61 protein-coding genes, 3 tRNA genes, 2 rRNA genes, 1 other RNA gene, 2 pseudogenes and 1 other annotated feature (1 of these 70 cut by a window edge) are annotated in these 57,324 nt (G+C 39.6%); of the genes and pseudogenes, 48 read left to right on the forward strand and 21 right to left on the reverse strand.

Annotation, left to right across the window (positions count from 1 at the left end; all coding sequences use genetic code 11):
* From BW721_RS09130 to BW721_RS09160, 7 genes are all read left to right on the forward strand, one after another.
* Nucleotides 1–1,573 (forward strand): 23S ribosomal RNA (locus BW721_RS09130) (it extends 1,343 nt beyond the left edge of the window).
* Between the two features lie 98 nt (nt 1,574–1,671).
* Nucleotides 1,672–1,787, forward strand: a 5S ribosomal RNA gene (gene rrf, locus BW721_RS09135).
* 25 nt (nt 1,788–1,812) lie between these two features.
* Nucleotides 1,813–1,885 (forward strand) — tRNA-Lys (locus BW721_RS09140).
* A 6-nt stretch (nt 1,886–1,891) separates the two neighbouring features.
* Nucleotides 1,892–1,964: transfer RNA gene (locus BW721_RS09145), tRNA-Thr, on the forward strand.
* A gap of 51 nt (nt 1,965–2,015) precedes the next feature.
* Nucleotides 2,016–2,089, forward strand: a tRNA-Arg gene (locus BW721_RS09150).
* Nucleotides 2,090–2,513: 424 nt separating this feature from the next.
* Entirely contained in the window at nt 2,514–2,978 is a 465-nt protein-coding gene (locus BW721_RS09155; RefSeq protein WP_076768054.1) for a CtsR family transcriptional regulator, read from the forward strand.
* A 38-nt stretch (nt 2,979–3,016) separates the two neighbouring features.
* Nucleotides 3,017–5,515 (forward strand): ATP-dependent Clp protease ATP-binding subunit, encoded by a 2,499-nt coding sequence (locus tag BW721_RS09160; RefSeq protein WP_076768055.1) that lies wholly within the window; start codon nt 3,017–3,019, stop codon nt 5,513–5,515.
* A gap of 46 nt (nt 5,516–5,561) precedes the next feature.
* Here BW721_RS09160 and BW721_RS09165 read toward each other — a convergent pair whose 3' ends face one another.
* Nucleotides 5,562–6,737: a cation diffusion facilitator family transporter gene (locus BW721_RS09165; protein WP_076768057.1), complete on the reverse strand. Its 1,176-nt coding sequence runs from the start codon at nt 6,735–6,737 to the stop codon at nt 5,562–5,564.
* Between the two features lie 135 nt (nt 6,738–6,872).
* Here BW721_RS09165 and BW721_RS09170 point away from each other — a divergent pair, with 135 nt between their 5' ends.
* The 3 genes and pseudogenes from BW721_RS09170 to BW721_RS09180 all read left to right on the forward strand — a co-directional run bounded on the left by BW721_RS09170 (nt 6,873) and on the right by BW721_RS09180 (nt 8,618).
* Nucleotides 6,873–7,226, forward strand: coding sequence for a hypothetical protein (locus tag BW721_RS09170; RefSeq protein WP_076768059.1), 354 nt, complete (start codon nt 6,873–6,875; stop codon nt 7,224–7,226).
* A gap of 272 nt (nt 7,227–7,498) precedes the next feature.
* A pseudogene (locus tag BW721_RS09175) lies at nt 7,499–7,825 on the forward strand (family 1 glycosylhydrolase); the annotation flags it as partial.
* 79 nt (nt 7,826–7,904) lie between these two features.
* Nucleotides 7,905–8,618: a GntR family transcriptional regulator gene (locus tag BW721_RS09180; RefSeq protein WP_076768061.1), complete on the forward strand. Its 714-nt coding sequence runs from the start codon at nt 7,905–7,907 to the stop codon at nt 8,616–8,618.
* 118 nt (nt 8,619–8,736) lie between these two features.
* Here BW721_RS09180 and BW721_RS09185 read toward each other — a convergent pair whose 3' ends face one another.
* Both BW721_RS09185 and BW721_RS09190 read right to left on the reverse strand, forming a co-directional pair.
* Nucleotides 8,737–9,708 (reverse strand): L-threonylcarbamoyladenylate synthase, encoded by a 972-nt coding sequence (locus BW721_RS09185; RefSeq protein WP_076768063.1) that lies wholly within the window; start codon nt 9,706–9,708, stop codon nt 8,737–8,739.
* 102 nt (nt 9,709–9,810) lie between these two features.
* Nucleotides 9,811–10,692, reverse strand: coding sequence for a helix-turn-helix domain-containing protein (locus BW721_RS09190; RefSeq protein ID WP_076768065.1), 882 nt, complete (start codon nt 10,690–10,692; stop codon nt 9,811–9,813).
* A gap of 114 nt (nt 10,693–10,806) precedes the next feature.
* On the opposite strand from BW721_RS09190, the gene tadA reads away from it, so the two are divergent.
* Together tadA and ffs are read left to right on the forward strand one after the other, a co-directional pair.
* Complete coding sequence (tadA, locus tag BW721_RS09195) at nt 10,807–11,331, forward strand: tRNA adenosine(34) deaminase TadA (RefSeq protein ID WP_076768067.1); 525 nt, start codon at nt 10,807–10,809, stop codon at nt 11,329–11,331.
* A 42-nt stretch (nt 11,332–11,373) separates the two neighbouring features.
* Nucleotides 11,374–11,472: signal recognition particle sRNA small type (gene ffs / locus BW721_RS09200), an RNA gene on the forward strand.
* Nucleotides 11,473–11,574: 102 nt separating this feature from the next.
* On the opposite strand, the gene BW721_RS09205 is transcribed toward ffs, so the two are convergent.
* Nucleotides 11,575–12,138, reverse strand: a complete 564-nt coding sequence (locus BW721_RS09205; RefSeq protein ID WP_076768069.1) for a general stress protein — start codon at nt 12,136–12,138, stop codon at nt 11,575–11,577.
* Between the two features lie 89 nt (nt 12,139–12,227).
* Nucleotides 12,228–12,569: a general stress protein gene (locus tag BW721_RS09210; protein WP_076768071.1), complete on the reverse strand. Its 342-nt coding sequence runs from the start codon at nt 12,567–12,569 to the stop codon at nt 12,228–12,230.
* A 221-nt stretch (nt 12,570–12,790) separates the two neighbouring features.
* Here BW721_RS09210 and dnaX point away from each other — a divergent pair, with 221 nt between their 5' ends.
* The 14 genes from dnaX (at nt 12,791) to BW721_RS11845 (ending at nt 22,450) form a co-directional block, all read left to right on the forward strand.
* Entirely contained in the window at nt 12,791–14,617 is a 1,827-nt protein-coding gene (gene dnaX / locus BW721_RS09215; protein ID WP_076768074.1) for a DNA polymerase III subunit gamma/tau, read from the forward strand.
* Between the two features lie 13 nt (nt 14,618–14,630).
* Complete coding sequence (locus BW721_RS09220; protein ID WP_076768076.1) at nt 14,631–14,945, forward strand: YbaB/EbfC family nucleoid-associated protein; 315 nt, start codon at nt 14,631–14,633, stop codon at nt 14,943–14,945.
* Between the two features lie 32 nt (nt 14,946–14,977).
* Nucleotides 14,978–15,574, forward strand: a complete 597-nt coding sequence (gene recR, locus BW721_RS09225; protein ID WP_076768078.1) for a recombination mediator RecR — start codon at nt 14,978–14,980, stop codon at nt 15,572–15,574.
* Between the two features lie 22 nt (nt 15,575–15,596).
* Nucleotides 15,597–15,905 (forward strand): DUF2508 family protein, encoded by a 309-nt coding sequence (locus tag BW721_RS09230; RefSeq protein ID WP_076768080.1) that lies wholly within the window; start codon nt 15,597–15,599, stop codon nt 15,903–15,905.
* 66 nt (nt 15,906–15,971) lie between these two features.
* Complete coding sequence (gene tmk, locus BW721_RS09235; protein ID WP_076768083.1) at nt 15,972–16,616, forward strand: dTMP kinase; 645 nt, start codon at nt 15,972–15,974, stop codon at nt 16,614–16,616.
* A 22-nt stretch (nt 16,617–16,638) separates the two neighbouring features.
* Nucleotides 16,639–16,968 (forward strand): cyclic-di-AMP receptor, encoded by a 330-nt coding sequence (locus BW721_RS09240; RefSeq protein ID WP_076768085.1) that lies wholly within the window; start codon nt 16,639–16,641, stop codon nt 16,966–16,968.
* The gene (gene holB, locus BW721_RS09245; RefSeq protein ID WP_076768087.1) at nt 16,968–17,957 is read left to right on the forward strand and encodes a DNA polymerase III subunit delta'; all 990 of its coding nucleotides are present in this window, start codon (nt 16,968–16,970) and stop codon (nt 17,955–17,957) included. The genes BW721_RS09240 and holB overlap by 1 nt, the downstream gene beginning before the upstream one ends.
* 15 nt (nt 17,958–17,972) lie before the next feature.
* On the forward strand, nt 17,973–18,779 hold the full coding sequence (locus BW721_RS09250) for a PSP1 domain-containing protein (protein WP_076768089.1): 807 nt from the start codon (nt 17,973–17,975) through the stop codon (nt 18,777–18,779).
* Nucleotides 18,780–18,821: 42 nt separating this feature from the next.
* Entirely contained in the window at nt 18,822–19,175 is a 354-nt protein-coding gene (locus tag BW721_RS09255) for a DNA replication initiation control protein YabA (protein WP_076768091.1), read from the forward strand.
* Nucleotides 19,172–19,942: a tRNA1(Val) (adenine(37)-N6)-methyltransferase gene (locus BW721_RS09260; RefSeq protein ID WP_076768093.1), complete on the forward strand. Its 771-nt coding sequence runs from the start codon at nt 19,172–19,174 to the stop codon at nt 19,940–19,942. The genes BW721_RS09255 and BW721_RS09260 overlap by 4 nt, the downstream gene beginning before the upstream one ends.
* On the forward strand, nt 19,932–20,213 hold the full coding sequence (locus BW721_RS09265; RefSeq protein ID WP_076768095.1) for a GIY-YIG nuclease family protein: 282 nt from the start codon (nt 19,932–19,934) through the stop codon (nt 20,211–20,213). Before BW721_RS09260 ends, BW721_RS09265 begins: the two co-directional genes overlap by 11 nt.
* Nucleotides 20,191–21,063: a 16S rRNA (cytidine(1402)-2'-O)-methyltransferase gene (rsmI, locus tag BW721_RS09270; protein ID WP_076768097.1), complete on the forward strand. Its 873-nt coding sequence runs from the start codon at nt 20,191–20,193 to the stop codon at nt 21,061–21,063. The genes BW721_RS09265 and rsmI overlap by 23 nt, the downstream gene beginning before the upstream one ends.
* 14 nt (nt 21,064–21,077) lie before the next feature.
* Nucleotides 21,078–21,914 (forward strand): YdcF family protein, encoded by an 837-nt coding sequence (locus BW721_RS09275; protein WP_076768099.1) that lies wholly within the window; start codon nt 21,078–21,080, stop codon nt 21,912–21,914.
* 371 nt (nt 21,915–22,285) lie between these two features.
* On the forward strand, nt 22,286–22,450 hold the full coding sequence (locus tag BW721_RS11845) for a hypothetical protein (RefSeq protein ID WP_198031340.1): 165 nt from the start codon (nt 22,286–22,288) through the stop codon (nt 22,448–22,450).
* A gap of 36 nt (nt 22,451–22,486) precedes the next feature.
* On the opposite strand, the gene mscL is transcribed toward BW721_RS11845, so the two are convergent.
* From mscL to proB, 4 genes are all read right to left on the reverse strand, one after another.
* Nucleotides 22,487–22,903: a large conductance mechanosensitive channel protein MscL gene (gene mscL / locus BW721_RS09280; protein WP_076768101.1), complete on the reverse strand. Its 417-nt coding sequence runs from the start codon at nt 22,901–22,903 to the stop codon at nt 22,487–22,489.
* A gap of 77 nt (nt 22,904–22,980) precedes the next feature.
* Nucleotides 22,981–24,093: an NAD(P)/FAD-dependent oxidoreductase gene (locus tag BW721_RS09285; protein WP_076768103.1), complete on the reverse strand. Its 1,113-nt coding sequence runs from the start codon at nt 24,091–24,093 to the stop codon at nt 22,981–22,983.
* A 909-nt stretch (nt 24,094–25,002) separates the two neighbouring features.
* Nucleotides 25,003–26,271 (reverse strand): glutamate-5-semialdehyde dehydrogenase, encoded by a 1,269-nt coding sequence (locus tag BW721_RS09290; RefSeq protein WP_076768696.1) that lies wholly within the window; start codon nt 26,269–26,271, stop codon nt 25,003–25,005.
* A 15-nt stretch (nt 26,272–26,286) separates the two neighbouring features.
* Nucleotides 26,287–27,102, reverse strand: a complete 816-nt coding sequence (gene proB / locus BW721_RS09295; RefSeq protein WP_076768105.1) for a glutamate 5-kinase — start codon at nt 27,100–27,102, stop codon at nt 26,287–26,289.
* Nucleotides 27,103–27,338: 236 nt separating this feature from the next.
* Here proB and BW721_RS09300 point away from each other — a divergent pair, with 236 nt between their 5' ends.
* Nucleotides 27,339–28,754 carry a glycoside hydrolase family 1 protein gene (locus BW721_RS09300; protein ID WP_076768107.1) on the forward strand — a complete coding sequence of 472 codons (1,416 nt, stop codon included), beginning with the start codon at nt 27,339–27,341 and terminating at the stop codon, nt 28,752–28,754.
* A gap of 124 nt (nt 28,755–28,878) precedes the next feature.
* Nucleotides 28,879–29,454 (forward strand): GNAT family N-acetyltransferase, encoded by a 576-nt coding sequence (locus BW721_RS09305; protein WP_076768109.1) that lies wholly within the window; start codon nt 28,879–28,881, stop codon nt 29,452–29,454.
* Nucleotides 29,455–29,519: 65 nt separating this feature from the next.
* On the opposite strand, the gene BW721_RS09310 is transcribed toward BW721_RS09305, so the two are convergent.
* The 3 genes from BW721_RS09310 to BW721_RS09320 all read right to left on the reverse strand — a co-directional run bounded on the left by BW721_RS09310 (nt 29,520) and on the right by BW721_RS09320 (nt 31,103).
* Entirely contained in the window at nt 29,520–29,927 is a 408-nt protein-coding gene (locus BW721_RS09310; protein WP_076768111.1) for a hypothetical protein, read from the reverse strand.
* Nucleotides 29,928–29,943: 16 nt separating this feature from the next.
* Nucleotides 29,944–30,381, reverse strand: coding sequence for a LytTR family DNA-binding domain-containing protein (locus BW721_RS09315; protein ID WP_076768113.1), 438 nt, complete (start codon nt 30,379–30,381; stop codon nt 29,944–29,946).
* A gap of 287 nt (nt 30,382–30,668) precedes the next feature.
* Nucleotides 30,669–31,103, reverse strand: coding sequence for a hypothetical protein (locus tag BW721_RS09320; RefSeq protein ID WP_076768115.1), 435 nt, complete (start codon nt 31,101–31,103; stop codon nt 30,669–30,671).
* 150 nt (nt 31,104–31,253) lie between these two features.
* Between BW721_RS09320 and BW721_RS09325 the strand changes: the two genes are divergently transcribed.
* The 16 genes and pseudogenes from BW721_RS09325 to nrdF all read left to right on the forward strand — a co-directional run bounded on the left by BW721_RS09325 (nt 31,254) and on the right by nrdF (nt 46,283).
* Nucleotides 31,254–31,676 (forward strand): MerR family transcriptional regulator, encoded by a 423-nt coding sequence (locus BW721_RS09325; RefSeq protein WP_076768117.1) that lies wholly within the window; start codon nt 31,254–31,256, stop codon nt 31,674–31,676.
* An 84-nt stretch (nt 31,677–31,760) separates the two neighbouring features.
* On the forward strand, nt 31,761–32,609 hold the full coding sequence (locus BW721_RS09330; protein WP_076768119.1) for an aldo/keto reductase: 849 nt from the start codon (nt 31,761–31,763) through the stop codon (nt 32,607–32,609).
* Nucleotides 32,610–32,746: 137 nt separating this feature from the next.
* Nucleotides 32,747–33,199 (forward strand): annotated as a pseudogene (locus BW721_RS12255) (aldo/keto reductase).
* 65 nt (nt 33,200–33,264) lie between these two features.
* Complete coding sequence (locus BW721_RS12260) at nt 33,265–33,465, forward strand: aldo/keto reductase (protein WP_335617478.1); 201 nt, start codon at nt 33,265–33,267, stop codon at nt 33,463–33,465.
* A 374-nt stretch (nt 33,466–33,839) separates the two neighbouring features.
* Complete coding sequence (gene trkA, locus BW721_RS09340) at nt 33,840–35,192, forward strand: Trk system potassium transporter TrkA (RefSeq protein WP_076768121.1); 1,353 nt, start codon at nt 33,840–33,842, stop codon at nt 35,190–35,192.
* 12 nt (nt 35,193–35,204) lie between these two features.
* Nucleotides 35,205–36,650 carry a TrkH family potassium uptake protein gene (locus tag BW721_RS09345; protein WP_076768123.1) on the forward strand — a complete coding sequence of 482 codons (1,446 nt, stop codon included), beginning with the start codon at nt 35,205–35,207 and terminating at the stop codon, nt 36,648–36,650.
* Nucleotides 36,651–36,930: 280 nt separating this feature from the next.
* Nucleotides 36,931–37,179 (forward strand): hypothetical protein, encoded by a 249-nt coding sequence (locus BW721_RS09350; protein ID WP_156892232.1) that lies wholly within the window; start codon nt 36,931–36,933, stop codon nt 37,177–37,179.
* Between the two features lie 28 nt (nt 37,180–37,207).
* Nucleotides 37,208–37,633, forward strand: a complete 426-nt coding sequence (locus BW721_RS09355) for a hypothetical protein (RefSeq protein ID WP_076768127.1) — start codon at nt 37,208–37,210, stop codon at nt 37,631–37,633.
* Between the two features lie 444 nt (nt 37,634–38,077).
* Complete coding sequence (gene mgsA, locus BW721_RS09360; protein ID WP_076768129.1) at nt 38,078–38,506, forward strand: methylglyoxal synthase; 429 nt, start codon at nt 38,078–38,080, stop codon at nt 38,504–38,506.
* Between the two features lie 302 nt (nt 38,507–38,808).
* Nucleotides 38,809–39,555 carry an oxygen-insensitive NADPH nitroreductase gene (gene nfsA, locus BW721_RS09365; RefSeq protein WP_076768131.1) on the forward strand — a complete coding sequence of 249 codons (747 nt, stop codon included), beginning with the start codon at nt 38,809–38,811 and terminating at the stop codon, nt 39,553–39,555.
* A 191-nt stretch (nt 39,556–39,746) separates the two neighbouring features.
* On the forward strand, nt 39,747–41,909 hold the full coding sequence (gene nrdD, locus BW721_RS09370; protein WP_076768133.1) for an anaerobic ribonucleoside-triphosphate reductase: 2,163 nt from the start codon (nt 39,747–39,749) through the stop codon (nt 41,907–41,909).
* A gap of 12 nt (nt 41,910–41,921) precedes the next feature.
* Entirely contained in the window at nt 41,922–42,479 is a 558-nt protein-coding gene (gene nrdG, locus BW721_RS09375; protein ID WP_198031342.1) for an anaerobic ribonucleoside-triphosphate reductase activating protein, read from the forward strand.
* Between the two features lie 14 nt (nt 42,480–42,493).
* Entirely contained in the window at nt 42,494–42,724 is a 231-nt protein-coding gene (locus BW721_RS09380) for a glutaredoxin family protein (RefSeq protein ID WP_076768135.1), read from the forward strand.
* Nucleotides 42,721–43,089, forward strand: coding sequence for a class Ib ribonucleoside-diphosphate reductase assembly flavoprotein NrdI (gene nrdI, locus BW721_RS09385; RefSeq protein ID WP_076768136.1), 369 nt, complete (start codon nt 42,721–42,723; stop codon nt 43,087–43,089). The genes BW721_RS09380 and nrdI overlap by 4 nt, the downstream gene beginning before the upstream one ends.
* Nucleotides 43,076–45,274 (forward strand): class 1b ribonucleoside-diphosphate reductase subunit alpha, encoded by a 2,199-nt coding sequence (nrdE, locus tag BW721_RS09390; protein ID WP_076768139.1) that lies wholly within the window; start codon nt 43,076–43,078, stop codon nt 45,272–45,274. The genes nrdI and nrdE overlap by 14 nt, the downstream gene beginning before the upstream one ends.
* Nucleotides 45,275–45,308: 34 nt before the next feature.
* A complete protein-coding gene (gene nrdF / locus BW721_RS09395) occupies nt 45,309–46,283 on the forward strand; it encodes a class 1b ribonucleoside-diphosphate reductase subunit beta (protein WP_076768698.1) in 975 nt (324 codons plus the stop codon).
* A gap of 71 nt (nt 46,284–46,354) precedes the next feature.
* Here nrdF and BW721_RS09400 read toward each other — a convergent pair whose 3' ends face one another.
* Entirely contained in the window at nt 46,355–46,783 is a 429-nt protein-coding gene (locus tag BW721_RS09400; RefSeq protein WP_076768141.1) for a hypothetical protein, read from the reverse strand.
* Between the two features lie 231 nt (nt 46,784–47,014).
* Entirely contained in the window at nt 47,015–47,374 is a 360-nt protein-coding gene (locus tag BW721_RS09405) for a hypothetical protein (protein WP_076768144.1), read from the reverse strand.
* Between the two features lie 229 nt (nt 47,375–47,603).
* Between BW721_RS09405 and BW721_RS09410 the strand changes: the two genes are divergently transcribed.
* The 4 genes from BW721_RS09410 (at nt 47,604) to BW721_RS09435 (ending at nt 50,556) form a co-directional block, all read left to right on the forward strand.
* Entirely contained in the window at nt 47,604–48,011 is a 408-nt protein-coding gene (locus BW721_RS09410; RefSeq protein WP_076768146.1) for a GNAT family N-acetyltransferase, read from the forward strand.
* 11 nt (nt 48,012–48,022) lie between these two features.
* Nucleotides 48,023–48,670: an HD domain-containing protein gene (locus BW721_RS09415; protein ID WP_076768148.1), complete on the forward strand. Its 648-nt coding sequence runs from the start codon at nt 48,023–48,025 to the stop codon at nt 48,668–48,670.
* A gap of 12 nt (nt 48,671–48,682) precedes the next feature.
* Entirely contained in the window at nt 48,683–49,267 is a 585-nt protein-coding gene (locus BW721_RS09420) for a hypothetical protein (RefSeq protein ID WP_076768151.1), read from the forward strand.
* Nucleotides 49,268–50,292: 1,025 nt separating this feature from the next.
* Entirely contained in the window at nt 50,293–50,556 is a 264-nt protein-coding gene (locus BW721_RS09435) for a hypothetical protein (RefSeq protein WP_076768157.1), read from the forward strand.
* 354 nt (nt 50,557–50,910) lie between these two features.
* Here the strand turns inward: BW721_RS09435 and BW721_RS09445 are convergent, their stop codons facing one another.
* From BW721_RS09445 to BW721_RS09480, 7 genes are all read right to left on the reverse strand, one after another.
* Nucleotides 50,911–51,396 (reverse strand): hypothetical protein, encoded by a 486-nt coding sequence (locus tag BW721_RS09445; RefSeq protein WP_076768162.1) that lies wholly within the window; start codon nt 51,394–51,396, stop codon nt 50,911–50,913.
* A gap of 555 nt (nt 51,397–51,951) precedes the next feature.
* A complete protein-coding gene (locus BW721_RS09455; protein ID WP_076768166.1) occupies nt 51,952–52,452 on the reverse strand; it encodes a YcxB family protein in 501 nt (166 codons plus the stop codon).
* A 254-nt stretch (nt 52,453–52,706) separates the two neighbouring features.
* The gene (locus tag BW721_RS09460) at nt 52,707–53,573 is read right to left on the reverse strand and encodes a MetQ/NlpA family ABC transporter substrate-binding protein (protein ID WP_076768168.1); all 867 of its coding nucleotides are present in this window, start codon (nt 53,571–53,573) and stop codon (nt 52,707–52,709) included.
* A gap of 84 nt (nt 53,574–53,657) precedes the next feature.
* The gene (locus tag BW721_RS09465; protein ID WP_076768170.1) at nt 53,658–54,497 is read right to left on the reverse strand and encodes a MetQ/NlpA family ABC transporter substrate-binding protein; all 840 of its coding nucleotides are present in this window, start codon (nt 54,495–54,497) and stop codon (nt 53,658–53,660) included.
* Nucleotides 54,490–54,726: a hypothetical protein gene (locus BW721_RS09470; RefSeq protein ID WP_076768172.1), complete on the reverse strand. Its 237-nt coding sequence runs from the start codon at nt 54,724–54,726 to the stop codon at nt 54,490–54,492. The genes BW721_RS09465 and BW721_RS09470 overlap by 8 nt, the downstream gene beginning before the upstream one ends.
* Before the next feature lie 205 nt (nt 54,727–54,931).
* Nucleotides 54,932–55,612 carry a methionine ABC transporter permease gene (locus BW721_RS09475; RefSeq protein ID WP_076768174.1) on the reverse strand — a complete coding sequence of 227 codons (681 nt, stop codon included), beginning with the start codon at nt 55,610–55,612 and terminating at the stop codon, nt 54,932–54,934.
* Between the two features lie 2 nt (nt 55,613–55,614).
* On the reverse strand, nt 55,615–56,688 hold the full coding sequence (locus BW721_RS09480; RefSeq protein WP_076768176.1) for a methionine ABC transporter ATP-binding protein: 1,074 nt from the start codon (nt 56,686–56,688) through the stop codon (nt 55,615–55,617).
* A gap of 358 nt (nt 56,689–57,046) precedes the next feature.
* Nucleotides 57,047–57,313: a binding site (T-box leader), on the reverse strand.
* Nucleotides 57,314–57,324 lie beyond the last annotated feature (11 nt).

Raw genomic sequence — 57,324 nt, forward strand, 5'->3', positions numbered from 1 at the left:
GGTTTCCTGGGGAAGGCTCGTCCTCCCAGGGTTAGTCGGGACCTAAGCCGAGGCCGATAGGCGTAGGCGATGGACAACAGGTTGATATTCCTGTACCAGTTGTTTTTGTTTGAACGATGGAGGGACGCAGGAGGCTAAGGAAATGCGTGCGATTGGAAGAGCACGTCCAAGCAACAAGTCTTGTAGAGAGTCAAATGCTTTCTACTATACGGACAAGTTGTGATGGGGAGGGAAATTTAAGTACCGAAGTTCCTGATGTCACACTGCCAAGAAAAGCTTCTAGTTAGAAACCAACTGCCCGTACCGCAAACCGACACAGGTAGTCGAGGAGAGCATCCTAAGGTGAGCGAGCGAACTCTCGTTAAGGAACTCGGCAAAATGACCCCGTAACTTCGGGAGAAGGGGTGCTGACCGCAAGGTCAGCCGCAGTGAATAGGCCCAAGCGACTGTTTATCAAAAACACAGGTCTCTGCAAAATCGAAAGATGACGTATAGGGGCTGACGCCTGCCCGGTGCTGGAAGGTTAAGAGGAGAGGTTAGCTTCGGCGAAGCTTTGAATTGAAGCCCCAGTAAACGGCGGCCGTAACTATAACGGTCCTAAGGTAGCGAAATTCCTTGTCAGGTAAGTTCTGACCCGCACGAAAGGCGTAACGATTTGGGCACTGTCTCAACGAGAGACTCGGTGAAATTATAGTACCAGTGAAGATGCTGGTTACCCGCGACAGGACGGAAAGACCCCATGGAGCTTTACTGCAGGTTGATATTGATTGTTTCTGCTACATGTACAGGATAGGTAGGAGCCATTGAAGTCGGGACGCTAGTCTCGATGGAGGCGTCATTGGGATACTACCCTTGTAGCAGGACCACTCTAACCCGCCACCCTTATCGGGTGGGGAGACAGTGTCAGTCGGGCAGTTTGACTGGGGCGGTCGCCTCCTAAAATGTAACGGAGGCGCCCAAAGGTTCCCTCAGAATGGTTGGAAATCATTCGTAGAGTGCAAAGGCAGAAGGGAGCTTGACTGCGAGACCTACAAGTCGAGCAGGGACGAAAGTCGGGCTTAGTGATCCGGTGGTTCCGCATGGAAGGGCCATCGCTCAACGGATAAAAGCTACCCTGGGGATAACAGGCTTATCTCCCCCAAGAGTTCACATCGACGGGGAGGTTTGGCACCTCGATGTCGGCTCGTCGCATCCTGGGGCTGTAGTCGGTCCCAAGGGTTGGGCTGTTCGCCCATTAAAGCGGCACGCGAGCTGGGTTCAGAACGTCGTGAGACAGTTCGGTCCCTATCCGTCGCGGGCGTTGGAAATTTGAGAGGAGCTGTCCTTAGTACGAGAGGACCGGGATGGACACACCGCTGGTGTACCAGTTGTTCTGCCAAGGGCATTGCTGGGTAGCTATGTGTGGACGGGATAAACGCTGAAAGCATCTAAGCGTGAAGCCCCCCTCAAGATGAGATTTCCCATCATTTTAAATGAGTAAGACCCCTGAGAGACGATCAGGTAGATAGGCTAGAAGTGGAAGTGCAGCGATGTATGGAGCGGACTAGTACTAATCGGTCGAGGACTTAACCAATAATAAAACGGTAATGACGTAAAATGGGTTTTAAACCAAGGGTTTCATGTTAACTATTCAGTTTTGAGGGAACAACCTCAGCAAGACAACAAAATATGTGCGGTGGCGATGGCAAGAAGGTCACACCTGTTCCCATCCCGAACACAGAAGTTAAGCTTCTTAGCGCCGATTGTAGTGAAGGGTTTCCCTTTGTGAGAGTAGGACGCTGCCGCGCAATATTTTGTTTTTTTTATTGTCTTGAGTCATTAGCTCAGTTGGTAGAGCATCTGACTTTTAATCAGAGGGTCGTAGGTTCGAGCCCTACATGACTCATTTAATGCCGGCTTAGCTCAGTTGGTAGAGCATCTGATTTGTAATCAGAGGGTCGAGGGTTCAAGTCCTTTAGCCGGCATCATTAAGGAAGTGGAGATCTATCCTTAGACCTTCACTTCCTACTTTTTTAGCACTCATAGCTCAATTGGATAGAGTACCTGACTACGAATCAGGCGGTTGCAGGTTCGACTCCTGCTGAGTGCATATCATAACAATAACAAGCGTATGTCTACTGAGTAGAGATACGCTTTTTTAATAGACTAGGGGATTATAAGTTCAGCCATCAATGTCTAGCTCCCAAGTCCTGACCTAGTGAAAAAAAGATAAATTTGCCCCATTGCGCGCTTCGCTGCTCGCTAACGCATATCATTCGACTAACCCGCTGAAGCGTGAAGTCTCCTGACAATTCAGGGTCAAATTTCCTATTTTTTCATAGGCCAAGGCGGACTTGTTCGCTTTTCTTAATAAAAGAAGAAGAGTTTAAATTTATACTGAATTAGGCTATAATAATAAGTCATACAATAGAAATAGGTCAGCAAATCAAGCCAAGTATTTGACACTTAAGACTGAATGGCTTACTATTTAATTGTAATAGTCAAAATTAGTCAGGTGAGAGGAGGCAGTTCCTTTGCAAAACCAAAATATGTCCGATATTATCGAGGCCTATATTAAACAGATTTTAAATACTGAGGAACAGGTTGAAATTCGCCGTAATGAAATGGCAACTCATTTCAACTGTGTACCCTCACAAATTAATTATGTGATCAATACCCGTTTTACTGAGCAACATGGTTACTTAGTGGAAAGTAAACGCGGTGGTGGTGGTTACATTCGCATTATGAAAGTTAAATTTTTAGAAAAAGTTGATTTGCTTAATGAAATGATTCGTATTGTTGGGAATAGTATTGGCGAAAGGGACGCTTATGCGGTTGTCCAAAATCTCTACAATCAAAAGATCATTTCTAAGCGAGAAGGAAACTTGATACTGGCCGTTATGGATAAAGCCTTTTTACAAGCGTTGCAAGAAAATGAAGATGCGGTTCGAGCAGGATTATTGAAAAAATTACTAACAAGCTTACGTTATGAAGCATAACTGATAAAGAAAAAAATGCTGTAAAGGAGGCGTTATGAATGGATGAACTATTTACACAAAAAGCTAGTCGGGCACTCTCACTAGCAACAGAAGAAGCTCATTATTTTAAACACCAAACGATTGGCACAGAGCACATTTTACTTGGGCTGATTCGTGAAACAGAAGGAATTGCTGGTAAAGTTTTGCGTAGCTTCCATATTGATGAAGCGATTATTCGTGATGAAGTTGAACATCTAACAGGCTACGGTACGGCACGTCCACTAGCAAATCAATTTGCACCGATGCCATTTTCGCCTCGCGCTAAAAAAGTAATGATGTATGCAACTGCAGAATCGCAAAAGCTGGGTGTCCCTCAAGTTGGCACAGAACATATTTTACTGGGGACATTAAGAGAAGAAATCTTAGCAGTTAAAATACTTAAAAATATCGGAGTAGACTTAAACCAATTACAACGTACTCTATATGAAAAAATTGGATTAAAAGATGTACCGAAATCAGCAACTAAAGGGGCTAAAAAAGCTCAAAAGGCAGCTGATGGAACACCAACCCTAGATGCCTTAGCGCGTGATATGACAGACCTTGCTCGAAGCGGACAATTAGACCCAATTGTCGGCAGAGACCGTGAAGTGAAACGTATTCTGCAAGTCATTTCACGTCGTACAAAGAACAATCCTGTTTTAGTAGGAGAACCAGGAGTTGGTAAAACAGCTATTGTAGAAGGATTGGCTCAAAAAATTGTGAACGGCGAAGTCCCCGAAACATTAGCGAATAAACGCTTAATGATGCTCGATATGGGTTCACTTGTAGCTGGGACCAAATATCGTGGTGAGTTTGAAGAGCGGATGAAGAAAATCATTGATGAAGTGTACCACGATGGCAATGTTATTCTATTTATTGATGAATTGCATACCTTAATTGGAGCTGGTGGTGCTGAAGGAGCAATCGATGCATCTAATATCTTAAAACCAGCGCTTGCTCGTGGAGAGCTACAAACGATTGGTGCGACAACATTAGATGAGTATCAAAAGTATATTGAAAAAGATGCCGCTTTGGAACGTCGCTTTGCTCCTATTACGATTGACGAACCGACTGCTGAAGAAACAACTCAAATTCTTAAAGGAGTTCGTAGCCGTTATGAAGAACACCATCATGTTGAAATCACGGATGAAGCGATTGAAGCTGCGGTAGCCTTATCTGTTCGCTATATTACGGCCCGTCGTTTACCAGACAAAGCCATTGATTTAATTGATGAATCAGCAGCTAAAGTCCGTCTTGATGTGACTCATGGCGATACGCCTGCTGGTAAACTAGAAGATGAAATCGAGCGTCTTGCTCAAGAAAAAGAAGAAGCAATTCTTGCACAAGATTTTGAAAAAGCAGCCCGTATTCGAAAAAAAGAATTATCAAGAAAGCAACGCTTAGAAAAGGTTCGTGCCCAGTCTTCTGCTCAGGATGAGGGTCATTACACTTTAAGTGTTGATGAAACTGATGTTGCTCAAGTTGTTGCTCTGTGGACAGGTATCCCTGTTTACCAAATGGAACAAAAGGAAAGTGAGCGCCTCATGAGACTTGAGAAAGTGCTTCATGAACGTGTTATCGGGCAAGAAACAGCAGTGAGTGCCGTTTCAAGAGCGATACGCCGTGCACGATCAGGTTTGAAAGATCCAGCCCGCCCAATTGGCTCATTCTTATTCTTAGGACCAACAGGTGTTGGGAAAACCGAATTAGCGAAAACACTCGCTGAAGCCATGTTTGGTGAAGAAGATGCCCTTGTTCGAATCGATATGTCTGAATACATGGAGAAATTCTCAACGAGCCGGTTAGTCGGGTCACCACCTGGTTACGTAGGATACGATGAAGGCGGCCAACTGACAGAGAAAATTCGCCAAAAACCTTACTCTGTTATTCTGTTAGATGAGGTTGAAAAAGCACATCCTGATGTCTTTAATATTTTACTTCAAGTATTAGACGACGGTCATTTAACGGATTCAAAAGGGCGAAAAGTGGACTTTAGAAATACGATTTTAATTATGACATCTAATCTTGGTGCAACAGCCTTAAGAGATGAGAAAATGGTTGGTTTCAATGCTAAGGACGCTAAACACGATTATACAGCTATGGAGAAACGAATTCGTGAAGAATTGAAGAACAGCTTCCGACCAGAATTCCTAAACCGAATTGATGAATCCATTGTGTTCCATTCATTAGGTGAAAAAGAATTATCTGAAATTGTTAAACTGATGGCAAATAATATTGTTAAACGTTTAGAAGACCTTGATATTCACGTTAAAGTAACGCCAGCAGCCATTCAAGTGATTGCTAAAGCTGGCTTTGACCCAGAATATGGGGCCCGTCCCATTCGCCGTGCGATTCAGAAAGAAATCGAAGATCGCTTGAGTGAAGAAATATTAAGCGGAGCGATTAAGTACGGAGACCATGTCACGCTAGGTGCTCGAAATGGTACGATTAGGATGACAGTTAAAGAAAAAAAGGAGACTCCCATAATGGAAGAAAAGGGAGAACTCGTTAATAACTAAAAATAAAAACCCGTTTGTCCACATGTGGATAAACGGGTTTTTATTTTTAGTTCTTCACATCTTCTAAAATATACAAGCGATCAAAATCAATTTCAACATCATAATCCCCAATTTGAGTGTGGATATCCTGAGTAATTGATTTTAATAACGTCTCGTTTGTTTCTGAGCTACTAGAAGGAACCACAATATCGAATTGCATTAAGGGTCGATCCTTGTTTTCCACAATGCGAAAATCATGGAATGTCAAATTCATAGAATAGGATTTTAAAATCGCTTTAATCTGTTGATAGACTTTTGTATGCCGTTCGTTTTGAACCGCAATCGGATCCACATGACAAACCAATTCCACATCCAGTTCCTCTAAAAAGCGTTTTTCAATCTGGTCAATTAGTTGATGCGCACGCGATAAGCTCCAACTATCATCAATCTCAATATGAATGGTCGCATGGGTTTGATTAGGCCCATAATTATGGACTAACAAATCATGGTAGCCCACAATCATCTCATACTGGTCGAGTAAACCAATCATTTTCCGAATAGCGTCCTCGTCAGGTCGAATCCCCAACAGATCATTAATAGAATGATGAATCATTTGAAGGCCACTAAAAATAATGAAGACAGCCAATACAGCGCCGGCGATGCCGTCCACTTTCCAATCCAACCAATACTCCACTAAAGAGGCTAAGAGAACAACGATGGTTGAATAAACATCATTGAAGCTATCCTGTGCAACGCCCTTTAAGGTATTGGAATGAATGGCCTCAGCAATGACTTGGTAAAATTTCCCTTGAAATAACTTAGCGATAATAGAAAAAAGTAGTAAGATGACAATTAATGGATTCATTTTTAGAGTGCCGGGATGAATGATGCGATCGATTGAAGAGACGAGAAACTGGCCTCCCACAAAAATAATGACTAATGAAATTAAAAGCCCACTAATATATTCATAACGCTCATGACCGTAAGGGTGTTCTTGGTCGGCAGGTTTAGCAGCAGCATAAAAACCAAAAAGGGCTAGAATAGAAGAAGCCGTATCAGATAAGTTATTCATAGCATCGGTAATAATGGAAATACTACCTGATAGGACCCCTGCTAATAACTTAATCGCAAATAAAACAAGGTTGGAAGCTAATCCAACTTTTCCGGATAAAATGCCCAATTGCACACGGTTATCTGTTTTGACTTTTTTACTAAGATACCGTTGAAGCCATTTTGTTAACATGTACACGCCCTCCAAAAAAGAGATAATTTTCATATTATCCTATAAGTTATAGGAGATGTCTAGTTTTTCATATCATTTAGTGTTCTCATTGATCTATGTTAAAATGATAGCATAAAGATAGAAGGAGCGATTAGTATGAGTATGAAAAATTCAAAAAAAGCCTTATTAGTTGGACTTGCTGCCACAGCGGCGGTTGCTGCAGTTGCTGCTGTCGTTGCCTATGAAGAAGACACAGTGGATCGAATTGGTTCGTATATTAATCGCCACCGTGTAAAAAGTTTCGTTAAAAATAAATTCAAAGGAAGTGCAAAAGTCTTAAAGGCTGTGGATGCCATGAGTGATCGTGAAATCGACACCTTATTAAAGATTTTTGACCACACTGGCAACTGGAAAGACGCTGCTCTAGATGCATTCTCAGACGTAAAAGATAAAGCATCAGACTACAAAGGCAATGTCGTTGATACGGTTGAAGACATTTTTAACAAGTAAAAAAAGAGTTTTATAACTTAAAAAGGAAGTTGAGAAAATGATCTCAGCTTCCTTTTTTGTCTTAGTCCATTAAAAAATGTCTGTAATCATCGTTAATCCTAGGTAAGTATTCATGGCCGTATTCGGGAAGTGCAAAGTGACGGAGAGCTACCTTTTTCAGAATTCCAACTGGTGGAATTTCCACGTATTTGGGTGAATAAGACGAATCAATGGGAAACAGATAATCAAGGTAACGATATTCGACCTTCTCAGATGGAACAGGCTGAGTGGTTAATGGTATGGGTGTGTCGCGCGAAGAACGCTATTTGAATAAAGTCGGCCAGATTGAAGATGACTACCGTATCCAGTTTTTTCAAGAACACTTGAGCTGGCTGCATAAAGGGATAATAGAAGGATCAGCTTGCTTTGGTTATCATCTATGGATACCGATTGATTGTTGGTCTTGGCAAAATGCCTACCGCAACCGTTATAGTTTGATTTCGACCAACATTCATACACAAGTTAAAACCATTAAAAAGTCTGGCTACTGGTATAAACAAATGGCTGAAGACAATGGCTTTAATCTCCCAGATCACTTGCAAGAGCTTATAGTTGATTAATTTTAAAAAAAAAGTCGACAATGTTTAAAAATAGAGTAAAATAGATAGGAATTATAAAACAGGTCGAAAGAGGTGAAATATGCAAAAATATGTCTTTATATCCAATGATATCCGCGATAAAATTATGACAGGGGTCTATGCGATTAATGAGCAATTGCCGTCAGAAAAAGAAATGTGTGTCGATTATGGTGTCAGTAAAATGACTATTAAACGCGCTTTAGATATTTTAGTGGCAGAAGGACTTGTGATTAAACGAAGAGGATCAGGCACATTTGTGAAGGATTTGGGTGAGAGCCAGATGAAGCATATTCACATGGCCAACCAATTCCGAGGAATGTCGGCCATGAATCAAGACAAAGCGATCAGCAGTAACGTATTGAATTTTTCAGTTCGAACAGCGTCACCGGAAATCGCTTCTCAACTAAATGTCACAAAAGACAGTTTTATTTACGACATTTACCGTGTTCGTCTAGTTGATGGGGAGCCGCGTGTTATTGAACAAACTTACATGCCGATTGATGTGATTCCTTCTTTAAAAATGGAACACGTTCAGAGTTCGATATACAATTATATTGAGAGCGAACTGAAATTAGTTATCCAGAGTGCCCACCGAACCGTTAGTGTCCGTAAGGCAACAGATTTTGAGGCTGAAAAGCTAGGTCTAGAAAAAGGTGATCCTGTTGCGGTAGCAGAGCAAGTTGGTTACCTTAATACTGGTGAAGCCTTTGAACTATCAACATCAGTCCATCGTTATGACTATTATGCCGTTCAAATGATTTTTACTCGAAACTAACAAACGACCAGCCGAGAGCTGGTCGTTTTTTGTCGATAATGAGAGACAGCGTCAAAAATTGAGCTGTCTCTCACACTAAGGCAGATGAAAAGCACTTGAGCCTAAGCCCAAGTACTTTCTACTGAATCAGTGCTTGATTTTGCGAAACAGAAATGACTCGATTGTTAAAGGCTGAATCATCATTCAAACGAGTTTCTAACACGAAGCCATTAATATCTGGATGAGTATTCATTTCGGCAATAGAGCGATATAGCTGGCTCAATGCTTCTTGAATATCGTCACTAATCGCTAAACTTTTTTCCGCTAGTTCAGCTGGCAACTGGTTAATCGTTGATTCTGAAGCTAGAACACCAAAATTCTTTTCTTTCAAAAGGTCGATAGAAGCTAAGATGTCGCCAGCTGATCCATAAAGGACATCACTCTCAACTGTATAGTGGGCATATTTTTGGGCAATATCGCTTGTTTTTTCGGTAATCGATTTGCCGATAGACCGCTCGATTTGTTCTTTAGTGATGCTACCTGGTCGAATAATCGTTGGTACATCAGTCGTTAAATCAAGAACGGTTGACTCGATTCCAATTTGGGATGGACCACCATCAATAAAGGCCGCCACGTTATCTTGGAAATATTCCGTTACCTGTTTAAAAGAAGTCGAAGACAATTGTCCCGATACATTAGCTGATGTGCCAGCGACAGGTTTGCCTAACCCTGCAATCAGTTGTTTGGCAATATCATTATCGGGTAAGCGGAAACCCACTGTCTTTTTACCGGCATTAACGTTTGGCGAAACAGTATTTTCTTTGACTTCAAGAATGATTGCTAATGCTCCTGGCCAAAAGTCAGCCATTAACGTTTGCGCATCATCCGTCACATATGCGACTGCCTTCACCATATCAACATCCGAAACATGAAGGGTAACCGGGTTATCTTTTGGTCGTTGTTTCACTTCAAATAAACGATCAACTGCCTCATAGTTCGTTGAGTCGACACCAATGCCATAAACTGTTTCAGTTGGGAAAACGACCACTTCACCCTCTGCTAAAGCATCAATAGCTTGGTCGATTTGTAATTGTATACATTCTTCAATCATTTTAATTAATCACCTCAAGGTTAAATATCACTACACACCTTATGTATTATGCGCTCATTTTTGAAAAAAGCAAAAATCTTTACTTAATTGAAGCAAAAAAAATTATTTTTCAAAGCGGGCATGGATGGCTAGGTAACTGAGCAATAGATCATCCATGGTTTTTAAGTTAACACCCGTCTCTTGGAAAAAGCGCTCAATACGGTATTGCAAAGTATTGCGGTGAACATACAAATCATTAGCAGCCTTAGAAATATTACCAAGATTTTGCCACATGGCCATGACTAATTCATTGCCACCATCAATTGCAAAAATGGCTTCCTTTAAGCGGTTGAGAATCGTGCTTTTTGAAGCAGCTTCATAAGTAAAGTAGGTAATAGCGTGTTCGGCTAAGGTGGCAATCTTTTTGCGCTGGTAATGAGAACGGCGGTTCATGAAAATCTGCTGTTCCTCAGCAAATAAGGCAGGCAGTTGGTTATCAACTGGCCAATTTTGTCCTAAATAAACGGTAGTTTGAACAGTAAAATCATCGTCCAAGACATTTAAAATGCCTTCAATTTCTTCTAAGAGGTCAATATGGCTCGGGTTATCAATGACTAACACACCATACGTCTCGGTTATAAAGAAGCCGTCTTTTACAAAACTCAAGGTATTTTTAAAAGCATCTAACCATAGTTGGTAGTCGAAGCTGTCATCATCGGCGTGTTTGATGGACACCTGTAAGAGTTGGACCTTGTTAGCGTTAGTAGGTATATCACTAGACTGTTCAAGCAGAAACCGCGCCCAGCGATTAGTTTGTTTTTTGAAATGAACCACTTCTGGTGTTGTTAGTTGGACAATTAGTTTTTTTTCACGGTCAGAAATGGAATCAGCCGGGAAGTGCAGCCAGTTATCTTCGTAGGGAACACTAAAGTAGCCGTCACCCATTCGGGACGAGTGGTTAATGATTAATTCTGGAAATAGGTCTTCTAGTAAGTCTTCAATCAAAATGCTCCCTCACAATCAAATTATAATAGCTTTATTTTATCATTATCCTGGCAGAATTGCTAAATCTTGGAAAGAAAATATGCTATAGTTAGGGGTGAAAAAGGATGGTGTCGTATGAATCAAGAAGAAAAAGAAGGCTTTATGCGAGAAGCTATAAAAGAAGCGGAAAAAGCCAAACAATTGGGTGAAGTTCCGATTGGCGCGGTGGTGGTTTTGGATGGCGAAATCATTGGTCGTGGCCATAATGAACGTGAAACAACCCATGATGCAACGACCCATGCAGAAATGAGTGCCATTCGTCAAGCTAATCACCATTTGAAAAATTGGCGGTTAGAAGATACCTGTTTGTTTGTTACCTTAGAACCATGCCCCATGTGTAGCGGCGCAATTATATTGTCTCGCGTTAAAGAAGTCTACTATGGCGCTGCCGATTTAAAAGGCGGGACAGCTGGAACATTGATGAATTTATTAGAGGATGAGCGGTTTAATCACCAGTCGCAAGTAGAAGTAGGGATTTTAGAAGCGGAGTGCAAAGCCTTGCTACAAGATTTTTTTAGAAATTTACGCAAGCAACGTAAAGAAGAACGCCGTAATCACTTAAAACGCGTTCACCAACAGCAACTTGAAAACGAGTCATGAGCTTGCAAAAGGGTTTAGACTTATGCTATACTAAGTTTTGCCGAAAGGCCTTATGGCAATGGTGGTCTTGTGAATCGAGTCAGGTCCGGAAGGAAGCAGCTATAAACTTGATCCGCCATGTGCTGTAAGTATTTTTATTTAAACAAACCTTAACCCCCAAGACAGCTGTCTTGGGTTTTTTTGTATGTAAAAAGCCAAGCTGATGAGGTTTCATCGGCTTGGCTAAAAGGGGATTTACTAAGGTTAGTGACGATCGCCTTCGCTTGGCGGCGTATACGTTGTTTCCTCATCTAAAACATCTTCCTCATGGGTGACGTCTGGATGTGATTCTGTTTCGAATGTAGCATCAATCATCGCATCTGATGGTGGCACATTGTATTGGACATCATCTGGCTGACGATCCAAATTTAATTTCGCATCGCGATTCAATAAATCCTCAACTAGAATGAGAATTTTTCCATCTTCTAAGTCGCGGCGATAAGGAAGCAATAACTCATCAGGTGATTCCTCTCGGTCCTCATCCATTTCCATTTGACTTTCACGGTCAATCGTATCTTGATTAGTAAAGAAACCGGTAAAGGTATGGGCGAACCGCTCCCACAAAGGTAAATCCTTTTCTTCGGTAAGGTCAGCAAGATCATCTTGTCTAACGGCAACGTGGGTTTCTTTTTGGATTTGGAGAAGATGGTCTTTTTTGTCAGCAACAATAGTCAAGGAGCTGTCTGGATAGCCCTCTTTTTGTAATTGCGTGATGGCGTCTCTTAATTCGGTAACGGTTGTATAGGGTCCTTTGATAAAATAGGTCATCTTAATCCCTCAACTTTCCTAAAGCTCGATTATGAATCATTTACACTATCAGTTTATCGAAAAAAAGATGGGACTGCAAAGAATAAGGGTCAGTGAGTCGTTGCGACTAAGACGACCATGCTACCATAGCCAATGGCCTGTTGATAGTCTGTTAGCGGATTGTTTTCAGTGTCAAATAAAGGTTGTTTGTTGAAGTAGCTTTCATATTCCTGTAGATGAAGGATGCAATTGATATTGGCTAAGAGACGGTGAGATGAAAAAACAGAGCCGTCTTGTCGTCTAAGGTCATAGTTACGGTGGATGGTTTCTTTAGTCGCTTGGTTAGTGATAACATAAATCGCATCTTTGTTAACGCCATTTTCTCGTAAACGGTCGACAACAGCCATCACGTCAGCAATAGATGTTGATCGGTGTATGAGTTCCAGTTTCATGTCTATCCCTCCTCAAATCGGGCAATCAAAATGATTCCATTAGATCTTATAAGTCTATTATCCAATGAAAAGTAAAAATACGCTAGCGCTAAGCTTTTAAAGAGAAAAATCCTTGATTTATCAATGATTTTAAAAGATTTTGCCAAAGAGGGAACCCTTTCTATTTTCCTGTTTTTAACGTATAATGAAGAAATGAAGACCAAAGGGAAAGAGGGGGAAGAATGAGCTATCAAGCACTGTACCGTGTTTGGCGTCCACAGCGATTTGACGATATCGCAGGCCAAGAAGCGGTCACCCGAACATTGAAGAATGCTTTAATACAAGGTAAAAATAGCCATGCCTACCTGTTTACTGGGCCAAGAGGAACCGGGAAAACAAGTGCGGCTAAGATTTTCGCCAAGGCAATTAACTGCCCTAACCAAGAAGATGGCGAACCTTGTAACCATTGTGATATCTGCCAGTCAATTACAGAAGGCCGATTGAACGACGTCATTGAAATTGATGCTGCCAGCAACAATGGTGTTGAAGAAATCAGAGATATTCGTGACAAAGCGCGCTATGCCCCTACCCAAGCAGAATATAAAATTTATATTATTGACGAGGTTCATATGTTATCAACTGGCGCTTTTAATGCGCTATTGAAGACACTCGAAGAACCGCCGGCCAATGTTATTTTTATCTTAGCGACGACTGAACCGCATAAAATTCCGCTGACGATTATTTCGCGGACACAACGGTTTGACTTTAAACGAATTACGTATCAAGCCATTATTAATCGTATGGCTTATATCTTAGAACAAGAAGCTATTAAATACGACAGCCAAGCGCTTCATGTGGTAGCCCGTGCTGCCAATGGTGGGATGCGGGATGCCTTAAGTTTGCTGGATCAAGTCATTTCCTATGATTCTGATTTTGTATCTTTTGACCATGCCATTCAAGTGTCAGGCAGCCTAACAGAAGAGATGATGTTGAACTTTTTATCAGCATTATCCCAATCTGAAGCGGAAGAAGCCCTTCATATCCTTCACGATATTTTAGAAAAAGGCAAAGAAGCAGGGCGCTTTATTGAAGAAATGATATTGTTTGCCCGCGACTTATTAGTTTACAAGCAAGCAGGTCAGTCTGATTTAGAAGAGCGTTATAGCCAAGCTTTTCGTGAGTTCTCACAGGCGGTTGAGCCGACTTTTTTATATCAAGCGATTGAAGAGTTTAGCCAAACGCAAAAGGATATGCGTTTTTCAACTCAGCCAGACGTATATTTAGAAGTCTTGGCGGTGAAGCTAGCTAAACAAAAAGTTAAGCCTCAGACTACTAACGAAACGGCGGCTCCTGCTGATTCAGCAGAAGTAAGCCGACTTGAAAAGGAACTAGCTGACTTAAAGAAAGAATTAACGACAGCTTTAGCAGCGATGAAGAATGGAGCAGTTGCAGCTGAGCCAGTAAAACCAGCCAGCCCACGACCAGCCGTTGCTAAAAATGCGGCAGGATTTAAACCTAATTTAGGTCGGGTTCAAGCTATTATGAAAACAGCATCTAAAAAAGAATTAGTCAGCATCAAAGATAATTGGGTTGATATTTTGGATGTTTTGTCTGTCACACAACGTGCTGTCTTACGACAAGCAGAGCCAGTAGCAGCGAATAGCGAAGCCTGTATTTTGTCCTTTGATTATGAAATATTATGTCAAAAAGCTAGTGAAGATATGGAGTTACAAGTAGCTCTCGAAGAGGCAATTGGGCGTATGTCTAATCGACCAGGTGAATTTGTTTGCGTAACGGCTGAACAATGGGCCTCTCTTCGTAAGAGCTATGTGCAAGAATTGAAGTCACGTCAAGAAGCTGCGCCAGCCGTAACCGAAAATGAACCGCAAACAGCTGCACAAGCAGTTCCGTTGGCAGACTACGATGATAACGATGCGCCACCACTCTTCGATGAGGATATGGCTATCGAGATGAGTCCAGCTGATGAAGACGAGCAAAAACAACAAGAAGTGGTGGAACAAGCCATCAGTATGTTTGGAAAAGAAAATATTACAGTTATTAATGAATAGGAGCGAATAATATATGCGTGGAAATATGGGAAATATGCAAGGTATGATGAAACAAATGCAAAAAATGCAAAAACAAATCGAGGAAACTCAAGCAACTTTAAATGAAACAGAATATGTCGGAGCTGCAGCTAACGAATTAGTTTTAGTGACCATGACAGGCGATAAAAAAGTCGTTGATGTTGCAATTAAACCAGAAGCCGTTGACCCAGATGATGTTGACATGTTACAAGACTTAATTTTAATGGCAACTAACGCTGCTTTAGAAAAAGTAGAAGCTGACCAAACAGCAAAATTAGGTAAGTTTGCTAAGGGAATGCCAGGATTCTAAACCAATAAACAAGATAAAGGAGCGTAGAAGACATGCAATACCCAGAACCAATTGCAAAGTTAATTGAGAGCTTTATGAAGTTGCCTGGTATCGGCCAAAAAAACGCAGCACGTCTCGCTTTCTTTTGCTTGGATATGGCTGAAGATGAGGTTGTTCACTTTGCTAATGCGCTGCTATCAACTAAGCGAGATCTCCATTATTGTTCGAAATGTGGCAACATCACCGAAAGTGATCCGTGTGTGATTTGTTCGGATGAGACGCGAAACGCCGCAACAGTACTCGTAGTCGAAAACCCACGCGACATTATGTCGATGGAAAAAATTCGGGAATACAATGGTCGCTACCATGTTCTTCACGGTGTGTTATCGCCGATGGAAGGAACGGGTCCGGAAGATTTGAATATTCCTAACTTGATTAAACGGCTGCAAGAAGAGGCCATTGATGAAGTGATTATTGCGACTAACGCAACAGCTGAAGGCGAAGCGACAGCTATGTATCTGTCACGTCTGATTAAACCAGCTGGCATTAAGGTGACGCGCTTGGCTTACGGTTTAGCAGTCGGCAGTGACATTGAATATGCAGATGAAATGACCTTGTTTAGAGCCATTGATGGCAGACGAGAGCTATAAAAGATAAGGAGACGATCAGGTCATGCCTTTCCACTTACTGAAAAAACGCAAGCATAACCATCAAAAACGGCTAGTGGATGAGCAACTCAAAGCGACTATGCAAGATATTTATCAAAAGTATCAGTTGCTAAAGGAGCTGGAAGAGGCCGCTTATGATGTATCCGATGAGTTATATATGGCAAGAAAAATCGAAGGTGCAAAATACCTCTGCTTGTTGAAGGAAGCGCGCAAACGCCACATATCAGCAGATATGTCTGCCCCTAAAAAAGCAAAAGCCTTTCGTATTAAAAAAAGAGGTTATCAAAAAGAACATTTATTTACGCAAGACTAGACGCAACTGCCTATAAAAAGAGTGCTGAGTAGCGTATAATGAGACTATACAAGCAAGGAGCATAACATGAACGGCATATTTATTACCTTAGAAGGTCCAGATGGATCGGGCAAGACAACAGCACTTCAAGCGATTATTCGCGCACTACCTGCTTATACGGACAAAAAAATTGTTACAACGCGTGAACCGGGTGGCAGCCCAATTGCAGAAAAAATCCGCACGATTATTCTAGATCCAGACCATACTGAAATGGACCCTAGAACGGAAGCCTTGTTGTACGCAGCAAGTCGCCGCCAGCATCTGGTTGAAAAGGTTATTCCCGTTTTAGAGCAGGGCGATCTTGTTTTGTGTGACCGCTTCGTTGACAGTTCTATTGCCTATCAAGGCCACGCCAGAGGCATCGGTGAAGCAGGTATTTTTCAAATTAATGACTTCGCAACAGGAGGAATACAACCGGATTTGACTCTTTATATCGATATTAGCCCAGAAGAAGGACTAAGACGGATTCAAAAGAATCAAGATAGCCGAGAAAATAACCGCTTGGACCGCGAAACACTTGTTTTTCATGAAAAAGTACGAGAAGGTTACTTGCAATTACTTGACCAGCATCCGGATCGTATTGTAAAAATCGATGGCAATCAGACCCCCGAAGAGGTAGCAAAAAGCTGTATCGACCATATTACCAAGTACCTATCAACAGATAAAAAATGAAACGTAGAAAGAGGAGATTGATATGAAACTAATCATGGCCGTAATTCAAGATAAAGATAGTGCATTATTATCAGACGAGTTAGTAGAGGCAAATATTCGTGCAACGAAGTTATCTACAAGTGGTGGGTTTCTACGCTCCGGAAATACAACGTTTATGATCGGGGTAGAAGACGACCGTGTTGAAGAGGTCCTAAACATTATCAAAGTTAACTGTGAATCAAGAGAGCAGTATACCACATCACCTGTTAGCCTAGATGTATCCTTAGACAGTACCATTCCTTATCCAATGCAAGTTCATGTTGGTGGTGCAACAGTATTCGTTCTACCAGTAGAAAGTTTCCATAGATTCTAATGAGTGAGATAGCTATTAAACAAAAGCAGCCAGAGCTGATGGCGCTTTTTTCCCGCTCGATCCAAAATAAACGCTTAGGTCATGCCTATTTGTTTGAAGGGACAAGAGGAACAGGCAAGAAAGAGCTAGCCCTATGGATTGCCGGCTGTATTTTCTGTGAACAGCCAACAAATGGCGAAGCGTGTTTAAGTTGTCGAAATTGCCAACGATTGAAGGAGGGCAACTTGCCCGACCTGATTGAGTTGAAGCCAGACGGTCAATCCATTAAGGTCGATCAGATACGCCAGCTAAAGACTGAATTTTCAAAGAGTGCAGTTGAAAGCAATAAGAAAGTTTATATCATTGATGATGCCGAAAAAATGACGGTCAGTGCAGCCAATAGCTTGCTGACCTTTCTAGAAGAACCGGGTAAAGACACTTATTTATTTTTATTAACCACTGTAAAAGAAAATATGTTGCCCACTATTCGGTCACGCTGTCAGATTATTCATTTTCAGCCATTGAAACGGCAAATGATGACGGCATTGCTCTTAGCTGAAGGTTTAAACCAAACGGATGCGGATGTTTTAGCAGTTATTACTAATGATAGTGAGGAAGCTAAAGCTTTAGCAGCTGATGAACACTTTCATTTACTGCGTGAGTTGAGTTGGCAGTGGTTTAAATTGTTAGCAACTGGCGATGATATGGCATTTATCTATGTGCAAACCCATGTGATGGATGCCTTAAAAGAAAAAAGCCATAGTTTATTTTTCTTGGACTTGCTCTTGTTTCATTATCGTGATCTATTGTATGCTAGCTTTGGCAACCAAGCTGATATTGTCCATGCCAATCGATTAGAGGATTATCAGATGGTTGGCCGCCAGTTAAGAGGCAGTCAAGCGATTATTTTGGCAATTGAGAGTATTTTAGAAGCTAAGCAAGCAATAAATGCCAATGTTCAAGTTCAAGGATTATTAGAGAGTATCGTGATTCAAACATCACGTCGCTAAAAGGAGCGCAAAATCATGAAGGAAGTTATGGGGCTTAGGTTTATTACCAATGGAACCATCCATTATTATGAAACAGGCAATGAAACCTATGCCGTGAATGATAAAGTAGTCGTCCAGTACGGTGAAACTTTGGAAATAGCCAAAGTTGTCATTGCATCAAAACGTTGTCATCAAAAAGATACAGCCTATCCCAGTCAAGCGATTATCCGTCGTGCAACGACCGATGATTTAGAGTGGGAAGCTAAGAATAAAGATGATGCCAACACAGCCCTTCGCATAGCCAAGGAACGTGCGCGTGAACATCAGTTAGATATGAAACTGATTAAAGCACAATATGCCTTTGACCGTCAAAAACTAATCTTTTTATTTAGCGCACCTGGCCGTGTTGATTTCCGTGTTCTCGTTCGCGAGTTAGCAGCCGTTTTTAAAACACGGATTGAATTACGTCAGATTGGTTCTCGTGACGAAGCTAAGCTATTAGGCGGTATAGGTCCATGTGGACGTCCCCTTTGTTGTTCAACATTCTTAGGCGATTTCTCACCAGTATCCATTAAAATGGCTAAAGATCAAGGCTTATCATTAAATACCACTAAGATTTCAGGTATCTGTGGTCGTTTAATGTGTTGCTTGAATTTTGAAAATGATACCTATGAAGAATTAAAACGTAGCATGCCTGATTATGGACAAGAAATTGAAACACCAGAAGGTCGTGGCAAAGTGATAGCTCTTAATATTCTATCTCAAGTTGTGACCGTTCGCTTTTTTAAAAATAAGAAAACAGCCGATTACACTTGGGAAGAGTTAAAAGGCGAATTAGTATAGTTGTAGTAGCTTAGAAGAAAACAAAAAATGTGAGTGAGTAAAATGGATAAACGAGCCTTGTTTGATCAGTTTCACCGAATGGAGAGTCGCGTCTCAGCAGTTGGAGAAGACATCATTGATATTCAGGAGAAATTAAATCAGCTAATCGAAGAAAATACAACCTTGCAGATTGAAAATCAGCATTTACGGGACCGTGTCGATTTCTTAACCAAGCAAATGGAAGAAAACGCAGCTGCCATTGAACCGGAAATGTCTAAATCACGATTAAATCTGCAAAAATTATATGAAGATGGCTTCCACGTCTGTAATGTCTATTACGGCAGCCGCCGCATGGATGATGAATCATGCGTATTCTGTTTGGATGTCATCTACGGAGAACGGGAGCAACGTCATTGAGTGAATCAAATCAAAAGAAACCAGTATTATTAAAAGCGGACGAACGATTGGATCTACTTAAAAAGGAAAATATTCAGATTATCCAAAGTCCATCCGTTTTTTCCTTTTCTTTGGATGCGGTATTACTAGCGAACTTTGCTTCCGTACCTAAAACCCGTCAGGCAAAAATTGTTGATTTTTGCTCGGGAAATGGTGCGGTAGCTTTTTTATTAACCGGAAAGACTAAAAATCCCATTATTGGAGTTGAAATTCAAGACCGTTTAATCGATATGGCTAGACGTACTGTTCAATTAAATGAATTGGAAGAGCGTGTCTCTTTTGTACACGCCGATATTAATGATATTACTGACCACATTCCAGCTGACTCAGTGGATGTGATTAGTTGTAATCCTCCTTATTTTAAGGACATCCCATCGAGTACGAAAAATACCCATTCAGCCTACACCATTGCGCGCCACGAAGTGAAGCTGAATTTAGACCAACTAATGAAAAAAACAAGCCACTTATTGAAGATGAATGGAAAAGCCTATTTTGTTCATCGACCAGACCGCTTATTGGAAATTTTAGATACGATGCGAGCGAACCGTCTAGCACCTAAACGCCTGCAATTTATTTATCCAAAGATAAATAAAGAGGCTAACATGATCTTAATTGAAGCGATTAAAGACGGTAAACCAGATGGCTTGAAGATACTACCACCATTTTATGTTCATGATGAGACAGGCGATTATTCAACAGAAGTGAAGGCGATTTTGTTTGGCGAATAAAGAAGAGAGCCGTCACTACTTTTATGTTTTAGAATGCCGTGACCTGTCTTTTTATGCCGGTTATACAACAGATTTACTTCGGCGGGAAAAAGAACATAACGCCGGTATCGGCTGTAAATACACAAAGAGTAGACGACCAGTCAATATGATTTACCATGAAGACTTTGCCACGCGCAGCGAAGCAACCAAGGCAGAAGCAGCCTTTAAAAAACTAACTCGCAAACAAAAGGAAGAGAAGGTGGGAAGAAATGGAAACACAGAAAAGTTATGAAACACACCCAACTGGAACGCTTTATCTGGTCCCAACACCGATTGGTAATTTGGGTGATATGACCTTTCGCGCGGTTGAAGTATTAAAAGAAGTGAATTGGATTGCTTCAGAAGATACACGCAACACGAGAAAGCTATTGACCCATTTTGACATCGACACCCAGCAACTTAGTTTCCATGAACACAACACGAAAGAACGCATTCCGCACCTAATCACGCTCTTACAAGCAGGCGATTCCATCGCTCAAGTTAGTGATGCCGGCATGCCATCCATTAGTGACCCAGGCCATGAATTGGTCCTTGCCTGTATCGAAGCGGCTATTCCTGTTGTCCCACTACCAGGTGCAAATGCAGGGATTACAGCTCTAATTGCATCCGGTTTATCACCACAGCCGTTTACCTTTATTGGATTTTTAAAACGTAAGAAAAAAGACCAACGTCAACAATGGCAATTATTGAAGAACAAGCAAGAAACGATGATTTTTTACGAATCACCGTATCGCTTGAAAGAAACTGTTGAAAATCTAGCCGCCGAATTAGGAACGGATAGACAGATTGTTATTTGTCGTGAATTAACGAAACGTTACGAAGAATTTATTCGTGGAACAGCAGGACAGGTCCTCGAATGGCTAGACCAAAACGTCGTTAAAGGCGAAATTTGTCTGATGGTTGGAGGCAACCCGGACGCTGAGGAAGTTGCCGAAGTAGTTGATTTTCCAGAAGACTTAAAAGAACACGTTGAAGAAGTAATGGCAGCAGAACAATTGTCGTCGAAAGATGCCATTAAACAAGTTGCTAAGCAACGTAATATTAAAAAACAAGAGGTTTACCAAGCTTACCACCAGATTTAAAAGGGGGAGATCGGATGAATTTAAACGGGCTTCATACCATCTCACCTTATGTCTTGCTTGCCTTAAGCGTGTTTGCTGCAACCCATGGTGTCAATCGTATTATTAAAAGAGGTTGGTCCCGAAAATACATGGCACTAGCAGTGCTGAGTAGCTTATTGGCTGGCTTAGCAGGACTCATTATATGGAATAAGATGAGGGGGAATCCTTATCCACTTGTATTGTTGGAGAAAGGGTTAGTTTATTTATTACTGTATTTAATGGTATCATTTGGATTATTTGTTTTATATGTCTTTATGCTCCAATGGCGCCCCGTTTCTTTAAACCAAGATTATTTACTGATATTAGGAACGGGCGTCTTGCCAGATGGTACTGTGAGCTTAGTTCTCCAATACCGCTTGGACAAAGCCTTAACTTTTTATAATAAGCAAAAAAGTCAGCATAAAAAACCCGCTAAACTAATTGTGAGTGGTGGTCAGGGTCCTTCTGCACCTTGTTCTGAGGCAGAGGTCATGCGAGATTATTTGATGGCTAAGGGGATACCATCTGACGACATCTTGTTAGAAAAAGATTCCATCAATACTCACCAAAATTTTCTTTTTAGTAGTCGAATGATTGATCGTTATCAAATTGGCAAAAATGGCTTATTTGTGACTAATGATTTTCATGTTCCTCGTAGTCAACTCTATGCTCGCCAGGCTGGCATTGCGGCTTATGGTATTGGTGCACCAACACCATGGATGAAATTTCCTTATTCAGTTGGCAGGGAGTACATCGCCTTATTATTGATTTACCGCTACTATCATGCGGTTGTAGCTGGTTTTTTGTTTGGGATATTTTTATATGTTTTCTAGGGATTGAGCCATTGCTCAGTCCTTTTTTCATAGACTAGGGGATTATAAATTCAGCCATCAATGTCTAGCTCCCAAGTCCTGACCTAGTGAAAAAAAGATAAATTTGCCCCATTGCTCGCTTGCGCTGCTCGCTAACGCATATCATTCGACTAACCCGCTGAAGCGTGAAGTCTCCTGACAATTCAGGGTCAAATTTCCTATTTTTTCATAGGCCAAGGCGGACTTGTCCGCTTTTCTTATGGTCTCACAAGCACCAGCCAATTGTTTCAAAATCTTATAGAAGAATGCTCGATAACTGATACCATTTTAAAAGAATCCGTTTACAATAAAGGTAAGTATCATCCAATAATAATAATAGAAGGAGGATAATGATGACAGCATACCTATTTGCACATTTTATTGGTGAACAACCGGATAGTGAACAAGTTTATTTTAGTATCAGTAAAAACGGCTTACATTACACAGACTTGAACCAAGGTTGCGCCGTTTTAAAAAATCCTCTCGGTGAAAAAGTGAACTGCCCCCTGTCTACTTGACGGGGGGCAGTTCATAGGGCTTGGATGTTTTAATGATTATATTAACTTATCTTCGTCTACAGTCTCAACTGTTTCAACTTTTTCTGCTGCTAATAAGTCACGAATATCTTTTAGATATTGTTCAGCTGCAGGAATCTCAACTTCGTCAACAGCCGTTTCTGGATTTTGACGTTTGAATTTGTTAGCGGATTTGATGATAAGGAATAGCACTAATGCAATAATAAGGAAATCAATAATAGCTTGAATAAAGCTTCCGTATCGTAATGTGGCTGTTCCGATCTTCACGGATAGGTCCTCGATTGCAGCTTGAGAAGTCAAGGATACAATAATGGGAGAAATCAAATCTTCAACAAGTGAATTCACAATTGCTGAGAAGGCAGCCCCAATAATAACCCCAACAGCCAAATCAAGAACATTACCACGCATAATAAACTCTTTAAATTCTTTAATCATTTTTTCACCTCCATAGTTGTCTTTATTATAGACAATGACCCTATCAACAAGCAAAGGGAAAGCTAGGAAAAAATAAATTAACCCATTGGTTTTATATAAGGTGCTGGCGAATAATCATCTAGCGGCAAGCTAGCTTCCTGGCCGCTTGCTAAAAGCGCCAATTGGTAACCGATTAACGGCCCCGTTGTTAACCCAGATGAACCAAGGCCACTAGCTGTTAAGACTGTTTCGTTAGTTGGCAGATAACCAAAAAAGGGACTGAAATCGGAGGTATAGGCGCGGGTGCCAACTTTTACTTCTATTAATTCAGCATCTTTCAAGTCGTCAAATAATTCTTGTCCATTTTGAATCATGCTTTGGATAATAGTATCGTCTATGGTTAAGTCATACCCCAAATCATTTTCATGGCTAGCGCCTACGAAAACACGGCCATTACTCAGTGGCAAAATATCAATTTCGCCTTCTGGCATAATAACAGGCAAATTTCCATTATCTAAATTGGCTGTTTGTAAAACAGCTAGCTGTCCTTTTTGCCCACGAATGTCGACTTCAAAACCAAGTGGCTGTAAGATGTGCGGCAACCACGCACCTGTTGCTAAAATAATATGGTCAAAAGAGTGTTGTCCACTAGCCGATTCCACAATATTATCTGCCAGTAAATGAGCTTTTTCGTTTAATCGTTTGCCACCATTTTCAACAACGTAGTTAAGAAGAGTAGCAACGAGTTGCTGACCGTCTACTCGTGCACCGCCAGCCACATAGAGTGCATGCTCTTGTTCGTTTAAGCCCGGTAAAAATTGCTTCAATTCTTCTTCTGACAAAATAGTTAAGTCGCCAATCTCAGGCGCATCTTGTCGTCGGCTGACGCCAAGGTCGTATTGGTCCTGGGTTGCTTTTGCCTTTTTCTTTAGTAAGACGGCACCAGATCGCTTGTAAAATGAGGTGTCTTGTCCGTCAGAATTTAAATCGGCTAACATTTGATGATAAAAAGCAGCTCCGCCTGCAGCTAAGCGATACCAAGGCTTATTACGGCGCTTAGATAACCAAGGGCAGATAATGCCTGCCGCCGCAGAAGTCGCTTGCCCAGTGCCCTCGTCATAAACAGTAACTTGATGACCAAAATGACTGAGATAGTAGGCAGCCGTTGAGCCAACGATGCCGCCACCGATAATTGCAATAGATTGTGTCATGAATCGTCCTCTTTTCGAAAATAGTAGCTTTATTATACCATTTTGATCGTAGCGGAAAAATAAGAGAGCTAGTTGTTGCATTATTTCTTGAGAATCGAAAGGTTCAGAGTCGAAAAGTATCATGAAGCCCTTAATTTTCCAAGAATCGAGAGGTTCAGCACGGAAAAGTATCTTGAACCTCTTAATTTTCCAATAATGCAGAGGTTCAGAGTCTAAAAGTATCTTGAACCTCTTAATTTTCTAATAATGCAGAGGTTCAGAGCCTAAAAGTACTTTGAACCTCTTAATTTTCCAAGAATCGAGAGGTTCAGAGTCTAAAAGTATCTTGAACCTCTTAATTTTCCAAGAATCGAGAGGTTCAGAGCCTAAAAGTATCTTGAACCTCTTAATTTTCTAATAATGCAGAGGTTCAGAGACTAAAAGTGTCTTGAACCTCTTAATTTTCCAATAATGCAGAGGTTCAGAGTCTAAAAGAATCTTGAACCTCTTAATTTTCCAATAATGCAGAGGTTCAGCATCGAAAAGTACTTTGAACCTCTTAATTTTCCAAGAATCGAGAGGTTCAGAGTCTAAAAGTATCTTGAAGCTCTTAATTTTCCAATAATGCAGAGGTTCAGAGCCTAAAAGTATCTTGAACCTCTTAATTTTCTAATAATGCAGAGGTTCAGAGCCTAAAAGTGTCTTGAACCTCTTAATTTTCTAATAATGCAGAGGTTCAGAGCCTAAAAGTACTTTGAACCTCTTAATTTTCCAAGAATCGAGAGGTTCAGAGTCTAAAAGTATCTTGAACCTCTTAATTTTTTAAGAATCCAGAGCTTCAACACCAAAAACCTCCTCGAACCTCTTAAATCACACATAAAAAAGAGGTTCAACGCTCAAAATGAACATGAACCTCTCTCTAATTAGCTATTAACAGCTTTCGTTACCAGTTGTCCCTCTAATTTGGCCATCGCCAAAAATAATATATTTGTAAGAGGTTAGCGCTTCTAGGCCCATTGGTCCGCGCGCGTGTAATTTCTGTGTGCTGATTCCAATTTCGCCACCTAGGCCGAAACAACCACCATCGGTAAAGCGAGATGATGCATTAACATAAACTGCAGCAGCATCAATGTCTTGTAAGAAATCTTGGGCTGTTTGATAATTATCGGTCACAATGACTTCTGAATGCCCAGTCGAATGAGCTTGGATATGCGCAATCGCTTGGTCATAATCATCCACCACTTGAACAGCTAAGGTGAAACTTAAAAATTCAGTATCATAATCTTCTTCAGTTGCCGCAACCGCATCAGGGAGAAGTGCGCATGTTTTTTCATCGCCTCGAATCTCAACTTGGTAGGCAGACAAAGCCTCAGCAAATACTGGCAAATACTCATCAGCCACAGATTGATGAACAATTAAATTTTCAATGGCATTACACACAGAAGGGCGGTCTGCTTTCGCATTAACCAAAATCCGTGTCGCCATCTTCAAATCTGCATCCTTATCAATATAAAGGTGGCAGTTACCAACGCCTGTTTCGATAACAGGAACAGTCGCATTCTTCAACACATTTTGAATTAAGCCAGCACCACCACGAGGAATCAAACAATCCAAGTATTGATTTAGTCGCATAAACTCAGCCGCCAATTCGCGAGACGGATCCGTAATCAACTGAATCGTATCTGCCGAAAGCCCTGCCGAAACTAAGCCCTCTTGAAGAGCAGCCAAAATCGCTTGATTCGACTGCAAGGCCTCCTTGCCACCCCTTAAAATCACAGCATTCCCCGATTTAAAGCAAAGCGCTGCCGCATCTGCCGTTACATTTGGACGTGATTCATAAATAATACCGATAACGCCGAGAGGCACACGCTGCTTACCGATTTTAAGCCCATCTTCCGATAGCTTCATTTCTTCGATATAGCCAACAGGGTCAGCCAATTGTGCAATCTGATGAATGGAATCTGCCATTCCTTTAATCCGGTCGGGGGTTAAAGTGAGTCGCTCAATCATTGGTGCTGTTAGGCCGTTTTCTTTGGCGCGATTAATATCGTCTTGGTTGGCTTTGATTATCAAAGCCTCGTGCTTATAAAGTGCTGCCTCCATGGCTAGCAAAGCTTGATTTTTAATAGTTGTTTTTGTTTTTCGAAGTTGGTTAGCAGCTGTTTTTGCTTGCTGTCCCATTGTATGTAAGGTTTCGATCATCCTAATGCCTCCTTATTTTGACTGAGGGGTAAAGTACGTGCCGATTTCAAGACCGGCTAGAATATCAAATAAAATCGTGGGGTCTGCAGCAGAAGCCAGCACCATTGACTGGTTATTTTTTAACAAATGTTTTGCTGCTTTCAATTTAGTGACCATCCCACCTGTACCAAAGTTTGATCCCACGTCACCAGCTAGTGCCATGACTGAATCATCGACATTATGAACCGTATGGAATAGTGCTGCATCAGCGAACTTAGACGGGTTCTTATCATAGAAGCCATCCACATCCGATAACATAATTAATAAATCAGCATGAGTAATCTCCGCAACGATGGCTGATAATTGGTCATTGTCGCCAAACTTGGTTTCATGTTCCAATTCATCAACAGCTACCGCATCATTTTCATTCACGACAGGAATAATGCCCATATCGAGTAGTGTTTCAAAGGTGTTTACCACATTTTTATGACTTTCGGGGAACTCCACAATGTCACGGGTCATCAGAATTTGTCCAACGGTTTGTTTGTAGTGGGAGAAGAAGCGACTGTATAGATTCATCATCTCACTTTGTCCAACAGCAGCAACAGCTTGTTGCTGGCGTATTGTTTTAGGACGCTCTGCTAAATAAAGCTTATCCATCCCCACACCGATAGCACCTGAAGACACTAAAATAATTTCTTTTCCTGCTTGCTTTAAGCTACTTAAGACATAAGCGAGGCGGTCAAATTGTTGGTAATTAACCGTTCCATCCGCCATCATAATCGAGCTTGTGCCAATTTTGATGACGATACGCTTACTAGCTCCTATTGTTTCTCGTTTAATCGTCATATTAATTCCTCATTTTTCTCTTAATGGATTTTAATAAACCACTCTATTATTGCCTATACTAACATGGAAACTAACAAATTATAAGAGGAAAGCTCGGAATTTAAAGCAGCGGCTAGCTATTTTTTAACCATCCGTGCTATTTCAATTGAAAGACTTTACAAAACAAGTTAGAATGCCTATACTTATTAGTGAAAAAGACCTATAAAATATATACTTTTAAAAAGAGGAGCAGAACCATGACACTAACATTCCCTAAAGACTTCTGGTGGGGCGCAGCAACATCAGGCCCGCAAAGCGAAGGCCGTTTCAACAAGAAACATGCTAACGTTTTTGATTACTGGTACGAAATCGAACCTGAGAAATTCTACAACCAAGTTGGACCTGATACTGCATCTAACTTCTATCACTCATTTAAAGAAGACATTGCTTTAATGAAAGAAATCGGATTGAACTCTGTCCGCACATCGATTCAATGGACACGTTTAATCGACGATTTAGAAGAAGGAACAGTTAACGAAGATGGCGCACGTTTCTACAACGAAGTTATCGACGAATTTATTAAAAATGGCATCCGTCCGGTTATTAACTTGTGCCACTTTGACTTACCAGTTGAGCTTTACCACAAATACGGTGGCTGGGAATCAAAACACGTTGGGGATCTGTTCGTAAAATTTGCGGAGCAATGTTTCCGTCTGTTTGGCGACCGCATCAACGACTGGTTTACCTTTAACGAGCCAATGGTTATCGTTGAGGGCGAATACCTTCACCAATTCCACTACCCAAACATTGTAGACGGAAAGAAAGCAGTGCAGGTAGCCTATAACATTACAGTGGCGTCGGCGAAAGCAGTTCGCTCATTCCGCCAAATTAACCAAAATCCAAATAGCCGTGTTGGGATTATTTTAAACTTAACACCATCATACCCAGCAACAAATAGCAAAGAAGATGAAGCAGCTGCTAAATTTGCTAACCTATGGCTAAATGGTTTGTTCTTAGATTCTGCTGTTAAAGGTCACTTTGACCCAGAATTAACATCTGTACTAGAAGCTGATGGCGTGATGTGGGAAGCACCAGAAGATGAAGCGACTATCTTAAGCGAAAATACAGTTGATGTATTAGGGATTAACTTCTACCACCCACACCGTGTAGAGCAACCTGAAATTTCACCAAACAGCTTAACGGTTGATTGGATGCCAACAAAATATTATGACGATTACGATATGCCAGGGCGCCGTATGAACGTTGATAAAGGATGGGAAATCTATCCAAAAGCATTGTACGACATTGCTATTAACATCAAAGAAAACTATGGCAATATTCCTTGGTTCGTATCTGAAAACGGTATGGGTGTGTCACGCGAAGAACGTTACTTGAACGAAGACGGTGTGATTGAAGATGACTACCGCATTCGCTTTATCCAAGAACATTTATACTGGGTTCATAAAGGGATGGAAGAAGGATCAAACTGTTTTGGTTACCACCTGTGGACACCAATTGACTGCTGGTCATGGATGAATGCTTACCGTAACCGTTACGGATTCATCTCAGTTAACATTCATACACAAGTTCGTACGATTAAAAAATCAGGTCACTGGTTCAAGACTGTTGCTGAAACAAGCACACTAGATATGCCAGCTGGATTTACTGAATAAAAATGAATAAGTTAATCCCCAAAATTAGTTTTTGGGGGTTATTTTCTATGTTAAAAAAACATGCTATGATTTAAAAATAACACACCCCTATTGATGAATCAGATAGGCTGGACGAGGAGAATTTATGAATAAAAAAAGCCGTAAATTATTATTAGCAGAACATGCTGTATTAGAAACAGACCGTTTAATTTTAAGACCACTAACGTTAGAAGACACCGCAGATGTTTTTGAATATGTTAGTGACGAAGAAACGATGAGATATATTTTTAAACCACATACAAACTTGCAGCAAACAGCAGAGTTTATTGCGAATTATTACTTAGCATCGCTATTAGGTTTTTACGCACTCGAACATAAAGATGACAAAAAAATGATTGGTGTTGTTGAGTTTAGAATCGATGATAAAGAGCATGAAGGTGAAATTGGCTACATGTTGAATAAAAAATATTGGAGGCAAGGCTTCACCACAGAAGCCTGCTTACGAATCTTATCGCTTGGTTTCCATACACTCGGTTTAGAACATATTAATTCTGGACATGATAAAGGGCACACGGCTTCAGGAAATGTATTGAAAAAAATCGGTATGTCCTTCGAGCATCTCACGGAAAATACTCATGAAGTAAACGGTAAGATGGTAGATACCCTTTTTTATGGCATAAAGAGAGAATCTTATTTAAAGAGCCAAGAAGAAGGTAGTTAGGGACTAAGTTAAGTCATAAAATACCCCTGAAAAGTTAGAGTTTTAACTTTTCAGGGGTATTTTACTTACAGGCGTTCCCTTCTGGATAGGTGATCATTTATAGCATTAGCTAACTGATTTAGCCGTTTCTGTCTCATTCTAACGTTCAAAAAGTAAAGAATGACATAGATACTCCCATTGGTAATGATATTTTCGACTGTTAAGTTAATGAATCCACTCCACTTAGTTATCACAAAAAAAGCAATCAGCTGACTACTTAAATTAAATAAATGATAGAGCTGAGCTGAACGGAAGGGGAAGCTTGAGATGACAGTCGCTAATCCCCACATAATCAAAATCAAAAGTGCTAGAGCCAATATAGATTCACTTTTCTGTTCAAGACCTTGAAATAGTCCGATTGTTGCGTTTAATAGTACGATAAACGAGAAAGTAAAAGTCATACCGTGTAGCTGTTCGGATAAGAATGTTTTCATAGTGAGACCACCTTTTTTATATTTTTGTATATTGCTTTATATCTTTTAAATAATGCCGGCTGATGATTAGCGTTTCTTTATTTTTCAATTTTGCTCCTAATCTGTAATTAGGTAATGGATACACGCTTTCTAAGTAATCCATATTTAATAGAGTACTTTTATTGATTCGTATAAATGAGCTTTCTTTTAAAATACTTTCTAGAATATAAAGTTTTTCTTTGCTCTCAAAAACATCGGACTCTTTATACAGAAATGAAAGACTATCAACACTCTCAATATAGTAAATATCAGAACTATTCAGAAGATAGAATTGTTCCTCTTTTCTACCTTCCAATTGAACAGATTGTGTTTCTACCATTTCAATAATTTTTTTAACACGTCTGTCCAATACGTTGTAAGTGATATCAATAATAGTCTCTTTTAGATTTTTATTTTCTTGTAAAATTAATTTCATGTCGGTCCTCCTTTTCATATGACTTAAATGTAGTTTACAAATCAGTTTCATGTGAATCAACCTAATTTGGGTAACTTGCATAAATCGCATGATTACTTGCATGAAAATGCCCTTATCGTAATCCTTGTTAAAGGAAAAATCTCAATAGACCCATCTAACTTTGATGAATCATATTGAGGTTTTCGTTTAAGTATTTACTAATATTAGTGCTTATTTACAACATATTAAAAATGAGAATAGTAAATCAGTTGTTAAGATAAACGCAATATATTTTCTGAAAATCTTGCCTAATCAGTAGAATAATCAAGCACTCTTTCTATTTTATCTCCCTCACCGTTAGCGTCAAACAAAAAATAATAAAAGGTGTCTCTGCTACCTTCCACAATTATTTCAGCAACGGTATCATTAAGCCATTTGATTTCAATATCTCGAGGCTGAACATCTGCCTTCCCATCTTTCACAATATCGGTAGTAAACTCGGAAGAAGTTGTATCTTCTTCGATTAAAATGGTGGTTGAAGGTCCTGTTGTTGATATTTCTATATGATAGGTTTCATCGGGAGAATCACTGGTTAGAAGAATTTGTGTTTCAGTATAGTAAAGGAATATATCATGTGTAAATTTGAAAATAGGGATGCTCACAAGAAAAAATACTGAGATAACCAATAAGAATAAAATCCCGCATCCTTGGTTAGGGATATATTCATTGTTAGACTGTTTCATTTTTACACTCCTTTCGTTTCAAACTAATAATATAGCATCATTATAAATCATATATCTCTTTTGTGATAATATACCCCAATAAGAGGAGCGGTTCCTTAGAGACCGTTTTGTAGTCTATACTGTAACTATATGAATGGAGGAATGAATACAATGAATATCAAGCAAGCTGCTGAATTATTTAATCTTACCCCAGATACCTTGCACTATTACGAGCGCGTAGGTGTTATCCCACCTGTAACACGCAACAAATCGGGCTATAGGGATTATCAGACCAGAGATTTGAACTGGATTTACTTGGTGAAAAACTTGCGAGGAGTCGGACTTCCTATCGAATCCTTGATTTCATTCTGCGCACTGTCACAAGTAAGGGACACGCAGTATATCGAAGAGGCACAAAAACAGATTTTGAATGAGCAATTAGAGGAGTTGGATGAACGTTTAGCAGAACTTCAGCAAGCGAGGGAGGTTCTCGAGTACAAAATAGCTACTTACGATGACCACATGGCAAAGTTCAGGTCGGGAGAGAGAACCGATGACGACCTAGAGAAGCTCTGGGAAGAAATAAAAAAATAGTAGGAAAACGCTTGCTATGGACTGAACTCCAACGTTTATAGTAGTAGGTAAGCTGGGAAACACGAAGCAGAGGAGGAAAATCAAATGAGAACAATTCGGTTGAATAATGAAGTAGAGATTCCAATTTTAGGATTTGGTACTTTCCAAATCACCGGTACCGATGCCGAGCAAGCAGTGATGGAAGCTATTAAAGCGGGCTACCGTCATATCGATACCGCCCAGAGCTACATGAACGAAGAGGCAGTCGGTAAGGGTGTTAGCAAGTCGGGAGTGCCCCGCGAAGAGCTGTTTATCACAACCAAAATATGGGTGGAAAATGTGAGCTATGAAGGTGTATTGTCTTCTTTTGACCGTTCTTTGAAGCGGTTGGGAATGGACTATGTCGACCTATTGCTTATTCACCAGCCTTATAATGACATCTATGGTGCATGGCGGGCCATGGAGGAATTACAGAAAATAGGAAAAGTAAGAGCCATTGGTGTTTCGAATTTTAGTGTGGATCGGGCCGTCGATGTGGCCGAGTTCAATCGTGTTACTCCGCAAGTCAATCAGATAGAAATTAATCCTTTTCATCAGCAAATGGAAGCGATTGCGAATTTGAGGCAAGAAGGAATTGCTCCTGAAGCTTGGGCTCCCTTTGCCGAAGGAAAAAATGATATCTTTAATCATTCGATTTTGATGAAAATTGGCCAAAAGTATGGGAAATCGGTAGCACAGGTCATTATCAGATGGCTAGTTGAGCAAGACATTATTGTCTTGGCTAAATCGGTCAGTCCAAAAAGGATGGTTGAAAACATAGAGGTCTTCGACTTTGAATTGACAGAAGAGGACCGAGTTGAAATCGCTAGTTTGGATGAGAGTGAGAGCCAGTTCTTCTCCCATACCGATCCTGAAACCATCAGGAGCATGGCTAGTCGGAAAATCGGGATATAAATGTAACTAGGAGTAAACAAGGAAAGGGAGAAGCTGATGAAGCAACGTAAACTTGGGAACGACTTTACCATTTCGGAACTAGGGTTAGGCTGTATGGGGATGAGCCACGGACATGGTCTGCTGGTGATAGGGATGAGATGATTTCTTTGAGTCGTGCAGCGGTAGACAGGGGTGTAGACTTTTTCGACACGGCAGAAATCTATGGTCCTTTTGTGAATGAGGAACTCGTGGGCGAGGCATTGGCGCCGTACCGAGGACAGGCCAAGATTGCCACTAAGTGTGGGATTAAGCTAGTCAACGGTGAGCAAGTAGTTGACGGTCGGCCGGAAGAAATTCGGAAGTCAGTTGAGGGTTCCTTGAAACGACTATAGGTGGAAGCTATTGATCTCTATTACCTGCACCGAGTGGATCCAAATGTCTCAATTGAGGATGTAGCTCAGACCATGCAAGATTTGCGGAAAGAAGGCAAAATCAAACATTGGGGGTTATCTGAAGCAGGTGTGCAGACTGTTCGCAAAGCCCATCAAGTAGAGCCACTTACGGCTGTACAGAACGAATACTCACTTTGGTGGCGGGAGCCTGAGAAATAACTATTTCCGTTCTTAGAAGAATTGGGCATAGGCCTAGTAAGGGAGCTACACCAGCCCAAATCGCCTTGTCTTGGATTTTGGCTCAGAGGCCGTGGATCGTACCAATTCCCGGAACGACCAAATTGCACCGTCTAGAGGAGAATCTGCAAGCGGTCAATGTTACCTTTAGCCAAGAGGAGTTAACGCAGATTGATGAAGCGACCCGCCAAATTACGATTGTTGGGAACTGCTACACACCAGAATTGGAGAAGCGGGTAGGATTGTGACAAAAAATAGCTTTTTTGTTTTGTCTCAGAAAGGACTATTTCAATATGATTTTTATCTAAATGGCAAAAAAGAACACGACAGCAAATACCAATTCGTTATTTAAAACGGATTGGTATTTGTTGTTTTAGTTTAAACATTAAACTGCTACGAACAACTGACGCTGGAATACTTGAGCACCATATGACAGCATTAATGAAGATAATTTAGGTTGATGAGGTATAATGAAATAAATAAATAAATTTTGTTATTAATAATCGGAACTAGTAGCTGTTTTTTGACAGTTAATATTATGTTGTTGCAAAAGAAGGTATCATGTGCAAAAATACGCTAATTGTATCATAATAATAGCATTGTAATAGAAAGGACGTTTGACATGAAAATTATCATTGCAGGCGGTGGTAAGGTTGGCTCAGTTCTCTGTGAAGAATTATCTACAGGTGAAAATGATATTATTTTAATAGAAAAAGATGAGACTCGCTTAGGGAATTTAATTAATATGAATGATATATCAGGTATTGTCGGTAATGGCGCTAGTTATGATATCCAACAAGAAGCTGGTGTAAGTAATTGTGATATTTTTGTTGCGGTAACGCCCCAAGACGAAGTAAATATCATGGCTTGTATTTTAGCGAAGAGTTTAGGGGCTCGTTATACAATCGCACGTGTACGGAACCCAGAGTACTCTAATCATTTCCAATATGTAAGGGAGAGTTTGGGAGTAAACTTGATGATTAACCCAGAACTAGAATCGGCTCATAGCATTGATCGGATTATTAAATATCCAACAGTTCTGAGTATTCAGACGTTTGGGGATAATCAGGTTGAATTAATTGAAATTGAAGTTACCGAACGAAGTCCGTTAGCGAATCTACCCTTAAATGATTTCCGGCCAAAATATGGTGATATTTTAGTGGGAGCTATTCGCCGTCAAGGTGAGACGATTATTCCATCTGGACAGAATCAAATAAGAGTTGGTGACCATGTTTACTTAATTGGTAATGCAACAGCCTTGCGGAAATTTTATCGAAAAGTCCGTTCCAAAATAAATCAAGTTCAATCAGTACTCATTATTGGTGGTGGGCGTTTAACCTATTACTTACTGGAACTGCTAGTAGAATCACGGATGGACATCAAGGTGATTGAACATAATCGTGAGGTTGCTGAAGGGTTAGGTGCTGGTTTCTCAAATGTAGAAGTCATTTTAGGAGACGGAACTGATCAAGAGTTTTTGCAACAAGAAGGAATTGAGAACTATGATGCCTTCATTTCCCTGACAGGCGTGGATGAAGAGAACATTATTGCTTCGCTATATGCTGCGCAACAAAAAGTCGGTAAAATCGTCACAAAAGTAAACCGCGAGTTATTGTTGAAAATATTCGACACAATTGGTATGGAAAGTATCGTAACACCTAAACGTGTTATTACTAATACTATTCTTCATTTTGTTCGTAGCTTGGGGAATACGTCTGTTTCTGATGTAGAAGCATTGTACCGCATAGCAGACAATCAAGCTGAAGCCATTCAGTTTAAAGTTAAAGCAACGAGTCGCGTGACGAATAAACCAATTGAACAATTAAAAACAAGAGACGACTTGTTAATTGCGTATATCATTCGCGATAAAAAATCAATTATTCCTTCTGGTCAAGATATCATTAAACCAAATGACCGTATCATTATTATTACCAAAGAGAAATACTTTGATGATATCGATGATATTTTGAAATAGGAGGGAATGCATATGAATATTGGAATGGTTCGATACGTTACGGCTCGACTATTGCAGGTTGAAGCAGTCCTTCTTCTTTTTCCGCTCTTAGTCAGCTTTATCTATCAAGAAACGTGGCATTATAAGTGGAGTTTCATGTCAGTTACCTTACTCTTAATAGTGTTAGGGCAACTATTAAGTTGGAAGAAACCAGAGAGTAAACGGTTAACGGCCCACGAAGGATTAGTTATCGTGGCTTTGTCCTGGATATTATTTTCCTTCTTCGGCGGGTTACCGTTCGTTATTAATGGTGATATCCCGTCATTAGTTGACGCTTTTTTTGAAACAAGTAGTGGGTTTACCACATCAGGCTCAAGTATTTTGGTCGATGTCGAGTTGCTCGCGCACTCAAGTTTGTTTTGGCGGAGTTTCACACATTTGACCGGTGGGATGGGGATTTTGGCATTTGCTTTAGCAGTCTTACCGCAAATGGGTTCTCAGTCAGTTAATATTATGAGAGCTGAAACCCCGGGTCCAACATTTGGTAAGCTGGTTTCCAAGTTGTCTTCATCTGCACGGATTTTATATATTATTTACCTTACGATGACCGCTATAGTTGCATTGTTGTTGTGGATAGGTGATATGAGTTTGTTTGATTCATTAATCCATGCATTCGGAACGGCAGGTACCGGTGGGTTTGGGATTAAGAACGGTAGTGTGGCTCCTTATCAAAGCCCTTATAGTGAATGGGTGATTGGATGGGGAATGCTTGCGTTTGGTATTAACTTTAACTTGTACTATTTGATTTTAATAGGGCAAGTTAAACAAGTCTTTAAGAGCGAAGAGTTGAAGTGGTATTTACTCATTGTAGTGGGATCGGTAGGGATGATCTGTTTAAATCTAGCAAATTCCTATACATCATTTACAACGATGGTGCGTGACGTATTCTTCTCGGTCTCTTCTGTTATAACAACAACCGGTTTTTCTACAGCTGATTTTGGATCATGGCCGATGTTTTCCCAAATGATTCTTTTGATGTTAATGTTTTTCGGGGGAAGTGCGGGTTCTACAGCAGGTGGCCTGAAAATCTCACGGATTGTTATTTACGGGAAACTTTTTATAGCGGAAATTAAACGTGTCGCTCAACCTAATCGAATCATAAGTGTTCAATATGATAAAAAACCGTTAAATAAACTTGTAAAACATGCGGTAGCGAATTACTTTGTCATATATATGGTGTTATTTGCTTTTCTAGTTCTGATTGTAAGTTTGGATGGGTTTGATTTTTTAACAACCTTTAGTGTAGTAGCTGCAACGATTAATAACATTGGTCCTGGATTAGGGCAAGTAGGACCACTATTCAGCTATGCGGGGCTAAGTAATCTATCGAAAGTGACGTTGTCTTTTGCTATGCTAGCAGGACGTTTAGAATTGTTTCCAATTCTTATTCTATTCACACCACGCACATGGAAAAAGTAATACGAAAGAAATAAAAACCCCTACTGATTGGCTGTTCAGCAGGGGTTTCTCAAAGGAGTTATTCTTTATTTTGGAGGAGTAAAGAATAAAAAAAGATGGTTATTTCTTTTGGCTTAAGGATATAATAATCCAATAATATGAAAAAAATATGAAGCTTTTGATAAAGAAATAGTAAGATTATTTGGGTTGGTTTTTATGAGGCGGTATAATAGAGTTAGGCATGACGAAGGAGGAAGAAAGATGACTGAACAAAATAGACTCGTTTACGGTTGCTACGATAGTGTGGATGATGTTGCTGCTGTCATACGATGATCCGCTCTATCATTATCAAGAACAAGTAGAGAGTGGTTGCATCGTTTTATTAGTGAATGGCGCAAAGTACCAACCCAATAAAGAAAAAGAAGCAGTCGTTCAGGATCACTCAGCGGAAACAATAGTCGATATGACAGACGCTATGCAGTCAAATGTGATAACATCTACTGGTAGAGCTGAGATGCTCGATAGTCAAATCAGTGTGGATGATGATTGATAATAAAAACAGCTAAAGAGGGGACAAAATGGGAAAGATTGATTTTTCATCGTGGCTTGGAAAGATTGTTTGGTTAGCAGGATTAATTTTAGTCATATTGGGGAGAGATTATGTCGAGAATCATATTCTGTGGCAACTTCGACTCGAAAATAAGGAATTATTTCTGCAGGCCATTTTATTATTTCTCTTGCCATTTTTGACAGGCTTATACCTTTCTCTGTTATTCTATTGGAGTGGGTTTAAAGCTGTTGACGTCTCTCTTTTAGCGGTTATTGCGATACCGGCGTTAGTATTATCTTTATTACCAGTCGTGGTTCAACAACTGCCATTAGTTTTACCAGAAGAGGTTCAATGGTTAGTAACCACCTTAAATACCGGTGATTTACTCGCTCTCGTAGCAGGATTAACACTCATACCCGCCTTACAATCTAAACAAAAAAGACGATACAGATAGACACAAAAAGAGAGAGTGCGACAAAAGGCGTTTAGCCCCGAATCGTTGGACCGAAAAAACGCAGGGTGGTCGTAGACCATCCGAGTATTGAAAGAAGCACTGTGGGCTTTTGCCCAAGTGTATCATCAAGGTAAGTTGCTGAAGCAACAACAATGATGACAAAACGCATGTCGGGGCTGACTTTTGGAGCACGTTTTCACTATAAATAGACGACACTAAAAAAGATGCTGGGATAGAACCCAGCATCTTTTCTTAAGGAGTTTTCTTTACTTGGAGGAGCAAAGAATAAAAAGATTGTTTGTGATTGGCTTATTTGTATAATAGCCCCTAAATACGAAGAAAATATGAATTGTTTGTAATGATTGTAAGAAATATTTATTTGGTTGCAACGTTTAAGAACATGTTATACTAATTGTAAGGAAGGTCACTTTAAGGAGGGTATTTATGAAAGTCGCATTAATTGCACATGATAGAAAAAAAGATTTAATCATTCGTTTATGTACAGCATATAAACCTATTTTGGAAAAGCATGAATTGTATGCTACTGGAACAACAGGGTCAAAAATTTCTGAAGCTACTGGCTTACAGGTGACACGCTTCAAGTCTGGACCTTTGGGCGGAGACCAACAAATTGGTGCCATGATTTCTGAAAATCAAATGGATTTAGTGATCTTCTTGCGTGATCCATTGGCAGCGATGCCTCATGAACCTGATGTGACAGCCCTTATTCGCTTGTCAGATGTGTATGAAATTCCATTAGCAACTAATATTGGAACGGCTGAAGTATTGCTTCGCGGTTTAGATAGCGGCTATATGGATTGGCGTCATTTTTATAATAGCGTTGACCGTGATGACTTGACACCAGGTTATTAACAAGAGAGTGGAAAAAAAGACGTTTAGCCCCGAATCTTCTAACGCATACCATATCCGTAAGCAGCTAAAGCTACAACGGCTATGGCAACTGGAACGAATCAGCACAGGACGGTCGTAGATCATCCGAGCATTGAAAGATGCACTGTGGGCTTTTAGCCCAAGTGTATCATCATTGTAAGTTTCTAAAGCAACAACAATGATGACAAAGTGACGTCGGGGGCTGCCTTTTGGAACACGTTTAATAAAAATAAAGCAAGCTGGGAACCTGTTCTCAGCTTTTTAATTTATAGGGAGGAAATAGAATGAATCAAACGATTGAAACTATTTTAAATCACCGATCAGTGAGAGATTTTGAAGATAAGGCATTAACTAAGGAGCAAATTGCAACGCTAGTTGATTGCGCGCAGGCAGCTTCGACATCGTCCTACTTGCAAGCTTACTCAATTGTTGGAGTAACCGACTCGGAAAAAAAACAAGCCATAGCTAAATTAGCAATTAACAGTAACACCGTTGTCGATAGCGGTCACTTCTTTGTTTTTTGTGCGGATATGTACCGCCACCAAATGATTGGTGAAATGGAAGAGGTTGACCTAAGACCATCAATTGAAAGTACCGAAATGTTTATGGTTGGCTCGATTGATGCAACTTTAGCAGCACAAAATACGGCTTTGGCAGCTGAATCAATGGGTCTGGGTATTTGTTACATTGGTGGGCTTCGCAATGATATGGGCTTGGTGAGTGAGATTTTAGATCTTCCGAACCATTGTGTGCCGCTGTTTGGCTTAGCAGTTGGCCATCCAGCTGTTATTAATGATAAAAAACCACGTTTGCCGAGAGTAAATGTCTATCATGAAAATAGCTATGAGTCTGATCCAACTCACTATAAAAACCAACTAGAAGACTATAACCAAACAACTATGGATTACTACAAAGAAAGAACAAATGGTAATCGCCAAGATAAATGGACCACTCAAATTAGTAAAGGCTTGATAAATTCTAACCGTCTTTATGTTGGAGAATTTGTCAAGAGTAGAGGATTAAATAACTAATAAATTAATAGAATGTCTCTGAAGCTATGGGACTAGCCCATTCCTCAATGCTTTTCCTTAGCAATTTATTATCGTTTACTCATTTAAGAGAGTATGATAAACTGGTTTCAGCACAATATATAGGATGATTGTTTTTAATCGACACTATATATAGTATAGACAAGCGGTTTTAACATAAGGAGGGCAAGCAAGTGGAAAGTGTGGTAGATCAGTCTAGAATACAAGCGTTTATCCAGCAGCTAAGTGTGAAGAAATCAGACGGGAGAATTGTTTCTTTTAATAAACAGAAGATTGTGGATGCTGTTTTACAAGCGAATGAGGGAAAGTCATTATCGTCGCCAGAGCGGATGAAAGAGTTGTTAACGGCTGTTATTGAGCAACTTTATCTGCAAGATGTGTCGATGACGTCAACGGAAGATATCCATGAATGGGTTGAACAAGCGCTCATTAAACAAGATGAATTAGATGTCGCACAAGCTTATCACGCCTATCGTATCCGTAAACAAGAACAACGTATTGCGCAACGTGATATTGAATCACGTATTCAACAATTAATTCAAGCGGATGAAACGATTTTAAATGAGAATGCCAATAAGGATAGTCGTGTCTTTAATACAATTCGTGATTTAACAGCGGGCGTAACGGCAAAGGCGATTGGACTTAGAATGCTCCCAGCTCATGTAGAAAATGCTCACTTGAGAGGTGATATTCACTTCCACGACCTAGATTACCATCCCTACTCACCGATGACCAATTGTTGCTTGATCGATTTTAAATATATGTTTGAAACGGGCTTTTCAATTGGAAATGCTGAAGTTGAACAACCAAAATCAATCCAAACGGCAGCTGCTCAAATGGCCCAAATTATTGCCAATGTGGCAAGTAGCCAATATGGTGGAACGAGTGCGGACCGAGTGGATGAATTACTGGCTCCTTACGCTGAATTAAATTACAACAAGCATATGGAAGATGCTGAAAAATGGGTATTAGCTGAACAACGTGAAACTTATAGTTGGGAAAAGACCAAAAAAGATATTTACGATGCGATGCAAAGTTTAGAGTATGAAGTGAATACTCTTTATACTTCTAATGGGCAAACACCATTTGTTACATTTGGTTTTGGTTTAGGAACCAATCGCTATGAACGTGAAATTCAAAAAGCAATTTTGCAAGTACGTTTAGATGGTCTCGGCAAGGAGAAACGAACGGCTATTTTCCCTAAACTTGTTTTTGGTATTCGTAAAGGTATCAATTACCGACCAACAGATCCTAACTACGATGTTAAGCAACTGGCAGTGGAATGTGCGACAAAACGGATGTATCCGGATATTTTAAACTTTGATAAATTGGTTGAGTTAACCGGTTCTTATAAGGCACCAATGGGTTGTCGTTCTTTTTTACAAGGTTGGAAGGATGAAGAGGGAAGAGAAGTCAATAGCGGTCGTATGAATCTGGGCGTTGTGACTCTGAATCTACCTCGCATTGCCATGGAATCAAAAGGTGATTTAACAGCCTTTTGGGAATTATTCCAAGAACGTGTGGCGATTGTAAAGGATGCTCTACTTTACCGTATTGAGAGAGTGAAGGAAGCTAAGCCTGATCAAGCACCTATTTTATATATGAATGGTGCTTGGGGTCATAAACTGGCAGCAGACGAAGATGTTGATCAACTCTTTAAACAGAAGCGGGCGACCATTTCGCTGGGGTATATTGGCCTTTATGAAGTTGCAACGACCTTCTATGGACCTAATTGGGAAACAAATCCAGAAGCGAAACAATTAACGCTAGATATTTTAAAACAACTAAAAATAAATTGTGATGCGTGGGGAATCGAACAGGGATACCATTTTAGTGTTTATTCCACACCAAGTGAAAGTTTGACCGATCGTTTTTGTCGTCTTGACAAGGAAAAATTTGGTACAATAACAGACATTACGGATAAGGAGTATTACACTAATAGTTTCCATTATGATGTCCGTAAAAAACCAACGCCTTTTGAGAAACTAGACTTTGAGAAAGACTATCCGAAATACTGTTCAGGTGGCTTTATTCATTATTGTGAGTATCCTAATATTCGTCAGAATCCCAAGGCACTAGAGGCTGTTTGGGACTACTCTTACGATAAAGTAGGCTATCTGGGTACCAATACACCGATTGATAAGTGTTATGAATGTGATTATGCCGGCGAGTTTCATCCAACTGAACGCGGTTTTGAGTGTCCACAATGTGGCAATCATAATCCAGATAGTTGTGATGTCGTTAAACGGACATGTGGTTATCTCGGTAATCCACAAAAACGCCCGATGGTACGCGGCCGTCATAAGGAAATTACGGCACGCGAAAAGCACATGTAGGGGGCGGGAGCGATGATTAGAAATCCAGCGCCCGGCGAGTGGACGGCTGAAGCCTACTCTCGTGGCTACATTGCTGATTATAAGCCCTTTAACTTTGTTGATGGGGAAGGTGTTCGTAATAGTCTTTATGTGAGTGGTTGTCTTTTTGCCTGTCCGGGCTGTTATAACAAGGCGGCTCAGTCCTTTACTTATGGTAAACCCTACACCAAAGAGCTAGAAGACCAGATAATAGCTGACTTAGCTCATGATTATGTGCAAGGCTTGACTTTGTTGGGTGGAGAGCCATTTCTAAACACTACTATTCTCAACCCATTAATCCAAAAGGTCCGCCAAATCTATGGCGATCAAAAGGACATTTGGAGCTGGACGGGTTACCGTTGGGAAGAAATGATGGTAGAAACGGCTGATAAAAAAGAGCTACTAGCTCAGATTGATGTTTTAGTAGACGGTCGTTTTGAACAAGACAAAATGGATTTGACCCTTCAATTCAGAGGGAGTTCAAACCAACGAATTATAAATGTAAAAGAAAGTTTAGCTAGTGGACAAGTCGTTCTCTGGCAAGGATATTAGAGGAGGAATTTATCATGGAAGTATCTTTATACACAAAAAACAATTGCGGTATGTGCAAAAATACAAAACGTTATTTAAAAATGGTGGGTGTTCCGTTTGTAGAAAAGAACATTGAAGAAAACGAAACATATATGGATGAAGCCCGTGAAACAGGCTTTACCACATTGCCGATTATTAAAACAGCAGAGGATGTATTTAGCGGCCACCAACCTGATAAATTGGAAGCATTATTCGGTAGCCTATGAAAGTTGTTTTTTTCTCGTTAACCGGCAATGTAAGACGTTTCGTTAAGAAACTAGCGGATTACCCATCACTAGAAATTACCCAAACCAACCCATTTATCGAAGTCAATGAACCATTCGTCTTTATCGTACCAGCTTATGAAAAAGATGTGACAGAAATTGCTTGGGATTTTATGTCGACTGGTCAAAATGCTTCTTACTGTAAGGGCGTTATTGGCAGTGGCAACTTAAATTTTGATGCGCTCTATATCTATACCGCAAAAGATTTAGCGAGAGATTACCAATTACCATTGCTAGACAGTTTTGAGTATTTTGGAACGAGCACAGATATTGAACGAGTAAAGGAGAAGATCAATGCAATCGCCTAAAATTATTCCAGCAAATAAAAAAGTAGAAGCCAACTACTTCGAATTAAATAACCAATTGAACATCCCCAAAGATGATAAAATCCAATTGGCCAAAGATAAAGAAGCCGTACGGACTTATTTCTTAACTTATGTGAATCCGAATACGGTATTCTTCCACAACTTAAAAGAAAAAATCGATTATCTGGTAGATAATGACTATATAGAAGAAGAATTGGTTAACCAGTACAGCTTTGATTTTATTAAAAGTCTATTTAAGCGCATTTACGCTAAAAAATTCCGCTTTAATACCTTTATGGGAGCCTACAAGTTCTACCAACAATACTCCTTAAAAACAAATGACGGCAAGCGTATTTTAGAACGTTACGAAGACCGTATTGCTTTTAATGCTTTGTATCTAGCCGATGGAGACGAGATCTTAGCCAACGATTTAGCGGACGAGATGATTTCACAACGTCTTCAGCCAGCGACACCGACCTTTTTAAATGCCGGTCGTAAACGTCGTGGGGAATTGTCATCGTGCTACTTAATCTCATTGGAAGATGACATGAATGCCATTGGGCGCGGGATTAACTCTGCCTTACAGTTATCAAAACGTGGGGGTGGAGTAGGAATTAACCTATCCAGCATCCGTGCCAAAAATGACCCGATCAAAGGGATTGAGAATGCCGCAGCAGGTGTCGTTCCGATTATGAAGCTCTATGAAGATTCATTCTCTTATGCAAACCAACTTGGTCAGCGCCAAGGAGCTGGTGTGGTTTACTTGAACGTTTTCCACCCCGATATTGTGGACTTTTTAGCAACTCGTAAGGAAAACGCTGATGAAAAAGTTCGTATTAAAACATTGTCATTAGGCCTTGTTGTGCCGGATAAATTCTATGAATTAATCAAGCAAAATGCGAAGATGTATCTTTTCAGCCCATATGATGTGGAACGTGTTTACGGCCAACCATTCTCTTATGTGGATATTACCGCTGAGTATGACAATATGGTGAATAATCCAGAAATCCGTAAATCAAAAATCAATGCCCGTGAACTTGAAACTGAAATTTCAAACCTTCAAAATGAGGCAGGATACCCTTATATTATTAATATTGATACAGCCAATCGTGAGAATCCGATTGATGGCCGTATTGTGATGAGTAACTTGTGTTCTGAAATTTTCCAAAGTATGACACCGTCTGTTATTAACGACCGTCAGGAATATGATGTTCTAGGAACAGATGTGATTTGTAACTTGGCATCAACTAACGTGACCAACTTAATGGCATCACCTGACTTTGGTAAGTCAGTAAAAGTGGCGATGCGCGCATTGACTAATGTGAGCTTGAAAACAAATACGGCTTCTGTACCGACCATTGAAAATGGCAACAAGCGTAACCACGCTGTTGGTTTAGGTGCGATGAACTTGCATGGTTTCTTAGCTAAGAACAAAATTCATTATGGTTCGCCAGAATCGATTGAGTTTACAGACTTATACTTTATGCTCTTAAACTACTGGACGTTAGTCGGTTCAAATGAGATCGCAATCGAACGAGGCGAAAGTTTCGTTGATTTTGAAAAATCAGATTACTATAGCGGTGACTACTTTGCTCGTTACCAAGATCGTATTACGACACGCGATGACATTAAACATGACAGTGTCAAAGCTTTATTTGACCATGTTTACATTCCAAGTCGTGAGGACTGGGAAACATTGGCAGCTAACGTTCGCGAACATGGTTTGTATAACAGCTACCGACAAGCGATTGCGCCAACAGGATCAATCAGCTACATCAACGAATCAACAGCATCTATTCACCCAATCATTCAAAAGATTGAAGAACGGGTAGAAGGATCACGTGGGAAAGTGTATTATCCAGCACCATATATGTCTGAAGAGACCATTCCTTACTATACGTCTGCTTATGACATTGACCAACGTCGCATCATTGATGTGTACGCTGCCGCTCAAAAACATGTGGACCAAGGTATGAGTTTAACCTTGTTTACTCGCTCTGAATTTAAACCGGGCATGTACGAATGGAAGACAGATCCAAAGTATCTAACCAAAAAGACAACCCGTGACTTGAATATGTTCCGTAACTACGCTTGGACACAAGGGATTAAGTCTTTATACTACGTTCGTACCTTTACGGATGATGCAGAAATCAGTTCAGTAAACGAATGTGAGAGCTGCTCAATTTAATAAGAGATAAGGAGACGAGAACGCAATGGCTAGAATGAATACACGAGAGTACGATGCAAGTGCTTCTTATAAATCAATCAACTGGAATGTTGTCGAAGACATGGTCGACAAATTAACATGGGAGAAGCTAACGTCTCAGTTTTGGCTAGATACCCGTATGGTACCGTCAAACGACAAGGCAGACTGGTCCAAATTAAATGATGTTGAAAAGACCCTTTATAATAAAGTATTTGGTGGCTTAACGATGCTAGATACCTTGCAAGGAGAAGATGGTAATGCTGAAATCATGAAGGATGCCCGCACCCAACATGAAATTGCCGTACTGACCAACATTCAATTTATGGAACAAGTCCATGCTAAAAGTTATTCGACTATTTTTAGCACCCTGTGTTCGCCGGCAGAAATTAGCGATATTTTCCGTTGGACGGAAGAAAATGAGTACCTACAATATAAAGGGCATAAAATTCGAGACATCTACCTAAACGGCACAGCCCTACAAAAGAAAGCAACAAGTGTTATGTTGGAATCCTTCTTGTTTTACTCAGGATTTTATACACCACTACGCTATATGGGAAATGGGAAGATGGTCAATGTGGCGGAAATTATTCGATTAATTTTGCGTGATGAGAGTGTCCACGGCACTTACATTGGCTATAAGTTCCGCCTTGGTTTAGAGGAATTGCCAGAAGATGAGCAACAAGAGTTAACAGACTGGGTTTATGATTTAATGCTGGACCTCTACCGCAATGAGTCGCGTTATACAGAAGAATTGTATGATGAGATTGGTTGGACTGAAAGTGTGAAAGTCTTCTTGAAATACAATGCAAACAAGGCATTGATGAACTTAGGACTGGAGCCATTCTTCTCTGAGACGGTTGAAGATGTTGATCCGATTGTGATGAACGGTATTTCAACAACGACCAGTAACATGGACTTCTTTAGTTCAGTTGGAAATGGTTACCTATTATCCGACGTAGAGCCGATGAAGGATGAAGATTACGCTTATTAGAATGACGTAAAAGAGGTGTTGGTGAATCATTTTGATTCACCAACACCTCTTTTTATTTGAGGACACGATTACTAAAAGTCATCAACATATGAGTCTGTTGTATACTCGGTTCCGATGTCATCTACAAATACTCTATCGGCGATTTGTGTTAAGCGGTAGTTAATTGTGTCGCCACTCTTAATCGTATACACATCGCCTTTTTTAGTTACCGTATAGGGATTATACTCACCCACTTCTAAAGGTAAATCCCTATTCTCTGTACCGACATCATCCGACGTTATGGGAACATAATTGTCATAAACAATAAACGTCTTATCTGTAAACGCCAATTGATAAGAAGCTGCAATGTCGTAGTTTCGTTGCGAGAGAAGGACGTCGTTTTCAGCCCATGCGTCTGTGACATCTTTTGGTCGCAGCGTCATAAATAAAACAACGATTGCGACTGCAAGTACACTAGTAACGAGTGAGAGGGTATATTTATTCTTTAGTATTTTTTTCAAAAGCATTTCCTCCAATCTTTTCTCTATAAAAGGTTTTACTAATTATAATTATATCATGCTTTTTGATAAAGCTAACAAAATAGTCATATATGAATATTTTGTTAGTACGGAAAGACTTCTTTTTGTTTTTAATGTATTATCCAAAGAGATTGTTAGCCATATAAAGAGCCCATCAAAAGTTAGCGTAACAAATCTAACTTTTGATGGGCTCTACTGCTATGCTCATTTTTATTACTGTTTAGTCCATTCATCTAAGTCAAAGAATTGTATGTCTTTTTCGGCAGCTTCTTTAGAGGAGTAGAGATGCATACCGTCATAGGGAACGAGTTGCTTTTGCCAATCATGAGGATTGCTAAGAAAAGCATCCCAACTTTCAGCAATCTCAAACGCCGAATGGTCACTATTAACATACAGAACCTTATCAGCTGCTAAACAAATATAGCCAGCTTGGCTGTCCCGTGCCACGATGTCGACAGCTGGAACAGAGTAAAAAGGAAGAGTAGGCTGGTCACCCTCTAGAAAAAAGTGGCAGTCGTAGTCCCTTGCAAAGGCCTCGACTACTGACATATCATCATCTTTATCTAGGAACACAAACTGACTTCCTGCAAAGACGAATTCTTGATCAGGCGAACTGATGCCTAGCCATCCTGCTTTATTTGTGATATCGATATATAATAGTTGTCCGATTTGAATTCCCTCTTTCTGTCTCTTAATTTTTTATAAGTTTGAGTATAGTATAGCAATATAATGTAAAAAACAACAGTTAACTAACTAGCAATTTATGATAAGATGAAGAAACAATAGAAAAGTAGGTGAGCCAATGACCATTCGTTATCAAGACAATACACCCATCTCAATCGACAGCTTAACGCAACTCTACCAAAGTGTTGGTTGGCGAAATTACTATAATGCCCCCGCAATAATGAGCCAACTTCTTCCAGGGGCTTGGCATTACATCAGTGCATGGGAAGAGGACCAGCTAGTTGGCCTGATTCGAACCATCAGCGATGGCTGTTATATTCTCTATATTCAAGATATTCTCGTTCATCCTGACTATCAACGCCAAGCGATTGGAACAAGTTTAATGAAGCAGATGTTGGAGAGAGCCAAAGATATGCAACAAATCATTTTAACAACAGATGATACCGAAAGAACCATCCAATTTTACCAATCATTAGGATTTAAAACGATGCAAGACCTCAAGTGTGTATCGTTTATGAAAGTATAGAGGAGACTAAGATGGACTTATCATATTTAGAAGCGTTTGTAGCAGAAAAATTAGGCCAAGACACAACCGGACACGACCTTAGCCATATCAGACGAGTGGAACAATCAGCCATAACCATTGCCCAAAAAGAAGGCATGTCAGCGTCCGATATCATAACGATCCGAGCAGCTGTTTTACTTCACGATGTAATCGATGACAAACTGACCGATGATGTCGAAACAGCGAGAAAGCAAGTCATTGCTGCTTTACAGGCAAGTGGTGCCACCGACCAACAAGAGGTGGTTATTTTAGATACTATTGACCATATGTCTTATTCTAAGAATCTCATTGAAAAGCACGAACTCACCAAAATAGGGCAAGTTGTTCAAGATGCAGACCGATTGGATGCCATTGGTGCCATCGGAATCGGACGGACTTTTTATTATGGCGGCTCAAAAGGACATGCTATGTATGACGATACTAAGCCCGTTCATGTGACAGAACTAACCCAAGATAGCTATCGTGGATCGAATAATGTAGTTAACCATTTTTATGAAAAATTACTTCATTTAGAGGGCTTAATGAATACCCTTGAAGGCAAGAAACTAGCCAAGGAACGGACTGCCTTTATGCAGTCATTCCTACAGCAATTGGATTGTGAGATTAGAGGAGAAAAATAAGGAGCTGAACAGATGAAGGCTAATAAATGGCAAATATTCGCTACTGTTGTTTTAGTTATCAATATGGCTGTGATTGTAGATACGATTCGTATGGAAAGTGATAGAGACCAGCAAATCATCGCTGATCTCATTGAACAACACAAGGAACTAAAAGAAGAGTTAGCGGTTCAAGAAAAGACTATTCAGACGTTGGAAAAACCATTTACCTATTTAGATGACTTGTCAGAAGAAGAACGCGCAGCTTATAAGCAATTTCAAACTAGTAAGGATATTCAAGTATTAGAGCTATCTGCAGAAAAAACGTTGTTAGTTTACTTACATCTAGCGAGTAACAATGATCTAGAAGGATTATATGCCTTAACAAATACCCAACAAACACTAGAAGAGTTCCAGAATACCTATGTATCAAGTCAGCAAGAAGCGCAAGATTTAGAGGCTGTTTTGCTTTACCGCTACTATGATGATGTTAAAGTTCTAGAAGATGACCTAGATGATAGCAACGTTAATGTTGAAATTTCAATATCTCAAGCTTCCCATCAACAAGTCGCAATTTACAGACTCACGAAGACAAATGGGAAATGGCAGTTAGCATTTTAAGTTACATTTGCCCAATAAAATGAGCGAGTAGATAGAATTCAAAACTGAAAATAGTCAGTAAGCCATTTAAAGTCCAAAACCATGGATTCGAACGCTTGTCTTTTATGAGAGCTCCTACTGAAATAAGAAACGCTGAGATCCAAACGAGGTCAAAGAAAAAAAGAGACCATGAGTTAGGTAGCCATGTGTAAAAGCCGATAAGAAATAAAATCCACTGTAATACAAGTAGGCAAAACGAGAATATAGTTAGAGAATGCGGGCGAGTAAGCATAGTCGCTCGCTTTTTTAATAGGGTATGAATACTGTAAATAAGAAAAACGAATAAAATGAAGACATTGAGAGTAAGAATCATAGTCACCAAGCCCATTTAAAAACCTCCTTATTGAATAGAAGTATAGCTCATATTATTGAGGTTGTTTCCTGAATTTTATAAGTCCATATAAGAATATAATGACTAAAAATTGGAATGGTAGAATAAGTAATTGGGTTAGATTTACTTGTGGAACTTCAAATATTGCAGCTAAACCTGTATTTATAATGAAGAGACATAAGAAAAAACATAAAATCATGATTACTAGTTTTGTAAAGAATGGGCGGACTCTTTTTGTAAGTAAGAAAATAATTAAGAATAGTGAAATAATTATAAATGTAATTTCAAAATACATTGAAAAGTGCGATACAGATGTTATTCTTTCAATTTCTTGAAGACTTACTTTGTAAACAGAAGATTCAGTAATATTATATCCCATCGACTTAAGGATGTTTGGCTTATTTATTTCGGATATTACATAAGTGAAATTAATTATTGTTAGGAGTATAAAGCTAAAGAAAACTGGATAGTTAGGTCTTGAAAATAGTTGTTTACTATCTTTACTATTCATCGTAAGATGACCTCCATTTATTTTTATTAATTGCATCAAAAAATTAAACTATAATTAATTATAGCACTAAAAAATAAGGAAAGTGTAATCTTATACAATCAATTTAATACTTCATAAGTAACTACATTGTAAGATGGAAGTACGATGGGAGCTTCGTGCCGGATTACCTTTGAAATTGATGATGGAACATTTATTACTCCAGGACCCGCAGGTGTAACGGTTACGAATGATGAGTATTCGAATTATTTAAGTAAAATAAATACTCAACAACTATTGACTGGAACGTCTGTTATTCTTGTATTATCACTTGCCAGTATTGCCTCGGCTTTAGCAGCAATTGCAGCTGGTGCTACGGCACCTGTAGCAGCTGTAGCAATCGTGGCCTTAATCTTATTTAATCAAGATTAAATAAGATTTTTCCTTAGAAATAAGATAAACCAGCAGCTCTGTATATGAAACTATTTTGGGCTGCTGGTTTATCTTTTTTTTAAAATAAAAACATCTTGTTGATGGACCACTTTTCTTTTAAAGTATATGAAGATATATAAAACGAGAGGAAAGATTCAATTGAAAAAAATAAAAAAAATAGGGTTGCTGATACTAATATGCCTTCTCATACTATATGGGATATATAATGCCAGTGTAATGTTTATTATGCCAGAAGATGAGAAGTTAGCTAATTTTATTATTGCCTTGCTTTCGATATCCTATTCGATATGGTTAATTAAATACTATAAAAAACAGTAAATAGTTATTTTGTTTTTAAATGTCAATGTTGTCGCTTATAAATTGGGTAATTTCCTTTATTTTGCTTTCGTTGAAAGCGGCATGGGGAATGACTTTAATTTGCTGATCGTTGATTTTTAATAGCCAAAATTTTTTTCGGTTAATCAAGCATTGAAATTCATCCCAAATGAAGAAAATAGCTTCATTTTTTTCAAGGTTCTTTGTTTGAAAGCCTTTTTTGGTAATAATGAATTCTCTAACTCCTATAGAGTGAGGGTATTTTTTTAGTTTCTTTATCAAGGTAATGATTTCAGCAACCACAAAAGATAGAAAGATAAATATAAAAATAAAAATGGTAGAAATAATTTGTCTTTCCAATGTATATCCTTTCATAAATAGAAGAATAAACCACAAGCAAATCACTAAAGTGGCCCCGGCATATGCGATATATTTTTTCGTGTTTACTGTTAAATTTATAAAGAGATAATCTTTTAAAGAAAAATTAGCTGTTCCATGATACATTTTTGAGCTCTCCCTTCTTTTGTTGTAAATTTATCATACCAAAAACATGTAGGGATTGTTAATTTTTGGTGGATTAGAATTTATGTGCGTTCGTTTAATTCCACCTGAGATAAGTTAATAACACAAGTATAGTATTCTTTACCAAGTATATTTATCAAATCAACTAAGATCACATTTTTGGTTTGGGCAGATAGCTTTATTGATACTTCTTATTAAGACCTTCTAAAGTCATAGCACCAGAATCTTTATGACTTTAGAACATTTTGATATCATTGGTCTATTTTTTGAATTTGTCATTTTTTCTTTCATTACTATTTCATTTTATCTGACATACTATCTAAGTAGTAAAATGAATGATAGAGAGATTAAATATGTTGAAAGGAGAGATTTTTTTGAAGAAAAGAACCTTTGTATTGCTTATTTCTTTTCTTATTTTTTTTGAAATTTGGAATATTCTGTTATTTTTTACTGTTCCAGATAATAGAAAAGTAGGAATTGTTATTCTCTTTTTATCAGTAGCTTTGTACATTATCTTTTTAGTTAAGAACAAAAGATTCAAAACCTAGTTTTAGATTCTAATTTATTCACTAAAAAATGGTTAATTTCCTGAATTTCACTCTCTTTGAAAGCAGCATGAGGAATTGCTTTAATTTGCTGATTATTTAATCGTAAGAGCCAAAAGTTCTTTCGATTAATCAGGCTCTCAACTTCGTTCCACGAGAAAAATTTTGTTTCATCATTGCTAGGTTGTGTTATGTGAAGGCCCTCATTATCAATGATGAATACTCTATGCCCAATAGATTCAGGAAATTTTTTGACACTTTTTATTAAACTGATCGCTTCGTTAAGAATAAAAGAAGAGAAGATGAATAAAAAAATCAAAATACTTAAACCAATTTGTCTACTTACTGTATAGTCTCCCATGAAGAGCATAAAAATAATGAAACAAAGGAACATCGTGAAGCTAGCGTAAATCAAATACTTATTAGTGCTTAGTGTTAAATTTAAAAATAAGGAATCTTTTAAAGAAAGAGTTCCTTTTCCTTTATATGTCATTGATTTTCCTCCTTTATTTATCGTTAGTTAAATCATACCAAAGATTACGGTCATTAAGAAATGATTCTATATTGATTAAGATTAACCAGTATTTCAACTGACAAAGTGGTTAGTTGAGTGATTTAGTTTTCAATCTAATGGATTGTAATTATTGCGATAGGAGTGTAGGGAAAACGTTGGTTGACTTAAGCTTAATAAAAAAACAAACAGCCAACTGGGTTCTTAAACGAACACGGTTGGCTGTTTGTTTTTAATTACTCTTCGTCCCAAACTGGAATTGATGATCCTTTAGAAGATTCTTCAATTACTTGAGCAGTTCCTTCTGATTGGTAATATTCAACGATTGTTCTATACAACTCACTATCAGCATCTTCAGCGCGTGATGCAATTACGTTGTAGTACGGTTGAGAATCGTCACTTACTGGCTCTAAGAAGATTGCGTCTTCTGTTGGAATATAACCAGCATCTACAGCCATACCGCTATTCACGATAGAGATATCCAAGTCTTGAAGAGCACGTGCAGTTTGCGATGAATCAAGTTCAGTAATTTGCAGGTTCTTTGGATTGTCTGTAATATCGTCAACTTGCGGTGTTAAGCCAGTATCTGGGTCAACTGTAATTAAACCAGCTGTTTGCAACAGTCGCAGCGCACGGCCATTGTTTGTTGGGTCGTTTGGAATTCCTACAGTTGCCCCATCCGGAATATCCGCCACGTCAGTATACGTTAATGAATAAATACCAAGTGGAGCAATAACGGTATAACCCAAAGTCGTTAAGTCTGAACCAGTATCTTCATTGAAGCTATCCATGAAAATTTCTGTCTGAAAAGCGTTCAAATCAACGTCTCCATCTGCTAATGATTTATTTGGTGTTGCATAGTCAGTATATTTTACTAACTCAATCTCGATATTTTCATTTTCTTTTAATTGTTCCGCTACATATTCCCACGGTTCGTTGATTTCTCCAACGACCGCTACTTTAACCTGAATAGGCTCGTTAGCTGCTGCTTCGCTTGTTGCATCATCAGAAGCCGTTGTTCCACTTCCGCCGCCACATGCTGCTAATAATAGGGCACTCGCTGCCACAAAACCACCTAAATATTTCTTTAAACTCATAACCATATCCTCCTAATATTAAATCGAATAGTGGGTGATACACCAGCTATGCTGCAACACAGCTGGAACCCGGTTTATTCAAAGCTTATCTTATTCCCATGCAGGAACGTCATTACCTTTTGTAACTTCTTCAAGCTTAGCTGCTGTTTCTTCTGATTGGTAAGCTTCAACAACTTTCAAGTAAGTTGCGTTGTCTTTATCTTCAGAACGCGCTGCAACAACGTTTTTGTAGATTTCGCTAACTTCTGCAATGTTGTCAGTATCTAAGAATAACGCATCTTCGCTTGGGTTTAGACCTGAGTCTGTTGCGTAGTTTGTATTGATAATCGCTGCATCCACATCACCTAATGAACGAGCTGTTTGGCTAGCATCTAATTCAGTAAAGGTAATATTTTTTGGATTGTCAGTAATATCGTTAACTGTTGCATTTGTACCAGCTGCTTCATCTAATGTAATCAAGTCAATCGCTTGAAGTAATAGTAGGGCACGGCCACCGTTTGTAACATCATTTGGAATAGCAATTTCAGCACCTTCTGGAATATCAGCGTAATCGTCAACTGAATCTGAGTATAGACCAAGTGGTGAGACATAAGTAAAGCCGATCGGCACAATGTCAGAACCATTATTAGCGTTAAATTCTTCTAAGTAAGCAACGTGTTGGAAAGCATTTAAATCTAAGCTGCCATCTGATAGAGCAACGTTTGGTTGCACGTAATCTGTGAATTGTTCAATTTTTAAATCGATATTTTCAGCAACAAGACGCTCTTTTACGTCTTCCCAAACGTCAACTTCGACTTCACTAACAACCCCAACAGATACTTCGACAACTTCTTCTGTTGATGAAGCTGAGTCTGCGTCTGATGTGTTGCCACATGCTCCTAAAAATAAAACCAAAGCTGCTGATGATAATGAAATTAATTTTTTATTCATGATAAATTCCTCCGATATAGTTTTTTTTTTTTTTGTGAATCATTTTTCTTTGTCTAGCTCTCAAGTCCTGGCTTGGTGAAAAAAAGATAAATTCGTCCCATTGCGCGCTTCGCTGCTCATTCGGGGCCAAATTTCCTATTTTTTCAAAAGCCAAAGCGGATTTGATAGCTTTTCTTCTTTGTCTAGCTCTCAAGTCCTGGCTTGGTGAAAAAAGATAAATTTGTCCCATTGCGCGCTTCGCTGCTCATTCGGGGCCAAATTTCCTATTTTTCAAAAGCCAAAGCGGACTTGATAGCTTTTCTTCCTTGTCTAGCTCTCAAGTCCTGGCTTGGTGAAAAAAAGATAAATTCGTCCCATTGCGCGCTTCGCTGCTCATTCGGGGCCAAATTTCCTATTTTTTCAAAAGCCAAAGCGGACTTTCGAGCCTTTCTTGATTAATGGCTAACTTTTTTAACTAATGCATTGCCAATGGCTTGGCTGATAAAGACGATGATTAAGATTAAGATTGTTGCAACAAAAATGACATCTGTTTGGAATCGATTATAGCCTCTTGTGATGGCTAGATTTCCAAGTCCGCCGGCACCAACCGCACCAGCCATGGCTGTTAACCCAATTAAGTTAATAATAGTTACAGCAGATACACGGATGATTGAAGCTAGGCCTTCTTTTAAATAAACACGAAAGATGATATCTAATTTGCTTGTTCCCATTGCTTGAGCTGCCTCAACGACACCAGGGTCTACTTCAAGCAAGGCATTTTGAATCTGACGAGCATAGAAGGGAACGGTTGAAAAGACTAGTGGTACAATAGCGGCTGTCGTCCCGATAGCTGTGCCGACAATCATACGAGTGATTGGATAAATCAGTGTCAGTAAGATAATAAAGGGCAGTGACCGGAAAATGTTAACCAGTTTATCTAAAATGCTATAGAGCAGGGCGTTTGGTATTAAGCCTTTTTCATCTGTAACCAGTAGGATAACACCAAGGATAATGCCCAAAATGCCAGCAATCAATCCTGAAACGATAACCATATAGAGTGTTTCTCCTAAGTTTTTCCAGACAACATCCCAAATACTTGAAACGTTTGGTAGTAAGTTATTAATAAATTCAGTCATTGTTATTCACCATCTTCTTTCTTTTGACGTTCTTCGATATACTCTGCAGAAATAATGGAAACTGTCACATCATTCGATTGCAAGTAGTCGATGGCTTCAGCAATTTTTTCAGTTGATCCTGATAAAACGAGTAATAACGTTCCAACCGGTGTTTCTTGTAAAATTTCCACATTTCCAAAGAGAATATTTCCTTGAACTTGGAAGCTATTATTCAACTTAGCAATGAGTGGCTCACTCGTTGAACCGCCAACGAAGGACAGTTTTGCTAATACGTCGGTTTCCTTCAAGTTAAGAAGGGTTGGATGAGCTAATACTGTATCGATTCCTTGATCCACATGAGTCGCTGTATTGATAAAGTCTTTTGTTAGTTGATTTTGTGGGCTAGTAAAGATTTCTAGTAGGCTGCCTTCTTCAATGACATGGCCATCTTCCATAACTGCAACCTTGTTACAGATTTCTTTCACCACTTGCATTTCATGAGTAATGATCACAATCGTCAGACCTAAATCTTTATTTAGTTTTTTCAACAACTCTAAAATAGAAGAAGTTGTCTTAGGATCTAGGGCACTTGTTGCTTCATCACATAGTAGAATTTCTGGATCATTCGCTAAGGCACGCGCAATGGCAACTCGTTGCTTTTGTCCACCAGAGAGTTGAGACGGATAAGCATCTGCTTTATCGCCTAGCCCAACAAGGTCTAATAGTTCGAGCACTTTTTTACTGATTTGGCTTTTTGTGAGCTTCGACCGTTTTAAGGGGAAAGCCACGTTATCGAAAATAGTTCGAGATCCCATCAAGTTAAAGTGTTGGAAAATCATCCCGATTTTTTTACGAGCTTGTCGTAACTCTTTTTCACTCAAATCAGTGATAACTTTCTTATTAATCACCACTTTGCCACTGGTTGGACGTTGGAGTAAGTTAATCGTTCTAACGAGTGTACTCTTTCCAGCACCACTGTAGCCGACAATCCCGTAAACGTCACCTTTATTAACGTGTAGTGAAACATTTTGTACGGCTTTAATTTCTTTTTGTTTGTCACCTTGGAAGATGACTGAGACATCTTTTAAGTCAATCATATATGTTCCTCGTTTCCTGTTTAATGAAAAAGACACCCGTCTGGTACCTTCTATATGTTATATGAAGTATACCAAGGACGCGTGTCTGATGCACCGTGTTACCACCTTGTTTTAGCTTTTCCTCACAGAAAAGCTCTTAGGAAGTGGCTGTGCCACTTCATCGCTGTAAAGGGCGAACCCTCCAAAGGCTAACGTCTCCGCTCACCTTTGCCGCTCCAAGGCCATTTCCTCGTTTTTCTGCTACCTGCTCTCACCACTTCAGGCTCTCTTTGAAACATCTTAAACGGTACTTACCTTTTCTACGCGTCAAATCAATATAATAAAAAAATCTCGTCCAATCAACACAAATAGACTGTGCTGAAAGGACGAGAGTCAACGTTTCATCTCGTGTTACCACCTTAATTTACAAAAGTATCACTACTCTTGCCTCTATCAGTACCGCCACGAATTGCCATGACTGATACTGGGACACTGTAACGGGCGTTCCCGTCCTACCCTAAAGGTTTCCCTACTCGGATAAGCCACTCAGAGACCATCTTCAGCTACCTGTTCCTTGCTTGCTTTCACCTAACCAAGCTCTCTACAAAAGGAAAGAATACCTTACTCTTCTCTTCAAAGTGTTTTTGCGATGTGCTT

Origin of the sequence: Jeotgalibaca sp. PTS2502 (assembly GCF_001975685.1) — a bacterium.
Classification (GTDB): Bacteria; Bacillota; Bacilli; order Lactobacillales; family Aerococcaceae; genus Jeotgalibaca; species Jeotgalibaca arthritidis.

Bases quoted from the DNA above. Each gene is read 5' to 3' on its own strand.
- BW721_RS09160 (WP_076768055.1), top strand. From the start codon at position 3,017: ATGGATGAACTATTTACACAAAAAGCTAGTCGGGCACTCTCACTAGCA.
- BW721_RS09165 (WP_076768057.1), bottom strand. From the start codon at position 6,737: ATGTTAACAAAATGGCTTCAACGGTATCTTAGTAAAAAAGTCAAAACA.
- BW721_RS09170 (WP_076768059.1), top strand. From the start codon at position 6,873: ATGAGTATGAAAAATTCAAAAAAAGCCTTATTAGTTGGACTTGCTGCC.
- BW721_RS09180 (WP_076768061.1), top strand. From the start codon at position 7,905: ATGCAAAAATATGTCTTTATATCCAATGATATCCGCGATAAAATTATG.
- BW721_RS09185 (WP_076768063.1), bottom strand. From the start codon at position 9,708: ATGATTGAAGAATGTATACAATTACAAATCGACCAAGCTATTGATGCT.
- tadA (WP_076768067.1), top strand. From the start codon at position 10,807: ATGAATCAAGAAGAAAAAGAAGGCTTTATGCGAGAAGCTATAAAAGAA.
- BW721_RS09205 (WP_076768069.1), bottom strand. From the start codon at position 12,138: ATGACCTATTTTATCAAAGGACCCTATACAACCGTTACCGAATTAAGA.
- BW721_RS09210 (WP_076768071.1), bottom strand. From the start codon at position 12,569: ATGAAACTGGAACTCATACACCGATCAACATCTATTGCTGACGTGATG.
- dnaX (WP_076768074.1), top strand. From the start codon at position 12,791: ATGAGCTATCAAGCACTGTACCGTGTTTGGCGTCCACAGCGATTTGAC.
- BW721_RS09220 (WP_076768076.1), top strand. From the start codon at position 14,631: ATGCGTGGAAATATGGGAAATATGCAAGGTATGATGAAACAAATGCAA.
- recR (WP_076768078.1), top strand. From the start codon at position 14,978: ATGCAATACCCAGAACCAATTGCAAAGTTAATTGAGAGCTTTATGAAG.
- BW721_RS09230 (WP_076768080.1), top strand. From the start codon at position 15,597: ATGCCTTTCCACTTACTGAAAAAACGCAAGCATAACCATCAAAAACGG.
- tmk (WP_076768083.1), top strand. From the start codon at position 15,972: ATGAACGGCATATTTATTACCTTAGAAGGTCCAGATGGATCGGGCAAG.
- BW721_RS09240 (WP_076768085.1), top strand. From the start codon at position 16,639: ATGAAACTAATCATGGCCGTAATTCAAGATAAAGATAGTGCATTATTA.
- holB (WP_076768087.1), top strand. From the start codon at position 16,968: ATGAGTGAGATAGCTATTAAACAAAAGCAGCCAGAGCTGATGGCGCTT.
- BW721_RS09250 (WP_076768089.1), top strand. From the start codon at position 17,973: ATGAAGGAAGTTATGGGGCTTAGGTTTATTACCAATGGAACCATCCAT.
- BW721_RS09255 (WP_076768091.1), top strand. From the start codon at position 18,822: ATGGATAAACGAGCCTTGTTTGATCAGTTTCACCGAATGGAGAGTCGC.
- rsmI (WP_076768097.1), top strand. From the start codon at position 20,191: ATGGAAACACAGAAAAGTTATGAAACACACCCAACTGGAACGCTTTAT.
- BW721_RS09275 (WP_076768099.1), top strand. From the start codon at position 21,078: ATGAATTTAAACGGGCTTCATACCATCTCACCTTATGTCTTGCTTGCC.
- BW721_RS11845 (WP_198031340.1), top strand. From the start codon at position 22,286: ATGACAGCATACCTATTTGCACATTTTATTGGTGAACAACCGGATAGT.
- mscL (WP_076768101.1), bottom strand. From the start codon at position 22,903: ATGATTAAAGAATTTAAAGAGTTTATTATGCGTGGTAATGTTCTTGAT.
- BW721_RS09285 (WP_076768103.1), bottom strand. From the start codon at position 24,093: ATGACACAATCTATTGCAATTATCGGTGGCGGCATCGTTGGCTCAACG.
- proB (WP_076768105.1), bottom strand. From the start codon at position 27,102: ATGACGATTAAACGAGAAACAATAGGAGCTAGTAAGCGTATCGTCATC.
- BW721_RS09300 (WP_076768107.1), top strand. From the start codon at position 27,339: ATGACACTAACATTCCCTAAAGACTTCTGGTGGGGCGCAGCAACATCA.
- BW721_RS09305 (WP_076768109.1), top strand. From the start codon at position 28,879: ATGAATAAAAAAAGCCGTAAATTATTATTAGCAGAACATGCTGTATTA.
- BW721_RS09310 (WP_076768111.1), bottom strand. From the start codon at position 29,927: ATGAAAACATTCTTATCCGAACAGCTACACGGTATGACTTTTACTTTC.
- BW721_RS09315 (WP_076768113.1), bottom strand. From the start codon at position 30,381: ATGAAATTAATTTTACAAGAAAATAAAAATCTAAAAGAGACTATTATT.
- BW721_RS09320 (WP_076768115.1), bottom strand. From the start codon at position 31,103: ATGAAACAGTCTAACAATGAATATATCCCTAACCAAGGATGCGGGATT.
- BW721_RS09325 (WP_076768117.1), top strand. From the start codon at position 31,254: ATGAATATCAAGCAAGCTGCTGAATTATTTAATCTTACCCCAGATACC.
- BW721_RS09330 (WP_076768119.1), top strand. From the start codon at position 31,761: ATGAGAACAATTCGGTTGAATAATGAAGTAGAGATTCCAATTTTAGGA.
- trkA (WP_076768121.1), top strand. From the start codon at position 33,840: ATGAAAATTATCATTGCAGGCGGTGGTAAGGTTGGCTCAGTTCTCTGT.
- BW721_RS09345 (WP_076768123.1), top strand. From the start codon at position 35,205: ATGAATATTGGAATGGTTCGATACGTTACGGCTCGACTATTGCAGGTT.
- BW721_RS09355 (WP_076768127.1), top strand. From the start codon at position 37,208: ATGGGAAAGATTGATTTTTCATCGTGGCTTGGAAAGATTGTTTGGTTA.
- mgsA (WP_076768129.1), top strand. From the start codon at position 38,078: ATGAAAGTCGCATTAATTGCACATGATAGAAAAAAAGATTTAATCATT.
- nfsA (WP_076768131.1), top strand. From the start codon at position 38,809: ATGAATCAAACGATTGAAACTATTTTAAATCACCGATCAGTGAGAGAT.
- nrdG (WP_198031342.1), top strand. From the start codon at position 41,922: ATGATTAGAAATCCAGCGCCCGGCGAGTGGACGGCTGAAGCCTACTCT.
- BW721_RS09380 (WP_076768135.1), top strand. From the start codon at position 42,494: ATGGAAGTATCTTTATACACAAAAAACAATTGCGGTATGTGCAAAAAT.
- nrdI (WP_076768136.1), top strand. From the start codon at position 42,721: ATGAAAGTTGTTTTTTTCTCGTTAACCGGCAATGTAAGACGTTTCGTT.
- nrdE (WP_076768139.1), top strand. From the start codon at position 43,076: ATGCAATCGCCTAAAATTATTCCAGCAAATAAAAAAGTAGAAGCCAAC.
- nrdF (WP_076768698.1), top strand. From the start codon at position 45,309: ATGAATACACGAGAGTACGATGCAAGTGCTTCTTATAAATCAATCAAC.
- BW721_RS09410 (WP_076768146.1), top strand. From the start codon at position 47,604: ATGACCATTCGTTATCAAGACAATACACCCATCTCAATCGACAGCTTA.
- BW721_RS09415 (WP_076768148.1), top strand. From the start codon at position 48,023: ATGGACTTATCATATTTAGAAGCGTTTGTAGCAGAAAAATTAGGCCAA.
- BW721_RS09420 (WP_076768151.1), top strand. From the start codon at position 48,683: ATGAAGGCTAATAAATGGCAAATATTCGCTACTGTTGTTTTAGTTATC.
- BW721_RS09435 (WP_076768157.1), top strand. From the start codon at position 50,293: ATGGGAGCTTCGTGCCGGATTACCTTTGAAATTGATGATGGAACATTT.
- BW721_RS09445 (WP_076768162.1), bottom strand. From the start codon at position 51,396: ATGTATCATGGAACAGCTAATTTTTCTTTAAAAGATTATCTCTTTATA.
- BW721_RS09455 (WP_076768166.1), bottom strand. From the start codon at position 52,452: ATGACATATAAAGGAAAAGGAACTCTTTCTTTAAAAGATTCCTTATTT.
- BW721_RS09460 (WP_076768168.1), bottom strand. From the start codon at position 53,573: ATGGTTATGAGTTTAAAGAAATATTTAGGTGGTTTTGTGGCAGCGAGT.
- BW721_RS09465 (WP_076768170.1), bottom strand. From the start codon at position 54,497: ATGAATAAAAAATTAATTTCATTATCATCAGCAGCTTTGGTTTTATTT.
- BW721_RS09470 (WP_076768172.1), bottom strand. From the start codon at position 54,726: ATGGGACAAATTTATCTTTTTTCACCAAGCCAGGACTTGAGAGCTAGA.
- BW721_RS09475 (WP_076768174.1), bottom strand. From the start codon at position 55,612: ATGACTGAATTTATTAATAACTTACTACCAAACGTTTCAAGTATTTGG.
- BW721_RS09480 (WP_076768176.1), bottom strand. From the start codon at position 56,688: ATGATTGACTTAAAAGATGTCTCAGTCATCTTCCAAGGTGACAAACAA.